Origin of the sequence: Pantoea eucrina, from assembly GCF_001691555.1 — a bacterium.
GTDB classification, from domain to species: domain Bacteria; phylum Pseudomonadota; class Gammaproteobacteria; order Enterobacterales; family Enterobacteriaceae; genus Pantoea; species Pantoea borealis.
In genome coordinates, this window is record NZ_MAYN01000006.1 from 115344 (window position 1) to 162152 (window position 46809).

The following is a 46809-nucleotide window of genomic DNA, read 5'->3' on the forward strand; positions in this document are numbered from 1 at the left end:
GAACAGCAGCTGAGCCAGCGTCTGCAGGGGCTGACGTTTGCCGTTAGAGCAGGCGATGAATATTTCATACGCTCGGTTGCGAAAATTGAGGCCGGGCGCGTGCATTTCTTCTGCGATCTGGAATTTGGCGACCGCCTCTGGCTGATGCAGGAGCGCGACTTCAAAGCGACGACGCTGCAGGACTGGGAAAAGTTTGTCTCACGCCACGGCAAGCCCGCCGCTGTGATGATGAATGACTGCATTCTGCGGCGTCAGGGAAATCTGAACGCCCTGCAGAGCGCACATTTCTTTAAAGGCATTCCGGCGGCCGGGTTTTCCAGCTTTGGTGAAATCCTCGGCGTGCCGATTAATCAGACGCTCTCGGCGCTGATATTTTTCAACCGCGACGTGAAGGCGATGGCGCAGTTTCCGGTAGAGTATGCCGGATATGCCGCGCACTACGCACAGCGCGCGCTGCGCCGTTGGGAGGCGCTGAACGGTATTCAGACCCGGGTGCTGGGGCGCGTGGTCAGCTATCAGCAGGAGCTGGCGCCCATTGTACAGGCGCTTCCGGCGCTGGAAGCGGCGACGCACAGCCAGAGTGAAACGCTGAGCATGGCAGAGAATAGCATCCGCGCAATCAGCGCCATTGCCAGCGAAAGTCAGCAGGCACAAAGTCAGCTGGGTGAAGGTCTGGACGATCTGGAGCGGATCTCTGATGGCATTAATGTTATCACGCACGGCATCAGCAACATCGCGTTTCAGACCAATATCCTGGCGCTGAACGCCGCCGTTGAGGCCGCACGCGCAGGCGAAGCAGGGCGCGGCTTTGCCGTGGTCGCCGGCGAGGTCCGGCGGCTGGCGCATTCGTCAAAAGAGCAGGCGGAAGCGACCGCCAGCAACATCAGCGACGCCGTCGGCACCATTTCCCGCATCCGCAGCGTGGCCAGCCATACGGTACAGACCGCCAGTGACATGGCCGATCGCAGCCTGCACGCGGCGGATGCTATCGCAGCCATGAGCCAGCAGACGCGCAGTGAACGGGCTGATATTTCACAACAGCTGCAGAGCCTGCGCGCGATGACGGCCGGTATGGATGCGATGCAGGCCGCCGTTGACGAACTGAAAGTGCTGCAAAAGCTTTCGGCCGAACGTTAATCTGTCTTCCCCGGGCGCACGACTGGCTGCGCCCGATTCTTCCGGTTTCAGCCTGACAGCAGATTGACTTTGAGCAGTTGCTCAAATAGACTCACCCTCAATTTGAGCAACCGCTCAAATATTTAATAACCTCAGATGAATCTATGAAAACCCTCAGTGCAAAACATCCTCAGCTGGCTCCGACAGGCGCGGCCGCCATGCTTAAAATGCTCGGAATGCGCCACATTAAAAAACTGATTATCACGCTCGGGCTGGTGATTGCCGAAAACGCACTCTATCTGCTTTATCCGTTACTGGCGGGTTTTGCCGTCAACGCCATTCTGGCGGGTAACGCGCTGCATGCGGTGCTCTATGCCGTGATGGTACTGGTTATGTGGCTGATTGGTGCCGCACGACGCAGCGTTGATACCCGCACCTTTGCCCGCATTTATGCAGAAATGGCCGTACCGGTGATCCTCGCTCAGCGGCGCGAAAACAATCGCGCCTCCATGGTGGCCGCCCGGGTGACGTTGTCACGTGAGTTTGTCGACTTTTTTGAAAAGCATCTGCCGGTGCTGATCACCTCAGTAGCCTCCATCGCTGGTGCTGCCGGTATGCTGCTGTTGATTGAGTTCTGGTCAGGCGTGGCATGCCTCGGCATTCTGCTGTTTTTTGCGCTGTTCCTGAAAGGATTCACACGTAAGAATGAGCAGCTGTTTCTGCGCCTTAATAACCGGCTGGAAAAAGAGGTCGATATGGTGAGTCACGCGCCCGCCTCACCGCTGGTACGGCACTATCGCGTCCTGGCCCGGCTGCGGATCTGCCTCTCCGATCGCGAAGCGTTCGGCTATCTGGCCATCGGCAGCGTAGCCGCACTGCTGTTTGGCAGCACCATCCTGGTGATGAGCCTGAGAGGCGGCGTGGAGGCGGGGCACGTCTACTCTGTCATGACCTATATGTGGATGTTTGCCATGAGCCTTGATGACGCTCCTCAGCTGCTGGAAAAGTATTCTCAGCTGAAGGATATCGGACGCCGGGTAAACAGCGGTCAGGTCTGATCCGTCACTCTTCGCTGACCAGGCTCAGCAGATGCAGCACGCTTCTGCTGGGGTGATTACGCCGCCAGGCAAACGCGATATCCGTAAACAGCGTATTGTTTTCGATCTCGCAAAACCGCAGCTGCGGATTACTGATGCAGCAGAGTGAGGCGGGCACCAGCGCAATGCCGCTGCCGGCCGCGACCATGCCCAGCGAAGAGGCGATCTGCGGGGCCTGCTGAAAGCGACTGGCGCAAAAGCCGGCGCGCAGGCAGGTACTGACAATCAGCTCATAGAGGCTGGGCGCCACCTCGCGCGGAAACATAATCAGCGTCTCTTCCGCCAGCTGCGTCAGCGCCAGGCTTGCCTGCTGGCTCAGCGCATGCCCGGCCGGCAGCGCAATCATCATACGTTCAGTCGCGATAACCCGCAGATTGAAGGCTTTGCTGCTTTCGCACGGCAGGCGGATAAACGCGGCATCCAGCAGGCCGTCACGCAGATCCTGCATCAGCAGCGCCATATTCTCTTCGCGGGTGATAAGCTCCATCGCCGGATAGCGCGCTCTGAAGCGCCCGATAAGTTCAAACACCGGCGAGCCAAACGCAACGGAGCTGGCAAAACCCAGCGACATCTGACCGCTCATTCCCCGCGCCACGCCGCGCGCTTTCTCCAGCGCGTGGTCTGCCAGCTGCACAATCTGCAGCGCATCGGGCAAAAATGCGCGCCCCGCTTCCGTCAGCTCAACACCGCGCGTCAGGCGCTTCAGCAGCGGCGTCCCTATCTCATGCTCCAGACGCTGGATCTGCTGACTTAACGGTGGCTGAGAAATACCGAGCATCTCAGCTGCACGGGTAAAGTGCAGCGTTTCGGCAACGGCAACAAAATAACGCAGATGGCGCAGTTCCATATTAAAAACGTCTCAAAGCTGACAGCTTTCGCTATTGGATTCTGTGAGCAGGCTGGCTCATTCTGATATTAACACGGCTTAACTATCAGTTTGCGAGGCAGTAAATGTATGATTTTGTATCTGGTTGTTCATGTGAAGAACAGCTCAGGAAAACCGCTGATCAGCTGGCCAGTCAATCAGCAGAAAAGGTTATCTATCAGACCTCGCTGATGAGCGCACTGCTGCACGGCGTCTACGACGGCACGACGACCGTTGCCCGACTACTGGAGAAGGGCGACTTTGGTCTCGGCACCTTTAATCAGCTTGATGGTGAACTGGTCGCCTTTGATCGCCAGGTCTGGCAGCTACGTGCTGACGGCAGCGCCCGCCCGGCCCATCCGGATCAGCAATCCCCGTTTGCGGTCATGACCTTTTTTACCCCGGAACATCAGCACCATTTCAGCGAAAAAAGCAGTCGTGAAGAGGTGCACCGCGTCATCGACAGCGTGATTACCTCGGATAATCATTTTTGCGCGCTGCGTATCAGCGGCGACTTTGTTTCGGTTCAGACGCGCACCGTGCCCTGCCAGTGCCGCCCCTATCGTTCAATGCCTGACGTACTGGGCAATCAGCCCACATTTGATTTTCGTCAGCGCACCGGCGAACTGATCGGTTTTCGCACGCCGCAGTATATGCAGGGCATCAATGTCGCGGGCTATCACGAGCATTTTATTACCGATGACCGACAGGGCGGTGGCCACATTCTCGACTATGTGCTGGCGCAGGGCACGCTGACCTTTGGCGCAATCAGCAAACTGGTGATCGACTTACCGCAGGATCGCGACTTTCTGCAGGCCAACCTGACCCCTGACAACCTGGATGAAGCTATCCGCTCCGTTGAAAGTTAATAACCGAGGTAATGATGAAAGAACTTAAAACCCAAACGAGCTGGCGCAGCGGGGCAGATCTGGTCGTTGCGCAGCTGGAAACCCAGGGCGTAAAGCATGTGTTTGGCATTCCCGGTGCGAAAATCGACAAAGTATTCGATTCGCTGGTGGATTCGCGTATTGAACTGATCCCGGTGCGTCACGAGGCAAATGCCGCTTTTATGGCTGCAGCGGTCGGGCGGCTCACCGGTAACGCAGGCGTCGCGCTGGTCACCTCCGGGCCTGGCTGTTCCAACCTGGTAACCGGTATGGCAACCGCCACCAGCGAGGGCGATCCGGTGGTGGCGATTGGCGGCGCGGTAAAACGGTCGGACAGCGCAAAACAGGTTCACCAGAGCATGGATACGGTATCGATATTTCGCCCGGTCACCCGATTTGCCGTCGAAGTCACCGACGCTTCCGCCCTGGCAGAATGCGTGTCAAACGCGTTTCGTCACGCGGAAAACGGGCGCGGCGGCGGGGCGTTCCTTAGCCTGCCGCAGGATATCGTCGATCAGCCGGTTACCGGCAGCCTGCTGCAGCATAAGGCACGCGTTACGCTGGGCGCCGCGCCAGATGCGCTGGTGGATGCGGTAAGCCGCGAAATTGCCCGCGCAAAAAATCCGGTGATCCTGCTGGGACTGATGGCGAGTCAACCGGAGAACAGCGCGGCCATCCATGAGCTGCTGAGCAGAAGCCATATTCCGGTGACCAGTACCTATCAGGCGGCGGGTGCGGTACGGCAGGAACATTTCTCGCGCTTTGCCGGGCGAATCGGCCTGTTTAATAACCAGGCGGGGGATCGTCTGCTGCAGCAGGCTGACCTGATCATCACCATCGGTTACAGCCCGGTAGAGTATGAGCCGGCGATGTGGAACCGCGGCAACGCGCTCCTGGTGCATATCGATGTGCTGCCCGCCGAGACCGATAACCGCTATCTGCCCGATGCAGAGCTGGTAGGAGACATTGCACAAACCGTACGCAACATCGCGGCACGTATCGACTCGCCGCTGCAGCTCAGCACCGCTGCAGCAGCCATTCTTGATGACCGGCAGCACCAGCGGCAGCTGCTGGCGCTGCAGGGCGCAAGCCTCGACCAGTTTGCGCTGCATCCGCTGCGTATCGTGCGTGCAATGCAGGACATCATTAACAGCGATGTCAGTCTGACGGTGGATATGGGCAGCTTTCATATCTGGATCGCCCGCTATCTCTACAGTTTCCGCGCGCGACAAATCATGATTTCTAACGGCCAGCAGACTATGGGCGTTGCGCTGCCGTGGGCGATTGGGGCCTGGCTGGTGGATCCTACCCGTAAAGTGGTGTCGGTCTCAGGCGATGGCGGCTTCCTGCAATCCAGCATGGAGCTTGAGACGGCGGTGCGGCTCAACGCCAATATCCTGCACATCATCTGGGTGGATAACGCTTACAACATGGTGGCCATTCAGGAGGAGAAAAAATATCAGCGCGTTTCCGGGGTGAACTTTGGCCCGGTAGATTTCAAAGCCTACGCTGAAGCGTTTGGCGCTGCCGGCTTCTCCGTTAACAGCGCAGCAGAGCTGGAGCCAGTGCTGCGCCGGGCAATGGACGTGAACGGTCCGGCCGTGGTCGCCATTCCGGTCGACTACAGCGATAACCCGCTGCTGATGGGTCAGCTGCACCTCAGCCAGCTGCTTTAATAACCTGAATAAGGAGAATACGATGAAAACCAGAGTGGCATTTGTGACCGGGGCCGGTCAGGGCATTGGCGCGGCGATTGCGCGGCGGCTGGCACAGGACGGGTTTGCCGTAGCGGTCAGCGATTACAATGCGCAAACCGCGCAGCAGGTGGCTGACCAGATCGTCAGCGCTGGCGGCAGGGCTATCGCGCTGCAGGCTGACGTGGCAAAGCGCGACCAGGTCTTTCGCGCAACAGAGGAGGCACGTCAGGCGCTTGGCGGATTTGATGTCATCGTGAATAACGCCGGGGTCGCGCCCTCCACGCCGATTGCGGAGATCACCGAAGATGTGGTGGATAAGGTTTATGACATCAATGTGAAAGGGGTGATCTGGGGCATTCAGGCGGCGGTCCAGGCCTTTGCGGCAGAGGGGCACGGCGGCAAAATTATCAACGCCTGCTCGCAGGCGGGACACACCGGTAATCCGGAGCTGGCGGTCTACAGCTCCAGCAAATTTGCCGTGCGCGGGCTGACCCAAACCGCCGCGCGCGACCTCGCACCGGCGGGCATTACGGTAAACGCATTCTGTCCGGGAATTGTGAAAACGCCGATGTGGGAAGCTATCGATCGGCAAATTTCCGCAGCGGCAGGCCAGCCGGAGGGGTATGGCACACAGGAATTTGCAAAACGCATCACGCTGGGGCGCCTGTCAGAACCGGAAGACGTTGCCGCCTGCGTAGTGTTTCTGGCTGGCCCCGACTCAGATTATATGACCGGACAGTCGCTGCTGATTGATGGCGGGATGGTGTTCAGTTAAGGCCAGGGAGGCGTCGCGCCGTGCGGCACTGACGGCGCGGCGCTCCCTTCTATGCGCGACTCACTCAGCGACACTGTTCACGCAGTTTCCACAGCAGCCACGCATCCAGTTCCCGATCGGCCATGGGCCTGGCGTAAAAGTATCCCTGCGCCTGATCGCAGCCATACTCCGTCAGGGTATCGACGGTTTCCGCATTCTCGACTCCTTCAGCCAGTACCACATAGTCCAGCTCTTTCAGCATGCTGATGATGCTGCGGGCGATGATACGCGATGCCATATCTGAAGAGAGATCGCTGATCAGAGAGCGATCGAGCTTGATGACATCCAGCGGCATACGTCGCAGATAGCTGATATTGCTGTAGCCGGTTCCAAAATCATCCAGCGAAATACCAAAGCCGCGCTGCTTCAGCCGCATCAGCCCGGCCATTGCCATCGGGCTTTCGATAATGCGTTCGGTTTCCAGACACTCAATACCCAGCAGAGAAGTCGGCAGGCGATGGCGCTGCATCTGCTCCTCCAGCACGGCGGCAAACTCCTCACGCGCAAAATCGTTGAGGCTGACATTGACCGTAACGGGCAGCTGCGTACAGTGATTGCGCAGTCGCGCCATTCGCGCAATTGTCTGGTCAATGACCCACGTGGTCATCGCCTGCAGCAGCTCGGTCTGCTCCGCCAGCGGGACAAATGCCACCGGAGAGAGCTCGCCATGAACCGGATGACGCCAGCGGATCAGCGCCTCCAGACCAATTGGCGCGCCGGTTTGCAGGCATATTTTTGGCTGATAAACCAGATAAAGCCCGCCTTCGCTGCGCAGCGCGGCGGCGAACTCATGCATCAGGGTATAATCACGGCTGTGCTGTACCTCTGCCGACGCGCTGTAGGCTACGGAAGGCAGATTACGCCCGATAGCTTCATGCAGCGCGCTGACCGCACGGCGCAGAATTTCACTGCCGCTAAAGCAGCCAGCGGTAAAATCTGCCTGACCGGTATGGGTGGTCAGCGCAACGGAAAGCCCTTCGCCTAAATCAGCACTTATTCCTTCCATCCGCCCGGCAATCCACTCCGCGCTCAGGCGGCTGCTGGTGCGGGTGAGCAGTGCGAAACGTCCGGTGGCGACCGTATAAAGCAGTTCGCCCAGCGACGGGCGCAGGCGCAGCGGCAGCAGTGTGGCAACATCTTTCAGCAGGCTTTCCACCGGGCCGACGCCCATTGAGCGCGCCAGCTCCCACGCGCGCGGCATATCGACACACTCAATCAGCACCAGACGCCGGGGCGTAATATCGCCAGACGTGGCAAGATGCTGCAGATCGCGGATCAGCCGCTGCCGGTTTGGCAGGCCGGTAACCGGGTCGGTAAAGCCCGCTGCGTGCCACGCCTCCAGGAAGGAGATCACCAGATTTGCCAGCAGCCGCAGCGTCTCCAGCTGCTCCGTGCCGAAGGGGTGCGGCTCAACATCGGTAACGCAGAGGGTACCAAAGATGATACCTTCGCGATTTTTCAGCGGCACCCCGGCGTAGAAGCGGATCCAGGGGGAGCCGGTGACAAAGCGATGCGTGACAAAGCGGGCGTCAAGCCAGGTGTCCGGGATGACCATCGGGCTGTCATCATCAACCACATAGCGGCAGAGCGACTCTTCGCGCGAGGTCTGCTTCAGCGTAAAATTGCGCGCCGCCCGGATATATTGATCGCGCTCATCCAGTACTGAAACAAAACATCCCGGGATCCCCAGCACCTGACTGGCCAGCCGGGCAAATTTACCCAGTACATCGTCACGACACTCATCCGGTTCGCGCAGCGCCTGCAGTGCACGACGGCGCAGGTTCTCATCATCAGCAGAATCGATTAGCACAGAGCCTCCGCGCTGCCGGGCAGCAGCTGCTGAAAGGCATCCGGACTCAGCGGTTCGCCCAGCGCATGCCCCTGAATCGTATCGCATTCTGCCTGGTTAACCAGCATACGCTGCGCGCTGTTTTCCACCCCTTCAGCCAGCACCCTGAGCTGCAGGCTTTTTCCCAGCGTCGCCAGCGCGCTGAACATCATGCGGATGCGGCCACTCTCTGTCAGCTGCGCCGTCAGTGACTTATCCAGCTTCAGGCCGGTGACAAATTCATGCTGCAGCAAACTGATGGCACCCAGCGCGCGGCCATAGTGATCGATAATAAAACTGGCGCCGGTTTGTCTGATAGCGTTCAGGCGCGCCGGCACTTCCTGTACCAGCGCTGTCAGCATCGACTCATCCACTTCCAGATCGACAAAACTGGCATCGCTGCCGGTGAGTTCCCGCAGTAATTTGTCCAGCCGGATATCATCCAGCTGGCGGGGAAACAGGTTAATGCTGACGCGCAGCGCCGGATGCCGCTTTTGCCACAGCATGACCTGCTGCAGCGCGCTGCGCAGCACCCATTCACCCAGCGTTATTGAGAGCGAGCTTTTCATCAGCATGCCGATAAATGCTTCAGGCAGAAGCAGGCCGCGCGTCGGATGCTGCCAGCGCAGCAGCGCTTCGCAGCCGGTAAGCGCATGGCTTGTAGCATCAAACTGTGGCTGATAATAGAGCACAAACTGGTGCTGCCGCACCGCGACTTCCAGCTCGCGCTCAAAGCGACGTCGCTGCTGCTCCGCCTCAAGAAACGCGGGGACGAACTCTACGCTGCAGCCTTTACCGGCTGCTTTCGCCTGGTAGAGTGCCAGATCGGCAGCTGACATCATCGCCGACGCATCGCGACCATGCTGCGGCCAGGAAGCGATGCCCAGGCTGGCACCTACCACCACCGGCGTTTCCTGGTAGCTAAAGGGACTCTGCACCGCCTCTATCAGCTGTAGTGCGGTCTGCTGCGCGGCCTGGCTATCTCCGGGCAGCAGAATCACGAACTCATCCCCGCCAAGCCGGGCAGCCATGATTGCCTGAGCGCAGACCGTGCGGATTTGTCCGGCGACGTGGCACAGCAGCGCATCGCCCGCCGCGTGCCCCAGCATATCGTTGACCTCTTTAAAGCCATCGAGATCGACCATCAGCAGCGTGAACGGAACGTCCGCCCGCGTCAGCTGCTCCAGCTGATCCATAAATGCACTGCGGCTGGCCAGCCGCGTGAGCATATCGAGTGACGCGAGTTCACACAGCCGCGCTTCACTTTCATGACGATCGGTAACATCGCGGATGATCATGCCGACCAGGCGCTCGCGATCTTCCTGCCAGCCGGAGAACGAGACCTCTGCCGGAAACGCCTGCCCGCTGCGCCGCATGGCCCATATTTGCACCCGGCGCGGCTGTGAGATAACTGACCGATCGGCCATCATGCGCGCCAGCTCCTGACGGTAGGCGGTCTGTGAGCGTTCTGAAACCAGATTCGCGACATATTCACCCAGCATCTCCTGCGCGGTGTAGCCAAACAGCCGGGTCGCGGCGGGGTTCCAGAATATGACCCCCTGCCGGATATCGGTGCAGATGATGGCATCGGAGGAGGTTGAAGAGATCGCCTCCAGCCGCTGCTGACTGCTGTGCCGCAGCAGCTCCAGACGATGCACCTCCAGCTGGTCCATAACCAGCGAGGCGATAGCGGCCAGATGCCGGCGATCGGTGGCGTTCAGCGCGGCGCGCGGCTGCGTATCGATCAGGCAGACGGTGCCAATACGGTGGCCACCCGGAGTAGTGAGCGGAATACCGGCATAGAAGCGAATATGGGGATACCCCAGCACCAGCGGATTATGGCTGAAACGGGCGTCCAGGCGGGTATCCGGCACGCAGAGAATATTAGCCTGCTCAAGAGTGAAACGGCAAAAAGCGACGCTGCGCGAGGTTTCGCAGATTGAGAGTCCGTGACGCGATTTAAAAAACTGCCGGTCACTGTCAATCAGCGAAATAAACGCGACGGGTACGCGAAAGAGCCGCGCTGCCAGCATGGTAAGGCGATCCAGCGCGTCAGATGGTGGCGTATTCATCAGCTGATACTGTGCCAGCGCCTCAAGGCGCGCCGCTTCGGCGTCAGGTGTGGGTTGCAATGTCGGTCCCCGGTTGTGAATGCTGTGGCCGGCTTGACACAGCAGAGTGGGGACACGTTCAGTCAGACAGATAGCCTGTCGCCGGAAGAAAGGTCCTGCATACCTGCCCAAGCGAATTAACTCAGACAGGCGTTTTTTTGTCAGAACGCTGCCGATAGCAGCAAACAGGAGATGTATAGCGTCATATGCCTGTTGCTACATTATCGGCATGACAGACCAAAACTTCAGGTGGGATCGGTTTTTAACCGTAAGTAACTATTTCTTAGCGGGGGCAGCTGAGATCGCCCTCTTCGCAGTTAAGCAGCGACTGCAACTCTTTGGTTCGCTGCTCCGTTTTGTTCTGCAGGCATTGCGATATCAGCATAGGATGAATCGAGCCGCCGCGCGTGGAGGAGGTCATAAAATCGCAGTCGGCATCGCGCCAGGCGATCCAGCGCCGCTGCGCAGTCTGAAGCAGCGTTTTCTGATCGCCGCTCATCCTCTTAAGCACCTGACGATAGCTGCTGTTCAGCGCTTTATCGGCGACATTGTACGCATCTGCCGCACACGTATTCATTTCCATCTGTGTTTCAGCCTTGTCGCAGTCTGCTGCCATTATGCCAGCGGCAGGCAGCATCAACAGCGCACCAAGTATGAACTTTTTCATCCCGTCTTCTCCATTTTATATTGTGCTGATAGTGGCTCTGACAGTGTAGCCAGCCATAGCGCTGAAAACCTTATCGTGAAAAGTGGTTATCCATAAAATTAACCATCGCGCCGTCATGTGCATCGATGTGACGAATATAGCGCATGACCGTTTCCGGCTTTCTCCACGTTCCTTCCTGCATGATCTGCGCCGTACTGTATTTTTTCGCCGCCATATCGATAGCGGCCCCGACGCGGGTACTGTGGCCACTCCAGCCGCGATAGCGATTTTTATTGGGGGCAGCGTCATTGCCCGGTCCCGCCTGCTGCCAGGCGCGAACAAATATATCCTCCAGCGCGCGCGTTGACAGCGGTTTCACGCTCGCTACTGCGGCGCGGTTAGTACGATGAACCGGGCCGAAGAGATAGGCATCAGGCTCATTAATCAGGCCGGAGAGCTGCAGCCACGTCGTAAGCCGCTCTGAAGAGAGATCCCCCAGCGCTTTAATCAGGCCGCCGGTCATCACAATAGTTTTAGTCCAGCCCACATCAAGGATAATGCGTCCGTCAGCCGCGCGCGTGATATCTCTGACGCGTAACCGGCCCACTTCACTGATACGCAGTAGCGTGGCGTAAGCAACGTGCAGAAAAGCGAGATCGCGCACCTGCTGAAGACGCTCTGACGCTGACCAGAGTCTGTCGAGCGTGAGCAAATCTGTTATGCGAAACGGTACCGCCTGACCCGCGCGTTCTCCCTGAATCACCGCTGTGCGGTTGATTTTTTTAATGGCGCGAAACACCTGCGGGGCGCTGTTAGGCGGCAGCAAACCGGCGTTACGGTGTAACATAGAGATCAGCGCGGCGTGCGTTGCAATAGTGGAAGAGGCTCTGCCGCTGCTCTGCAGCCAGAGCAGATAATCCCGCAGGCAGGCAGGAGACATGGGTAAAAATGAGCGCCCATGCTCAGTAGCCCAGCGGCTGCAGCTGCGCATCACGCTCAGCAGCTGGCGCCACGTGTTATCAGAAAAAGCATCTTTATCACTGACAAACTCTTTCAGCCGCTGCGTTATGTCTTCATCGGCGGCAGCGATAAGGCCTGCAACCGGAATTATTTCACTCATACACACTCTTTCTGCTCAGATTAACGGCAGTGCTACGCGATTTCTGCAGAGGATTACCCCGCAAGTATTTGCAGAATCGACGTAGCGACGCCTGAATTTTGAACGATTGGGCCTGGCTCGCTGAGCCCGATCGGCTGCATCTTCTGACACTTATCTTAACGCGAATAGCGCAAAGAGAATAACCTCATATAATGGGTATTATATGAATTTATAAAAACATCTGTTGCGCCGATATGCAGATTTAATTTGTCCGGGATCATGCATCAGGAAACCCAATCAAAAAGCGTGACGGTTATACGCTATATTTATCCTGTCGATGTTAACGCTAAGCTGTAATGTTCCCTGGCGATTTTCTGGGGAATTTCTCATGATCAAAGAGACAGTTACTGTTTTTACTAAGGTTATTTTAGATATTCGAAGAGCCCTCTCTTCGCACCAGTTGAACTGACAATGTCCGCTTCTGGCACAAAGCGGATTGTGATCAGCGTTCTTACAGCTATTTTTCTGACGTCCATCGTGACTTGCCCTAAGCATGTTGTAGTGCAATAATTGTAATGACATTTGTAATTACAAGAGGTGTAAGACATGGGTAGCATAAACCTGCGTATTGACGATGAACTTAAAGCGCGTTCTTACGCCGCGCTTGAAAAAATGGGTATTACTCCCTCTGAAGCGCTTCGCCTCATGCTTGAATATATCGCTGAAAATGAACGTTTGCCGTTCAAACAGACACTCCTTAGTGATGAAGACGCTGAACTCGTGGAGATAGTGAAAGAGCGTCTTCGCAATCCTAAGCCAGTACGCGTGACGCTGGATGAGCTCTGATGGCGTATTTACTGGATTTTGACGAGCGGGCACTAAAGGAATGGCGAAAGCTGGGCTCGACGGTACGTGAACAGTTGAAAAAGAAGTTGGCTGAAGTACTTGAGTCACCCCGGATTGAAGCGAACAAGCTCCGTGGTATGCCTGACTGTTACAAGATTAAGCTCCGGTCTTCAGGCTATCGCCTTGTATACCAGGTTATAGACGAGAAAGTTGTTGTCTTCGTGATTTCTGTTGGGAAAAGAGAACGCTCGGAAGTATATAGCGAGGCGGTCAAACGCATTCTCTGAATCAAAGCATGAAATCTCTGTTTCGCACCGAAGGTGACACTTCTGTTTTGCGTTGACAATTATCCTGTCGACGTGCTTCAGGGCGTAGTGAAAAAACAATCACCGATGCGATAAGAAGGAGTCTGTTATGGCTGAACCGGCATTTAATGGCGGTGAGTTACTTGAGTCTTTTGCCAATTCCCTGATGCATTCAGGCTATTTAACCCCTGAACTGAAGGCAAAGTTAATGCAGGAACGGGTGATCTATTTGCCTGTGCCCGACAACGATCGCATGCTGTTTGAAGTCAGGATAGATAGCCGCGACAGGCTTCACGTCTGTACTGTGCCTGTGAAAGTGAAACCGGAAGCGGCGGATAAATGCAGAATCAGGGCTTTTCTGAACCGCTCCAGAGCGGATACAACTCGTCCGGCAGGCTATAAATTTCCAAAATAATGCCATACGATATGAGCATATAAAATCTCTGATAAAGATTTTTATGCTCATGCTTTACATTATAATTAATTTATAAATAATATGTTTTCATCTGCAGGCATAGCTATCACCAGCCCTGATATTTAAAATAAATATATTTAACAAGTGAAACCGTGCATATATTATGTGATGTGTTATTAAAGAAAGCGTAAAGATATGAAATTGTTGTGAACTCATTACATGACAAATAATAACAAGTAACATTCAAATGAAGTTAAATTTATGTCATTGATTTTAGGTTTTTTATATAATCGAATTATTTAAACATCGACGATCTGTCTTTTTCCTTAGCCGCCACCAAATACTCCTGCAATCATTTAACGCCGCTAATTTAGAGCCTTTTCTTCGGAAATAGCACCTGTCATTGCGTGCCTGACGCTGCCCCATAAGCAACAGCATATGATATGCACGACAGCAATGCTGTTAGCCATTTAATAAAAAACAATGACTGCTATCATGCCATAATTTCAGGCCGGTTATCTTTATTTACTCCTGAATCAAATCAGGGCAATTAAGGGCGCGCAGCTTGTAAGAAAAAAATTAAAATATCCTGCATGGTGTATCTTGCATTAATTAAGCTAAGCCTCAGCGCTAATTTATCTCCTGTTTACCTGAGCACTTTATTTTCCTTCATCTATACTCACTGCGTTAGATAAACCAGCTGCTGGCTCCCGATCCGGCAGCGGCGCTATCTTTTTTTGCAGGCTATTGTGCTCAGCGTTGCGCACGGCCTGTGGGTTTACATGACGTCTTTCAACAGGGGGATCTCCTGCTATGTTGCATTCTCAATCTTCACGGCTGGGCAGCATATTGCTGCTCATCGCAGCCGTTATTGGCTTTGGCGTAGCGCTCTGGGCCTGGCTCACGCCGCTGACCGGCGTAACCGGCACCATCGGTGCACTCGGTGTGGCTATTGCCAGCGTGGTACTGGCGCTGCTGACTCTGCTGTTGCGCGGCAGCACCGGCGGCGCGCGCGTTTTCTGGATCGTTGTGACGCTGGCGGTGCTGTTTGGTATCGGCTTCTCCGCTGCGCTGCTGCACCAGTACATCATTACTGCAGCCATGGTGGTCGGCCTGATTGGGCTTATCGCGCTGAGTAAACAAACAGGGCGCCATGCCCAACGCGTCAGAGTCTGAGGAGTCACCTGTGCAAAACACTAACTATTCGCCGCTGATGAAAGTCAGTATGACGGCACTTGCGCTGCTGGTGAGTTCATTTTCACTGCACGCAGAAGATAAAGCCACCGAAGCGTCGATGGGCGCGCGTCAAAAACTGGATGTGGATGCTGCCGATCAGCAGGATGCGGGAACCACAAAAACCACCGATGATGCATCCACCGGCAAGCTTGATGGACAGAAAGTGGAATCCGCTGCTAACCCGGCTACACCACTGGTGCCGGCAGGCGCAACCTGGGACAGCTTTCACGGTCAGCTGAACGCACAGAAATATAGCCCGCTGAAGCAGATCACGACGGAAAACGTCAGCAAACTGAAGAAGATCTGGGAGTTTCATACCGGTGATGTCTCAGACGGAAAAGGGGATACGCCTGCCACGGTCTGGTCCGCTACGCCAATTTTTGCCAATGAGACTATTTACGTCGGCACGCCGTTCGATCGGTTAATTGCGCTCGATCCGGGTACCGGTAAAGAGAAGTGGCATTACGATACCAAATCACCGCGTAAAGCACTGACGCAACCGGTCCTGAAAAACCGCGGCGTGTCATACTGGCAGGCTAAAAATCCGGTAGCAGGCGAAGCATGTCAGAAGATTGTTTATATGGGCACCGTTGACGCTAAGCTCTGGGCGCTGGATGCCGACTCCGGCAAACCGTGCGAAAACTTTGCCAATAAAGGCGTGTTAGACATCGATCAGTGGAATACCGTTAACGCGAAGTATCCGCTCTCTATTCTGCAGCCGCCTACGGTTGTGGGCGATCATTTAATGATTGGCTGGGCAGGTAAAGACTGGGCATATGCAGAAGCCCCTCCAGGCACGGTCTTTACCGTAAACGCCCAGACCGGCAAGCTGGAATGGACCTTTGAAGCGATTCCGGAAAACGTTCGCGCCCGCACCGGTACCGCCAACGTCTGGACTCACATGTCAGCAGATGAGGCCAACGGTCTGGTCTATCTGCCTGTTTCATCCCCATCGCCTAACTACTGGGGCGGCAACCGCACGGAGTCTATTCCGCTGGGTACCTCAACGACCGCGCTGGATATCAAAACCGGTAAAGTTGTCTGGTCGCGCCAGTGGGTGCATCACGATGTGTGGGATTACGATATCAACTCTGCGCCGACGCTGATGGACATTACCGTAAATGGTAAGCAGATCCCGGCGCTGGTTCAGGCCACCAAGCAGGGCTTCCTGTTTGTGGTAAATCGCCTGACCGGTGAAGATGTCTGGCCAATTGAAGAGCGCCCGGTGCCGCAGGGCGATGGTTCAGTACAGGGTGAAAAACTGGCCCCTACGCAGCCTTTCCCGACCAAACCCGCTCCGCTGCTGGATCAGTCGAAAAAGCCGGCTATCTGGAAGCTGGCTGACATCGTAGGAGCAGGTCAGTGTTCCCGCCTGTGGGACAAGCTGAGCTACGATGGCATGTATTCGCCGCCTACAACCAAAGGCGAAGGTGTGCTGACCTATCCTGACAGCGCTGGCGGCGTACAGTGGGGTGGCGTGGCGTTCGATCCGCAGAAGCAGATCGCTATCGTCAACACCTCGCACATTGTGCAGTATATCAAGCTCTACAGCCGTGAAGATTATGAGAAAGCGGATAACGGCTCGGGCAATGAAAGCGGTTTTGCACCTCAGGAAGGTGCCCCGTATGGTCTGCGTCTGATGGTCGCAAACAACTGGCTGGGCATGCCGTGCTGGCAGCCGCCGTTTGGCGAAATCGTGGCGATCGATATGCATACCGGTGACGTGAAGTGGCGTCGTCCGGTCGGTGCTTCGCAGCAGTACGGCTTCTTTATGCCAGAAAGCTGGGGCTCACCGACGATTGGTGGTCCGGCAGTCACCGCAGGCGGCGTGATCTTTATCGGTGCCTCAATGGATGCCAAAGTCCGCGCCTACTCCGTGGACACAGGTGAAGAGCTGTGGGCCGATCAGGTAGAAGCACCTGCCGTTGCTAACCCGTCTGTCTATGAGTATAAAGGGCGTCAGTATGTCGCCTTTGTGGCGGGTGGTAATACGATTCTGAAAGATCAGGTCGGCGATCAGGTTGTGGTTTACGCCCTTCCGGAAGAGTGATCCTGCATATGCAGCGGTAAACAGAGCGGGGCCTGAGTGCCCCGCTTTTTTATTACGCTAATTCTGGCCTGCCTGACGCATCGGCATACGGTCAATCAGTAAGAGCAGGGCCTCCGCGCTTACCGGCCGGGTCTCGCGCAGTTTCATGCCACCATCTTTACCCACCAGCACAATTTCAAATCCGGCAGGATTAAGCTGCGCACGCAGCGCGCCGCCGTCCGCCGGGCGGACATCGCTCAGCACCACGATATCACGCTCCCTGAGCGCATCCTGCTGCTGTTGCAACAGCGCCATTTGCCGTATGAAATCCGTATCGCGGTCAGAAGGGGCGAAGATCACAAGCAGCCGCTTATGCCAGCGATAATTCTCCAGCGAATTCTGCGCTGGCTGCAGCGTCTGAAACAGCGGTTCTGGCTGGCGGGCAGCCTGCGCCGCACCGTTCAGCGCCAGGGTAAACAGCACAACGTTGAGGGTGAAGCGTAATCGCGATGCAGAAGGCATAAGCCGGCCCCTTTTTGGCAATAACAGGCTAAGTCTGGACAGAGCATTAACCACTTGCCAGAATCTGACGGTTCTTTACCTGGCTCAGCGCTGTCAGACCAGCCCGCACGCCCGATCGCGGCCGCTGCGTTTCGCCTGGTAAAGCGCCTGGTCCGCTTCGCGTCTGAGCTGTTCCGCTTCTGACGCTTCCCCGGCAGAGACCAGTGAATAGTAGCCTGCGCTCACGGTTACCACGCCTGCGGCGACCAGGCTGCTCTCATGGGCAATCCCCAGCTCTCTTACGGCCTTAACCGCCTGTCCGGCGACAATTTGCGCTTCTGAAAAGTCGGTGTTCGGCAGAATGATGGCGAACTCTTCGCCACCGTAGCGCGCCACAACGTCGCCATGATAATGCACGCAGCTCTTCAGGGCCTGCGCCACATCCTGCAGGCATTCATCGCCGGCAACGTGACCGTAAGTATCGTTATAATGCTTGAAACAGTCGACATCGATCATGATCAGCGCCACCGGATCGCCGCTTTTATATGACTTCAGCAGCACCTGGTCGAGCAGGGCGTCAAACTGTCGCCGGTTGGCCAGCCCGGTCAGACCATCCACCAGTGCCAGCGACTGCAGCGTATGGTTAATGCTGGTAAGTTCATCCCGCACAAAGGTCAGCTCAATCTGATTTCTGACGTTAGTTCCTACCTGGCGAAGCACCAGAAGCCCCATGCCGGCAATGGCAAACAGAAGCGTCAGGTTGAGCAGCAGATTAATCAGATTACCGATAAGCCACGCTTTGCGTATTGCGGCAAGGTCATACCCGGCGGTAACAATCAGCGGATAGCGCTCCAGACGCGCATAGCCGTAAACGCGCACGATGCCATCAAGAGAGGAGCGCCAGGTCGCGTTGCCGCTGGACGCAGATTTGAGTTCAGTTTTAAACAGCGGGCTGGCGGAGAGCATTCTGCCAATATAGGCGTCCGGGAAAGGGCGAATATAGAGGGCCGATGCGTCAGCAAGAATGAGGCCCAGCGTATCTTTATTGCCCAGCGCATAGTAGCTGTAATACTGGCGGAAATAGTCCACGCGCACCGTGGCGAGCGCCACACCGGCAAAGTTCCCCTGACTGTCGTTCAGGCGTACTGAAACCGGGATAACCAGATCGCCGGTAGAGCGGCTGCGGATAACGCGGCTGATAAGCAGATTGGTGTCATTGTGATTGCGGTGCCATAAAAAGTAGGCGCGATCAGCATTGCTGGCATTGGTCGGCACAAAGTTACCGGATGAGGCGATCCAGTGTCCGTCAGTATCATAGACAAACAGGCCATGTAGCTGCGGCAGTTTACTCTGCTGCTCTTTGAGCTGGTGCAAAAACGCCGGCGTCGCCGCGTACTCATTGCCGCGCTGACGCAACTGCCTGACCGCATCGGCTAAGGTGATCTCAACCTGCAGAAACGAATCTTCAGCATGTTTGGCCAGCGATACAGAGAGATTGCGCGCATCATCTTTCTTCTCACTTATGATCTGCTGCCAGGAGTTCCACAGCGACCAGGCGTTGATTGCCACCACAAACAGGCTAATCAATACCAGAAACAGCATCATGCTTTTTCCCAGCGAAGTTTTTAGCAGTGAAGAGCCTGAAGCGTTAAGTGAGTTTTTTCGCATAGAGTCGGGTTCTGAGCAGGCGGCAGAAATCAGGCAGGCATCATACATCAGCCACAATCTGTTCAGAAGTGGTTATCAATCTGGCGGGTAACTTGCTGTTCGCTTTTTCCTGTTTTCAGGCTGATTCAGGCCGGCTGATAAACGCCGGACTGTTCAGCAAATGGCCTGATTCCCGTGCGTTAAGACTTCTTGCCTCCCTTACCCAGATTCTGTTCAACCAGCCACTCAATCACCTGACTGCGATTAAGATTATGGCGGTTAGCGTAAAGCTGAATTTTACGTAATACCGACAGGCGCAGGGAGAGAGAAACCGACTTTTTGGCCTCTTTGTCGAGTATCACTGACGCAGAGAGATTCTGTCCTGCACCCGCGCTGTCATGTAACGCGAGACTTTCACGCATCATTTTAACGATTTTAGGCGTCAGCGATCCGGCGCCGGTCATCTGATAGTTACCGGCGGATTTATTAAACCTGATCTCTGCCTGATAGCTGGTGCGGATTTCACGTAAATCGCGCACAAACGTCGGTTCAGAGCACGCCATTTGCTGCAGTAAAAGCGCCTTTTCTACGGGTTTACCCGTGCTCAGCAAGGCGACCAGCTGATACTGTCTGTACTGTTTTGCGCTCAGAGGCATAGCACACCGTTAAAAGAGTAAAGATAGCGATCACTGACGCTGGGCGTAAACCGCGCCGGTATACGCGCTGACAATACCGCAGTGTGCAGACCGCTCCAGCATAGCAGCAGCCCAGTTGCGATGCGTGGCAGGTTCGCACATTGCGCCCTGCGATTTAAATACTGCCTGTTCTGAATTCATGATGCGCAGCGCATCTTCGTAGTCGCTCTGCTCCGCCATCAGACCGCGCTGAATGATCTCCAGCTGCGCCGGATGGATAGCCGTTTTCCCGACCAGCCCGTGCGCCACATCCAGCGCCAGCTCACGCTCCAGCAGCGCCACATCTTCGATGCGTTCACACACCGGGGCCGTTAGCGCAAACCCGCGCGACGCAAAGGTCGCCACCAGCATTTTCACCACGTAACCCAGCGGCCCCTCATAGAGCGTAAGGTGGCGCGAGCGCCGCAGTCCCAGAACCGACATCAGGTCGTTGCCGCCAATGCGCAGAGCCAGGATACGCTCGCGGCACGGGTGCTGTTCCAGCAGGCTTGCCAGCTGTTGCATCGCGGTACTGTCAAAAACATCGCGCGTTTCCAGCGTCGGCATCAGCAGCAGCGACGTTGGCGCCAGCAGACGCCACCAGGAGAGTACGTTAGCCTGATTAAACTTCGGTAAAACAAACCCGTCGATACCAGACAATTCGCTATCGTGCAGCAATGCGGCAGCCATGGCTTCATCGCGCGGCCGGATAAACACCAGCGGCGGGGTATGCGTGGGGGTTTGCTGCTGAAGCTGGCGCAGTAAAGTCTGCAGGTTATCCCGCGCCAGAGTCACATCCCGCTCGCTGACGGCGTCCTCCAGGCAGATCACCAGCGAACGCAGCTGGGGGATCTTTCCATGCAGGATCACGTCAGCCAGATCGCCGCGGGTGGCAGGCATATAGAGCGTGGCACCCAGCATCCAGGGGGAGAGTGGCAGGCTCATATCACGACACCTTCCTGATAATGGTTACGGCACGATACTGCCCCAACGTATCGCCCATCTCTTTTACCTGAATATCTTTTTGCGCGGCCAGATGCATCAGCAGGGCGACATCCGGATCGGTTTTACTGCGGACCAGGACGTGATCGGGCACGCGGCGCAGCACCGCGCGCGTGGCTTCGGCAATGCCGGGTTTGATACGGTTGCGGTTAAGAATATGATACTGCGCCGCCAGCTGGTTAATCACTGCCTGAGCAATCGCCTGCTGGTTGCGAAGGTGGGTGGCGTAAGGCACCGCTGCAGCAATCTGTGCCGTATCCAGCTGCTGCCGGAACCGGTCTACAGTGTCCACCATGCGCAAACTGCAGTCATACGCCAGCAGATGATCGCACAGCACGCAGCCGTGCAGGCCAGAGGCGCTCCACAGGGAACGTGACACCATGCCGGAAACCGGCGCGCCCATAATGCCAAACGGGATCAGCCAGTCGTCATCGGAGGCGGCAAGCCAGGCGCAGCCCGCCGGATCGGCCAGCACCGCCAGTCGCGGCAACGGCGGGTAGCCGGGCCGGTCGCGCAGGCTCTCAATCAGCTGGCCGGTGATGGCACCCTTACCGGTCCAGCCATCCACAAATACGATGCCCTCTGTGCCGTGCTTCGCCTCAATCAGGCTCAGCGCAGTTTCATCAATGCCGCGATCGCGGATAATGCTGATACCGTAGTGATACGATACCACGCCCATATCGCGCAGCGCGCGCTGCAGCATCACGCCAGGTGGCACGCCGGCCCGTACCAGGCTAACCAGAATCACAGGTTGCCCAGCGGCCTGAGCTATCAGCCCTTTAGCCAGCGTCACAACGTCACGTGCAAGCCGGGCGCTGCCCATCTCCAGCGCGCAGTTAAATATCTCCAGATGCGCCGCAGACGGCGCCGGCTCCTGGCTCAGCATCTCGGAATAGTGCTTCTGGCCGGACTGGATCAGGCGCTCTTTCTCATCGACCGGCGTCATCTCAAGCTGAACCGGATTCAGCAAAAACTGCACGTCCGAGGGCAGATAGGTGCCATGCAGCTGCTGTAATTCAGGGTTTTTCATGGGCGTCGGCCTTGTCAAAAATATGGCGGCGGATGGCGTCAGTAAACTGGCTGCGGGCGGGCATGCCAAACCAGTCACAGTGCTGCATAAAGCTGAAATCGCTGAGGCTATCGCCCAGCCCCATTACCGGGAATGGGCCACGCGTGTCGCGCAGCTGCTGCAACAGCCACGCCACCGCATGCCCCTTCTGAATGCAGTCAGGGATCCAGGCGATATTGTTGCCATTGGCATGGATATAAAAGCCCCGCGTATCGAGCTGCTGCTGCATCTGCGCATTGAACGCATAGAGTTCGGCAATCTGCGTGCTGTCGCGATGTTTCATCACAAAATAGATCGGGACACCATTATACTCGTAGTTCATGCGGCACCAGGCATTAAGGCCAGCGCGATCCAGCGCATCGCTCAGCTGCTGGCGATAGCTAACCAGCTGTGCCCGCATGGCTGACAGCTCGCTGGTAATACGATCCTGCCAGGCGCGGTTAAGGCTGCCGTCAGGTGACGCAATAACCGCGCCGTGCGTCATGACTTTCCAGGATGTAAAAGGCAGCGCCACGCGCGCCGTCTCTTCCGTACCGCGCGCGGTCACCGGGATCAGCTCTGCGCTCTGCAGCAGCCAGGAGACCAGCATCGACTGCTCCTGTGACATAAAGCTGCGCGGCTGCAGCTCGCGATCGTAGGCGCCCACTTCAACCGGGGTCTGCAGGGTTTCGGTCAGCATTTTTCTTTTCGTCTGGAACAGCGTGTCATCCAGATCGCACAGCACAACCGGCTTATTCATAAGCGATCACCTCAATGCGGGGGGCCGTCTGCTGTAATCCTGCCAGCAGGGTGGGACAGACAGCCTCCGCGGGCGTTTCAACACAGATAATCACCCGATCAAACTGCTGATGCGCCACGTTATAGACAAAATTTGGCATGCCAAGACCGTAGTTATCGCTGAAAGCGAGTATGGAGCTAATCGCCAGACCTTCTGAGATCGGCGAGCGCGTCAGTGAACCAAAGCGCACGCAGGCACCCTGCTGCTCCAGACGCTCTGCCAGCAGAAAAGGTGGCCAGATAAATTCTCCCGATCCCAGTACCAGAATACGTTCGCCCGGCTCAGAGTGCATATCGTCTGCAAAGCGGCAGTGAGCGTCCGCCATCCCCAGCCGTCCCCAGTCCTGACGGGCGGAGAGGGCCACTGCGCCCTGCGCCGTCACGTTTACCGCAGGCATTACCGGTACCGGTGCCCCTGCGCGTGGGGTCCAGTGCCACCGGCCCGCAACCAGTGAAACCGGCTCCACCGGCAGCGGACAGTGATGACGCACGGCATCACCGCTCCAGTCGGTGAGCGTGACGGTGACCACACGCGTCACCGCCTGCAGACCCGCTTCGCGCAGCGCCTGCAGCAGATTCAGAAACGTATTGCCCGTGGTCGCTTCATCATCAATCAGTACCAGCGTACGCGCCTGCAGCGCACGGCGGCGCAGCGTAGCGTCAGCCGGAAGATAGATAAGGTGATCGGTGGCGTGACTGTGATCCTCTTTAAATTCACACAGCAAATCACCTTCTACCGGATGACGGGTGCTGGTGAGGAACACCGGCTCAGCGATCTGCTCTCTGGCCGCGCGGAATACGCCAGCGGCGAGACCCACGGCGGTTTCGGCCATACCGATAAACAGCACCGGCCCCGGAAGGTCATGCGGCAGTTTTGCTGCCAGCGTCTCATAACTGGCGCGCATGATGGCCGGACTGACCGGGATATGACGTCCCAGTATTTTGCTGACAAAAAGGAATGCCCGTTTGGGATTGCGGCGTGCGGCAATATCAAACAGCGTCTCCAGTGGCGTCTCGCTCGTCGTTTCTACACGCAGCGTGCCGCCAGGCAGCTCGCGCTGATAGATCTGTAAGGCAGCGGTCATCAGCGGCACTCCTCATCCGGGCTGGCAGACCATGTGACAGGGTCACACTGTGGCAGAGGCTGAACGGCATTGGTCGGGATGACCTGCACCGGATTAAACGCGGCACGCTGCGCAATGGCGTCCGCTGCGGAAATCAGTTCCAGCTGACGCAGTGCAAACAGGCCGGGCAGGTTAATCCCGCTGAACGCGGTATAACCGATACCGCCAGAAGGACGCAGGTTAGCCTCCAGCAGCACCGGATGCCCTTCAGCATCGTTGCGGGTCTGGACATTAATCAGGCCATCCACATGCAGCGTCTCTGCACAGGCAACTGCCAGGCGCCAGGCGGGCGTCTCCTGTTCAAAAACCTGTACTGAGCCCTCTTTGCGCCGGGCGACGGCTGCAATGACCCGGCCATTCTCCACCAGCATATCTACCGAGCGTTCCGGACCTGCAAGCCAGGGCATGACAATCTGCAGCGGCAGCGACTCACCGGCCTGCTGTGCACGACGCAGGCTCTCAATAAGCACGTCAGGATGGATCTGGCGGCTGTCCGGGTTGTTAAAAAAGCTCAGGGTATGCGCATCGCGTCGCAGCACCCAGAACCCCATGCCATAGATGCCGTGCACCGGTTTGATACAGGGTCGATGGCCCTGCGCCTCAACCTGCGCTATCGCAGCCGCTACCTCATCCGGCGTGCGCACTTCAATTGAAGGTACGGCAGGCAGACCGTGCGCGCTCATCTCCGCGCTAAAACGGGTTTTGTTATCAGCGAGCGTAAAGGTGGCGCGCTCGCGAGCGCCTGTTACCAGCCTGACACCCAGCGCTTCAATAGCCGTTCGCTGCTGCTCCAGCAACGCTCCGCGTTTGCCGGCGTGGATGGCACGTACCCGGTGCTGCTGACAGACATGCCGGATAAAAGCGAATAGGGCACCGTCATCCTCAGGTTCCAGATAAGCAACATCTGCTTCCGCCAGAATTTCCGGGCGGGAGGAGCGGTGAGAGGCAATCAGCACGAAATCATGCCGGCCCGCACGTCGCGCCTGCGCCACCAGCGCAAGAATATCTTTTTGGGAAGAAACCCCTTCCATAAACCAGATAGCATCCGGCTGACTCATCGTGTTGTATTCCTTATTTTTGCAGCGCAGGGCCTGCTGGCGCCGTCAGGTGAACGCCAGAACATTCAGGCAATCATATTATGATTGAATAAACTAATAAAGCACCTCGCTTCATTTACAGATTAATGACAGTTACCGCCTTACCAATAAAAATAGATAATTCTTTATAAAACATTACATTCACAACTGAAAGTAATCATATGATGATTGTTTTCTTGCGCAGGATAAAACTCATGTTATGATTGCTGAGCTGTTAAATTGATCGGCGTTTTTACTGCAGCAGCTAACCACTCATTAAGGAGAAGTGATGGTATCTTTAAGTAAGAATCAGACAATTTCGCTGGCGAAATCCAGCAGTGCGATTTCTCAAATTCAGTTCGGACTCGGCTGGGATCCTGCCAAAAAGAAAGGACTCTTTGGCAAACTTTTCGGCGGGGGCGATAGCATTGATCTTGATGCCAGCTGCGTGCTGCTTGACGCGCACGGTGGCGTGGTGGACACCGTCTGGTTCCGCCAGCTTCGTTCAAATGATGGTTCAATAGTCCACAGCGGCGATAACCGTACTGGCGAAGGCGACGGCGATGATGAGGTGATCAAAGCCGATCTGTCGCGTCTGCCAGCCAGCATTGAAAGCCTGGTGCTGACGGTAAACAGCTTTACCGGGCAAACCTTCAACGATGTAGCGAATGCCTTCTGTCGCGTTGTTGATCAGCAGGGCAAAGAGCTGGCGAAATTTACCCTGACCGAGCAGGGCTCGCATACGGCGGTCGTAATAGCTTCACTGCGCCGCAGCGGCGGCGAGTGGAACTTTACTGCGCACGGCAACGCTTCGCGTGCCCGCACCATTCAGGACATGATCCCCGATATTCAGGCGGTACTCTACTGATGAACCTGACGCCAGGGGGCAATGCCCCCGTACCTAATCAATCGCTGGTGGTGCGTGTCTCCTCTGGCGTACCGGTCGATATCTCAGCGTTTCGTCTCTATGACAACGGCAAAGTGCGCGGCGATTCGGACATGGTGTTTTATGGCCAGCGCGAAAATGATGACAGTACAGTGCGTCTTTCCGCGTCCGGCAACGAAACCATGTTTACCGTTAATCTGGCAACGCTGAAAAGCGATGTGCAGAAAATAGCCTTTACCGCCACCTGTGATGCCGGCAAAACCGTTGCGTCACTGGCGCGTCTCGCCATTCAGGTCGAAGCCGGCGGAAGCGTGCTGGTGCAGTGTGATGTTGATACCACCGGACGCAGTGAGGCTGCGCTGATCCTGGGCGAGCTTTATCGTCGTAACGGCGAATGGAAGTTCCGCTTTGTCTCTCAGGGCTTTAACGGCGGCCTGCAGCCGCTGGCTGAACACTTTGGTATAGAAGTGGATGAGAGCAGCGCTGCGCCCGCACCGGCTCCGGCACCAGCACCACAGCCCGTCGTAAATCTGAGCAAAGTCAGTCTGACAAAAGAGAAGCCCTCCATCAGCCTGACGAAAAAGGATGACTATGGTCAGATCCGCGTCAACCTGAACTGGAACCAGCGCGCTGCCGGCAACAGCGGCGGCGGTTTCCTGAAGGGCATCTTTAACAATAACAAAGGTGTTGACCTTGATCTGGCTGCGTTTGTGGAGCTGAAAGATGGCTATCGCACTATCGTACAGGCGCTGGGCAACAAATTTGGCAGCTTCCGCAGCGAACCCTTCGTTGAGCTGAAGGGCGATGACCGTACCGGCGCCGTCAGCGACGGTGAGTGGATCCATATCAACGGCAGCGAATGGAAGCAGATCAAAGAAGTCCTGATCTTTACCTTTATCTATGAAGGTGTGCCGAGCTGGGAAAACACTGACGGCATGGTGACCATTCAGGTTCCGGGACAGCCGCCGGTGGAAACCGCGCTTACTGAAGGCAACAACCGGCAAAACATGTGTGCGATTGCCCGTCTGATTAACGACAACGGCGCAATCCGCGTAGAGCGTATCAACCGCTATTTCAGCGGCCATCAGGAACTCGATCAGGCGTTTGGCTGGGGCTTTAACTGGCGCGCCGGTTCCAAGTAATCAGGAGTAATTATGAGCTTTTTTAACTCTCTTAAAGACAAATTTAACGCCGGCCGCGACGAGCTGACAAAACAGGTAAGCCGCTACAAAAACCGCGCCTTTCTCGAAGGCACCGTGGCCGTCTGTGCCCGTATTGCTGTTGCCAGCGACGGCGTCAGCAGCGAAGAGAAGCAGAAAATGATGGGGTTCCTGCGGGCGTCGCCGGAGCTGAGTATTTTCGACACCAATGAGGTGATCCAGTTTTTTGAAAAGCTGGTGACCTCATTCTCTTTCGATATGGAAGTGGGCAAGGGTGAAACAATGAAATATATCCTCGCCTTAAAAAATAAACCGGAACAGGCGCAGCTTGCGGTCCGGGTGGGTATTGCCGTGGCCAAAAGCGACGGTGACTTTGACGCCACTGAGCAGGCTAACGCCCGCGAAATTATTCAGGCGCTGGGCTTTCAGCCCGCTGAATTTGGCCTGTAACCGTTACTGACTTTTCTGGAGCTAATAGATGGAATCGACCCATATCGGGTTTCCGATTGAAACGGTAGCGGTGTTTTTACTGCTCTCTGTCGGAGCTATTTTTATCGACCTGTTCATGCACCGGCATGACAAACCTATTTCGCTGAAAAGCGCGGCGGGCTGGTCAGTATTCTGGATCCTGATGGCGCTGGCCTTTGCAGGCTTCCTGTATGTCCATCACGGCGCGGAAGTGGCCAGCCTGTTTGTGACCGGCTATGCGCTGGAAAAAGTCCTGTCGGTAGACAACCTGTTTGTCATGATGGCGATCTTCTCCTGGTTTGCCATTCCTAATAACTACCGTCACCGCGTGCTCTACTGGGGCATTATCGGTGCCATCGTGTTCCGCGGCGTTTTTGTTGCCATCGGTACAGGCCTGCTGGCGCTCGGTCCGTGGGTGGAAGTGGTATTTGCCGTTATCGTAGGCTGGACGGCTGTGATGATGCTGAAAAGCGGCGATGACGATGATGAGATCGAAGATTACTCACAGCACTTTGCTTACCGCATGGTCAAACGTTTCTATCCAATCTGGCCAAAACTCAAAGGCAGCGCCTTTGTGCTGAGCCAGAAAGAGGTCGATGCTGAACTCGCTAAGCCGGAGAACGCGGATGTGCAGGTAGGTCGCGTGAGCAAAGCGGCCCGCTACGCTACGCCGATGCTGCTCTGTTTAGCTGTGGTTGAACTTTCAGATGTGATGTTTGCGTTCGACTCGGTGCCGGCCGTGATCGCGGTCAGCCGCGAGCCGCTGATTGTGTACAGCGCCATGATGTTCGCTATCCTTGGTCTGCGTACACTCTATTTCGTGCTGGAAGGACTGAAGCAGTATCTGGTGCATCTGGAAAAAGCGGTGATCGTGCTGCTGTTCTTTATCGCCTTCAAGCTGGGCCTGAACGCGACCGAGCACTTCTTCCATCACGGTTACGCTATCGGCGCAACCACCAGCCTCTATGTCGTACTGGGCGTGCTGGCACTGGGGATTATCGCGAGCCTGCTGTTCCCGGGTAAAAAAGAAGAGCAGGCAGAGTAAGTCAGGGCGCGGCCCGGCCGCGCTATTGAATACCGCATACAGCGTATGCACGACGTGAGGAAAATAACATGGCAGTGACTCTCTCTAAAGGCGGCAACGTCTCCCTGGCAAAAGTCGACCCTTCACTGAAAAATGTGAAAATTGGTCTGGGCTGGGATACCCGCTCCACTGACGGTCAGGATTTTGACCTTGACGCCTCCGCTTTTCTGCTCACCGATGCAGGCAAGGTGCGTGGCGATCACGACTTCATTTTTTACAACAATCTGAAATCGGCTGATGGTTCCGTGACCCATACCGGTGACAACCGTACCGGTGAAGGTGACGGGGATGACGAATCGCTGATCGTTGAACTGGACCGCGTACCGCAGGACGTGACCAAAATTGTTTTTGTGGTCACCATTCATGATGCCGCAACCCGCCGCCAGTCATTCGGGCAGGTGGCAAACGCCTTTATCCGTCTGGTCAACAACGACAGCAACGTGGAAGCCGCGCGTTACGATCTGTCTGAAGATGCCAGCACGGAAACCGCAATGCTGTTTGGCGAGCTCTATCGCCACGCGGGCGAGTGGAAATTCCGCGCCGTTGGTCAGGGCTATGCAGGCGGCCTGGCCTCAGTCTGCGCGCAGTATGGTATCAACGCGTCCTGATCCGCAGTCACATACCCATTATCTGCCCGGTCTGGCCGGGCATCAGCCACAAGCAAAGAGGATTTCACCATGGCAGTTAATCTGACAAAAGGCGGTAACGTAAACCTGTCCAAAGAAGCCCCAACCATGACCAAAGCGATTGCTGGTCTGGGCTGGGACTCACGCGTCACCGATGGTCAGGCGTTTGACCTGGATGCATCGGTCTTTCTGGTCGGCGCAGATGGCAAAGTGTTATCCGATCAGCACTTCGTGTTCTTCAACAACGCCACCAGCCCGGACGGCTCTGTCGCGCATCAGGGCGACAACCGCACCGGTGAAGGCGAGGGTGACGATGAGCAGGTAAAAATTTCGCTGGCTACCGTGCCCGCCGACGTGCAGAAAGCCGTTTTTGCGGTAACCATCTACGATGCGGAAGCGCGTAAGCAGAACTTCGGTATGGTCTCTAATGCCTACATCCGTATTGTTAACGAAGACAACAACAGCGAAATCGCCCGTTACGATCTGTCAGAAGATGCCAGCACCGAAACGGCCATGGTCTTCGGCGAGCTCTATCGTCACAACGGTGAGTGGAAATTTAAAGCGGTGGGCCAGGGCTTTGCCGGCGGCCTGAAAGCGCTGGCAGCTCAGCACGGCGTATCCGTGTAACGGACTGCTGCAAAAGAGCCTCTTCCCCGTGAAGGGGCTTTTTTTTGTCTGTTAACCACCCACAGGGAGTGAAATATGGAACTGACCACCGGACAGAATATTGCTCTTAATAGCACGTGTCCTGAACTCTGCCTGACCTGGAAAACCAGGCCTGGATTCAGCAGCGACATTGATGCTTCAGCGTTTTTGCTCGGCGCAAATGAAAAAGTCCTCGGTGATTCGTCGATGATTTTTTTCAACCAGCCGCATAACGAAAACCGCAGTATTGTCATGCACAGCCATGCCGGAGAGGCGCGTTTTCAGATTCAGCTTCACGCGCTACCCGCTGCCGTCATGCGTATTGCTGTTACGCTGGTTATCGATGGCAGCGATACAGTAGGGGGTTTACAGCAGCTTACTCTGCAGTGTGGTGAACATCGCTACGATATCGCACCCGGCGATCGACGCGAGAAAGCCCTGATTGTCTGCCATCTCTATCGTCATAACGAACAGTGGAAACTGCGAGCGGTCGGGCAGGGATTTGATGGAGGCCTTCATCCGCTGGCGCTGCATTTTGGCGTGGATGTAGCAGAACCTGTGATCGCATCAGTACCCGCGGTTAGCCTGGAGAAGAAGCTTGAAAAACTGCCGCAACTGGTCAGCCTGGCAAAACCAATCCGCGTCAGTCTGGAGAAACACCGGCTCTCAGAAGTTAAAGCGCAGGTCGCCTTTGTGCTGGATGCGTCAGGCTCCATGACGGCACAGTTTAAGCGCGGTAATGTGCAGAAGGTGCTGGAGCGGGTAGCGGCGCTGGCCGTGCAGTTTGATGATGACGGCAGCATGCCGGTCTGGGCGTTTGGCGAAAAATTTCGTCAGTACGAGGATGTGTCACTGGATAACCTTGAGGGTTACATCGATCGTATTCGCAACGACGGCAGGCGGACGATGTGGGAAATCCTGCCGGGTCTGGGCGGCACGAACAATGAGCCACCGGTACTGGAAGCGATTAACAATACCTATCGCGACGCCACACTACCGGTGTATGTGGTCTTTATTACCGATGGCGGCATCAATAAAACACGCCTTATCAAAGAGAAACTCAGAGAGTCCGCCACACTGCCAGTTTTTTATAAATTCTTAGGCCTGGGCGGCAATAATTATGGCGTGCTGGAGCGTCTGGATACCTTTACCGATCGCCTGATCGACAATACACATTTTTTTCCGGTTGATGATGTCGGAAATATCAGCGATGAGCAGCTTTACGACTGGCTGCTGGTGGAGTTTCGTGACTGGCTGGATGCAGCAAAGCAAAAACGTATTCTGCGATAAGGTACGGCAGAGCGTTTTTCCTGCCGCTGCGGTTTACAGTCAGAACGCTGCAAGTTTTATGCAAATCAATGTCAATACGGTATCAATTGCGGATAACTAAGCGCACAATAGGGGTTCGTCGGCAGCGTTCTGAGCTGCTGACCCACACCCGATATCGGGGGACCTGTAATGAGTTTATATTCTGTCGAGGCCATCTGCGACCTCACCGGCCTTTTACCCGCCACCTTACGCAACTGGAAGCGCGCAGGCCTGATTACCCAGCCACAGCATAATGGTGAATACACCAGCGGACAGCTAACGCGTATCTATAGCGTGCTGGACCTGACGGCTACCGGCAGCACGCTGCCTGAAATTTACGCCTTTCTGCAGGGCAGGTCACCGCTGCCGCAAAATCGCTGGCAATGCCGGCAGGAAGAGATGACGGACCAGCTGCGCGACAGCTCGGATTTAGCGCTGCAGGCGCGCATGCGACAGATGGGCAGCGACTACAGCGGTGATGATTTTGTTAACGCTTATCTGAAGCCGCTGAACCTGCTGCTGCGCAGTGATAACAGCGCAGATTCGGTTATAAAGCAATCACGCTTTCATGATGCCGTGGTTTTTCACGCACGCTGTATCATGCGTGCATCGGAGCGTCGTAAAACTGTCCCTGTTTTTCTGGAAGCTATCAGCGTGACAGACGCAACCGAAATCTGGCTGGAAGCTATTCGCCTGACCGGGCAGGGCTGCCGGGTCGAGATTTCCGAGAATGTGACCGGGTTGCCGGCCACCTCAATTTATCGGCACGATCACCATATGATGTGGTGTGGAGCAGGGATCTCGCAGCTGATGCAGTGGAACTATCGTGAAAAACTGCGCAACGATAAACCGGTGATGCTAAGCGGCCCCGATCGCACATTGCTGACTGCAGCCTGATAAAGTTTTACAGCCCGGCTGGCTGCCGGATTGTACCTGTCGGCTAGCCTTCAGCCACCCTCTGAACACTCTGCCCATCAACTTCTGCACCCATAAAATCTGGTATCACCCGCACACTTTCGCAAAAAAGTGGCCTGAACCTTTCTAACCCCCTCCGTTTGTGCATAATAATATGTTATTGCTAAACCGATTTAGCTTGCGATCAGGAGAAGTGAAATGGTCAAACGGGTATGGTGTCTGGGCGATGCAGTTGTGGATCTGCTGCCGGAGTGTGATAACAGATTGATTCAGTGTCCCGGCGGTGCGCCCGCCAATGTGGCGGTGGGTATCGCCAGGCTTCAGGGCAACAGCGGCTTTATTGGTAAAGTAGGCGGCGATCCCTTTGGCACGTTCCTGATTGATACGCTTAATGCCGAGCAGGTAAACACCGAGTTTATGCAGCCAGATAACACGCAGCGCACCTCGGTTGTCGTGGTGGCGCTGGACGCAGACGGTGAGCGCAACTTTACTTTTATGGTGCGTCCTTCAGCAGATCTGTTTATCGAAACGCACGAGCTGCCAGCTTTCCGGGCGGGCGAATGGCTGCACTGCTGTTCGATTGCACTGCTCAGAGATCCCTCACGAAACACCACGCTGACGGCGATGCAGCAACTGCATGAATCGGGCGGCTTTGTGAGTTTTGACCCCAACATCCGGCACGATTTATGGGCAGATGAAGCGGAGCTGCGCGACGCGCTTGCCCGTGCGCTGGCTCTTGCTGACGTAGTAAAGCTTTCAGAAGAAGAGCTGACCTTTATCTGTAACACCAGCGATATCGCGGCAGGTATGCAGCAGCTGGCTGAGCAATATGCTATCAGGCTTATTCTGGTTACCCAGGGCCGCCAGGGCGTGCAGGCATGGTCCCGTGGCACGCTGCAGCACTATCCGACGCGCCCGGTTGTCAGTGTGGATACGACCGGCGCCGGAGACGCTTTTGTTGCCGGGCTGCTGTGGCATTTAGCCGGACAGGGTTTGCCGCAGGATGACGTGCAGCTCAGAGAGTGTCTGGAGCGCGCGCAGATCTGCGGCGGGCTGGCAACCACGGCGAAAGGCGCAATGACCGCGCTGCCTTATCTTGATCAGCTGCAGCAGCAGCTTGCCTGATTAAAGGGGGCTTGAAGGCCATTAGCACCGTGCCGGGAGCAGCAGGCCGGCCGGTAAGCAGGATGTAAGATTACAGCGAGGAAAAGCATAGCAGGGACATGTCATGTTTAATGCTGTTGTTTCAACCAGTGATTGGTTTTTTTTCATCCTGACAGGGTTATGATTTTTGCTATCCATGTACAGCACTTAAATTCAGGGGCCGTTATGCTTGCTATCCGTTTATCTGATGATATTGAGTCCCGTCTGGACTCGCTGGCGAAAAAAACCGGTAGAACAAAGACGTTCTATGCACGCGAAGCTATCCTTACGCATCTTGAAGATCTTGAGGATTATTACTTAGCAGCGGAAACAGTTGAGCGCATCAGGCGTGGAGAGGAATCCATGCATTCGTCCGAAGACGTGAGGAAGTCACTTGGTCTGGACGATTAATTACTCTGACCGTGCACTGAAAGTGTTGCGTAAAATGGATAAGCAAAATGCGCGACGGATAGTGGATTTTATGAACATACGCATTGCTGCTTCGGTAGATCCGCGCCAGTCAGTGAAGCCGCTAAAAGGTGATTTAGGTGAGTTTACACCCGTCGCATTAGCTCCATAAATACCCGCCTTCATATTTTCATAGCTAACAGTTCATGGGTAAGCATACCCGCCCTGAATCCGCGATTTTCAGGTCCGTTTTTCAGCTTAATAATTTAGCAGGGAAACTATCCAGGGTATGATGCGCGCTGGTTAACCTTACTGCTCAAAAGGAATTGGCGTGGAAATCATCGGTGACAATACTCTGGTCACAAGTCTCAGAGGCACATACAAAACCGTTCAGTGTCGCGGCGAACAGCGGAAGCACTGGCTTGAGCTTCAGTTCGTGGATGAGAACAACAGCCCGGTTACCGGGCTGAACGTTAGGCTGGAGTACCATCCGCTTGCCTCTTCGGTGTTCCTCGCTCTGCAGGATATGCTGGGCATTTCGCTGATGGAAACCCGGAAACTGCCGGGCGGGGAGCATGCCCTGGCCCGCTTTAATTTCGTTGCTGAGAAAGAAGTTAAAATTCCTCAGTAAAGACGTGGTTGTCGTGGTGGTTGCAACGCTGCTTACCGGATGTGATAACCGGCCTGACAGGATGCTGACGGAGTTGTTGCTAAAACTATTTCGTTCCATCAGACTTCAAACCCTCTTAAACGACACCATTCCGCAACCCGGCTGTTTTCGCAACTGAGCATCAGGCAGCACGCGTTTATTTATCCTACCCCTTTAAAGCTGAAACGATTAAACCAAACACCACCATTTCAGCTTGATTTCTCTCTCTGTGCGTCTAAAAACGCCGTCTTAACCTCTCAAAATGTGATCTAACCCAAATTTACAGAGATTACTGACGGTATAACCGACCGAAGTGAAGCACCTCACGGTTTCATTTTCCTCATGTTTGTACGCTTAGCTGACATTAGCTAAATCAATTCAGCAAAGGATGCATCATTATGAAATTAGCATTATTGGCCGGTGTGGTCATGGCGGGGATCAGCGTTCAGGCAGCAGCACAGACATGGGTGCTGACGGATGCTGAAGCAAGTACAGAGAAGGGAAACTGGCACATCGACAGCAAAACGCTGAAGCTGGGCGGCCAGCCGTTCAGCATCGAACAAAAAGTGCTGCATGGCGGCAAACAGGAAGGTTCGAAAGTCATTACGATTACCAGTCCGGAGGGCCTGACCATCGCGCTCAGCCCGACGCGCGGGATGGATTTACTGTACGTCAGGGGACACGGCGTGCGTCTGGGCTGGGATTCGCCGGTAGATGAAGTGGTCAACCCGGCCTATATCAATCTGGAGAGCCGCAACGGTCTCGGCTGGCTTGATGGCTTTAATGAAATGATGGTGCGCTGCGGCTATGAGTGGACCGGGCATCCGGTCACTAAAGATGGCCGCATCTATACGCTGCACGGTAAAGCGGGCAACACACCCGCTTCGCAGGTTGAAGTCACCGTGGATGATAAAGCCCCGCATGAAATCCGCATTCGCGGCCTGCTGAAAGAGCATACGTTCAAAAAATCGAACCTCGCCACCTGGACAGAGCTCCGTTACGTGCCGGGTACAGATGCCTTCACACTGCATGATGTGTTAACCAACCACGGCGATTATCCGCAGGATTATCAGATCATCTATCACAGCAATTTCGGCACGCCGATTCTGGAGAAAGATGCCCGCTTTATCGCACCGCTGAAATCTGTCTCGCCTTTTAACGATTACGCGCAGAAAGGGCTGAATAGCTGGAACGTCTATGATGCGCCTGCCAGAGATTTTGATGAGATGGTATTTAACCTGGTGCCGAAAGCGGACAGCAACGGAAAAACGCTGGCGGCGGTGGTTAACAGCAAAGGCGATAAAGGGGCATCAATCGAGTTTGATACCCGCCAGCTGCCGGTGCTGACCATGTGGAAAAACACCGACACGCTTAAACAGGGCTACGTTACCGGTATTGAACCCGGTACCAGCTATGCCTATCCGGTCACCATTGAAAAAGAGCAGGGCAGGGTTAAGCAGCTACAGCCGGGCCAGAGCACCACGTTTGAGCTGACTTACACGCTGCTGAAAGATGCTGACGCCGTCAGCAAAACGGAACAGCGTATCGGGCAGATTCAGGGCGATGAAAAAGTCACCGTAGATCAGGCGCCGATTGCTAAAGAGTAACCGCATGGAGCAGAGCCTGGCTCTGCTCTTTTTTCCCTCTTTCTCCTGCTTCTCTCTCCCCCATGTATTACCCACCTGAGACGTCCCTTTGCGTTTTCCTGCACTATTTTGCGATGTACTTCACATCACTTAAAACGGTTTAGCAAAATCAGTTGCGCACAGTAACAAAGTTCATCAGGATTCAGCTACTAAATCGGTTTAGCAAAAAACAATATCTGATAATAGCTACCTCTCAGGGACGCCATACCATGAAAAAAAGCATCCTCGCCCTTACCCTCAGCGCCTTATTAAGTTCAGGAACAGCGTGGTCCGCCACCGATATGAGCAGTATTGAAGCGCGTCTTGCAGCAATGGAAAAACGTCTCGCGGCGGCAGAACAGCGTGCTGACCTTGCAGAAACCCGCGCAAAAGCAGCAGAAAAACAGGCACAAATGCTGGCCACCGCCCAGCAGAAAAATCAGACGGCGATTGCCCGGGTTGAACAGCGTACGGCAAAAGCCGCACCCGCGACGACAGGCAGCGAGGATAGCGGATTTGAGTTTCATGGTTATGCCCGCTCCGGCCTGCTGATGAACAGTTCAGCGGCCAAAACGCAGGGTGGTCCGACCGTTACGCCGGCTGGCGAGACCGGAGGACATGTGGGCCGGCTGGGCAACGAGCCTGACACCTATGTTGAACTGAATCTGGAGCACAAAGAGACGCTGGCAAACGGGGCCACCACCCGCTTTAAAGCGATGCTGGCGGACGGGCAGCGTACTTACAATGACTGGACAGCGGCCAGCAGCGATCTCAACCTGCGTCAGGCATTTGTTGAGCTGGGGCAGCTGCCCACTTTCTCCGGCGCTTTCAAAGACTCTACCGTCTGGGCGGGTAAACGCTTCGATCGCGACAACTTTGATATTCACTGGATCGACTCCGACGTCGTGTTTCTTGCGGGTACCGGTGCCGGGATCTACGACATGAAGTGGGGCGAAACCACACGCAGTAACCTGTCACTTTACGGACGTACCTTTGGTGATATCGAAAATAATGAAAACACCGCGCAGAACTACATTCTTTCACTGAATAACTTCACCGGACCGCTGCAGCTGATGCTCAGCGGCATGCGCGCTAAAGATAATGACCAGCGCACCGATATCGAAGGAAATCGCGTGAAAAGCGACGCGGCTAACACCGGCGTGCACGTATTAGCGGGCATCCATAACGATACTTTCTACGGCCTGCGCGAAGGCTCGGCTAAAACGGCCCTGCTCTACGGCCACGGTCTGGGCGCGGAAGTGAAAACGCTGGGATCTGACGGTGCGCTGCTGCCGGAAGCCGATACCTGGCGCCTCGCAAGCTACGGCATTACGCCGCTGGGCGGCGGCTGGCATATTGCGCCAGCACTGCTGGCACAGAGCAGCAAAGATCGCTACGTCAAAGGCGACAGCTATGAATGGGCGACCGCGAACCTGCGCCTGATTCAGGAATTCACGCAGAACTTTGAGATGCAGTATGAAGGCTCATATCAGTACATGGATCTGCGGCCTGAAGGCTACAACAGCCGCAATGCCGTGAGTGGCAATTTTTACAAGCTCACCGTAGCGCCGACGCTGAAAGCCAGCGACGTCGGCGACTTCCTCAAGCGCCCTGAAATCCGTCTGTTTGCCAGCTGGATGGACTGGGATCACCGTCTGGATAACTATGCGGGCGATGACGCCTTTGGCAGCAGCGGCTTTAAATCTGGCGGCGAGTGGAACTTTGGCGTGCAGATGGAAACCTGGTTCTGATTCTCCGGCCCCTGCGGGGGCCACATTCTGGCAGGCATAACAACGAAAAACAGAGGTTACTATGGATGTTGTACAGATCTCCCGCGCGCTGCTGCCGCTGCTGGGAGGCCGGGAAAATATTGCCAGCGCGGCGCACTGCGCTACCCGTCTGCGTCTGGTACTGGTGGATGATGCCAAAGCAGATACCGCCGCGATCGGTAAACTCGATGGCGTAAAAGGGTGCTTCCGCAATGCCGGACAGCTGCAGGTCATTTTTGGCACCGGCGTGGTGAATAAGGTGTATGCTGCCTTTATCCGCGAAGCCGGCATCAGCGAAACCAGTAAGTCAGAAGCAGCAGATATCGCTGCACGTAAACTCAATCCTTTTCAGCGTATTGCGCGTCTGCTGTCGAATATTTTTGTTCCGATTATTCCGGCCATTGTCGCCTCAGGTCTGCTGATGGGGCTGCTCGGCATGGTGAAAACCTACGGCTGGGTTAATCCGGAAAATGCACTCTATATCATGCTGGATATGTGCAGCTCAGCGGCATTCATCATTCTGCCAATCCTGATCGGATTCACTGCCGCACGTGAGTTTGGCGGCAATCCGTTTCTCGGGGCGACGCTGGGCGGGATCCTAACGCATCCGGCGCTGACCAACGCCTGGGGCGTGGCGGCTGGTTTCCATACCATGAACTTCTTTGGTATCGAAGTCGCGATGATTGGCTATCAGGGCACGGTGTTCCCGGTACTGCTGGCGGTATGGTTCATGAGCGTACTGGAGAAACAGCTACGCCGGGTGATCCCCGACGCGCTGGATCTGATCCTGACGCCATTCCTGACGGTGATTATCTCCGGTTTTGTAGCGCTGCTGATTATCGGTCCGGCCGGGCGCGCGCTGGGTGACGGGATCTCCTTTGTCCTGAGCACGCTGATCGCCCACGCCGGCTGGCTGGCGGGATTACTGTTTGGTGGTCTCTACTCTGTCATTGTGATCACCGGCGTACACCACAGCTTTCACGCTATTGAAGCGGGGCTGCTGGGCAACCCGTCTATCGGCGTGAATTTCCTGCTGCCGATCTGGGCGATGGCTAACGTCGCACAGGGCGGGGCGTGCCTGGCGGTATGGTTAAAATCAAAAGATATTAAGATTAAAGCTATCGCGCTTCCCTCCGGCTTCTCGGCGCTGCTGGGGATTACCGAAGCAGCCATTTTTGGTATCAACCTGCGCTTTATGAAACCTTTCGTAGCGGGGCTGATTGGCGGTGCGCTGGGAGGTGCATGGGTTGTCTCGGTGCATGTTTATATGACGGCTGTAGGCCTGACCGGTATTCCGGGCATGGCGATTGTGCAGGCCAGCTCGCTGCTCAATTACGCCATTGGTATGGTGATCGCTTTCAGCGCAGCCTTTGTTATCTCTTACCTGCTTAAATACAAAACGGACGCAGAATAATGGCCTCATTAAACCTGTTCCCCGCTATCCTGCAGGCGGTCATGCGCGGTCAGCCGCGCGCGCTAAACGATGCGCACTATCCCGGCTGGCATCTTGCGCCTGTAACGGGTTTGCTGAACGACCCTAACGGCTTTATCCACATTAACGGACGCTATCACCTCTTCTACCAATGGAACCCGCTGAGCTGCCAGCATCAGCATAAATGCTGGGGGCACTGGAGTTCAGCGGACCTGCTGCAGTGGCAGCATGAGCCGATCGCGCTGATGCCGGATGAAGAGTATGACCGCAGCGGCTGCTACTCCGGCAGCGCCGTGGACAATCACGGTGCGCTCACGCTGGTTTACACCGGTAATGTGAAGTTTGACGATGGCAGCCGTACCGCGTGGCAGTGCCTGGCGGTACAGAATGAAGCAGGAGGTTTCGATAAGCTGGGACCCGTTATTGCGCTGCCTGAAGGGTATACCGGACACGTCCGCGATCCAAAAGTGTGGCGGCATGGTGAGAGCTGGTACATGGTGCTGGGGGCACAGGACAATGCGCTGCAGGGCAAAGTTCTGCTGCTGCGCTCTGACGATATGCACACGTGGCACAGGCTCGGGGAGATTGCCGGCAGCGGCCTTAACGGGCTGGGTGCGGCAGGATATATGTGGGAGTGCCCCGATCTCTTCACGCTGGGCGACAGTACGTTTCTTATCTGCTGTCCGCAGGGGATCACGCCTGAAGAACAGCGTTTTCTCAATGCGCATCCCAGTGCATGGCTGGCAGGCGATCTGGACTATGACACCGCCCGCTTTACGCACGGCGACTTTCATGAGCTGGATGCCGGCTTTGAGTTCTACGCACCGCAGACCACACTGACCGCCGATGGCCGTCGCCTGCTGGTAGCATGGATGGGGGTGCCGGACGGTGAAGAGAGATATCAGCCTACTATCGCCCGCGGCTGGATCCACCAGATGACCTGTATCCGCGAGCTGGGAACGCGTGACGGCAAACTCTACCAGCGGCCGGTAGCTGAGCTGCAGGCGCTGCGCGGTGAGGAGCACGCTTTTCAGGGTCTGGCTGCAGATGCCCCCTTTATTGCCGCGCGACGGCTTGAGCTGGAGCTGACCGGTACGGGCGGTATCACGCTTGATTTTGCCAACACGCTGCTGCTGGAGTGGCATAGCAGCGGACTGCGTCTTGCGCGTCGCAGCCTGTCGAACGGGGAGTGGCACTATCGCTACTGGCAGGGAGCAGTGACGCAGCTGCAGATTTTATGCGACCACTCCAGCGTAGAGATTTTTATCAACGAAGGCGAGGGCGTGATGAGCAGCCGCTATTTTCCGGCAGCGGAGGCGCAACTCAGGCTGATCGGGGACACAGAAGTTACCGCGCGCTACTGGCCGCTGCGACGCTGCGTGGTACAATAAGTTATTGTTTCCCTGACTGATGCCATGACGTGAGAAAAACCAAACGCGTAACCATTACCGATATCGCCGCGCTGGCTGGCGTCTCGAAAGCGACCGCCAGCCTGGTGCTGAACGGCCGGGGTAAAGAGCTGCGCGTCGCCAAAGAGACGCGCGAGCGCGTGCTCTCCCTGGCCCGTGAGCATCATTATCAAGCCAGTATTCATGCGCGTCTGTTGCGCGATAATCGCAGCCATACGCTGGGTCTGGTGGTGCCGGAGATCACCAATCACGGTTTTGCCGTATTCTCAGACGCACTGGAAAACCTTTGCCGCGAAGCGGGACTACAGCTGCTGATCTCCTGTACGGATGAAAATGCCGGCCAGGAGCGGGTTGTCGTGGATAACCTGGTCGCCCGCCAGGTGGACGGGCTGATTGTCGCCTCCAGCATGTCCGGCGACAGCGACTATGTAAAACTCAGCGAACAGCTGCCGGTCGTACTGTTTGACCGCTATATGAATGATACGCAGCTGCCGCTGGTGATCACGGATGCGGTTACGCCTACTGCCGAATTAGTGGCGCAACTGGCGCGCGCTAATCCGGAAGAGATCTATTTCCTTGGCGGTCAGGCACGCCTCTCTCCGACGCGCGATCGCCTTGCCGGCTTTCTGCAGGGGCTGGAGCTGGCGGGCGTCACGCCCCGACCGGAGTGGATTATTCATGGTAACTATCACCCCAGCAGCGGTTATGAGATGTTTGCCGCGCTCTGCGCCCGACTCGGTCGTCCGCCACAGGCGATCTTCACCGCCGCCTGCGGCTTGATGGAAGGGGTGCTGCGTTACATGAGCCAGCATCATCTGCTCAACAGCAACATCCGCATCGCCAGTTTTGATGACCACTATCTCTATGATTCACTGTCGGTAGCGATTGATACCGTCGAACAGGATGTACCGCGACTGGCGCAGGAGTGCTTTGCGTTGCTGAGCGCGCTGATTGCTGGCGATGAGCCTGCCAGTAACCGCAGAGTGCTGCCGGCCACACTCCGGCTGCGTCACGCATAGCGGCGCTTGTGATCGGAGCAGAGGCAACAGTTTGCGAAAAAGCTGAAGAAGTGTTGCGATAACCCCCATATCGCATCTGCCAGACTGCGCGGGATAAAATCAAACTGCAAACGTCGGGGTTCCGGCTGGTTTATCAGGTGATCGACGATCAGCTGATCATCGCAGTCGGAAAGCGCGAACGCAGCGATGTGTATCATCCTGCCAGTGAGAGAATGCGATAGCATTAGATTTGCAATGGTAATTACGCATTCCACCTTGCACCGGGAAAAATAAGCTATATCTGCTCTCTTTAAGCGGGCTCCTGATACGGTTTTATTAACCAATCAGAGCGGGTTTACGTTTAATCACAGTGCAAACGCTAATGAGAAAAAGACGATATATCTGGAAAATACTCCCGATTGCATCAGCACTCGCAAATATCTCTCTTTATATTTGAGTTAGGCCAGCCCGGAACGATGCTTTAAGTAATATTACGATTGCATTCTCGTTTTATAGCGCCATCAGGAACTTTCTGATTGTTAAGGTGATATTCTGTGCAGGCAAACTGACAGGAAACAGACAATCACTTTAACTTAAGTCTTTATAATGGCACATACAGGGATGGTACTGGCGCTGAGCGTCAGCTTATTAACTGCTTCAGCAGCAGCGGCACCGTTGAATCCGGGCGACCGTGATTATATCCAGAATCAGCAGCAGCAACGTTTACAGCAGGATCAGCATCAGCGCGATGCGCTGTGGAACGCGGTGTCGCCTCTGGCCGCCCCAGCCGGGGAGTCAGGCACATCCGGTCCGTGCTTCCCTGTTCATCATATCGTTATCCGTAACGCGTCTTTATTATCGCAGAGCCAGCAGCAGAATATCACCGCCCCCTATATCCATCGCTGCCTGAACTTAACCAATATTAATTCTTGTAGTGGTTTACTGAATTTGGCCACCTGAACAGAGGTGATATGCTCACCTCAGAACATTACAGGTGCCTCAATGAAAAAAAGAAATTTCAGCGCAGAGTTTAAACGCGAATCCGCTCAACTGGTCCTTGATCAGAACTACACCGTTGCAGCTGCGGCCAGTGCTATGGATGTGGGTCTTTCTACCATGACGCGATGGGTAAAGCAGTTGCGGGATGAACGACAGGGCAAAATACCTAAAGTTTCCCCTGTAACCCCGGAACAGATTGAAATACGTGAGCTGAAGAAAAAGCTACAACGCATTGAAATGGAAAACGACATATTAAAAAAGGCTACCGCGCTCTTGATGTCAGACTCCCTGAACAGTTCTCGTTAATCGGGAAACTCAGAGCGCAGTATCCTGTGGTCACACTTTGCCACGTGTTCGGGGTTCATCGCAGCAGCTACAAATACTGGGAAAAAAGCCCCGAAAAGCCAGACGGCAGGCGAGCTGTGTTACGCAGTCAGGTTCTGGAGCTGCATAACATCAGCCATGGTTCTGCTGGCGCAAGAAGTATCGCGATTATGGCAACCCTGAGAGGCTTCAAAATGGGACGCTGGCTTGCCGGAAGGCTCATGAAAGAACTGGGTCTGGTGAGTTGTCAGCAGCCTACCCACCGATATAAACGTGGTGGTCCTGAACACATCGTTATCCCGAATCGCCTTGAGCGACAGTTCGCAGTGACAGAACCGAATCAGGTGTGGTGCGGCGATGTGACGTATATCTGGACAGGCAAGCGTTGGGCTTACCTTGCTGTTGTTCTCGATCTGTTCGCAAGGAAACCGGTAGGTTGGGCAATGTCATTCTCACCGGACAGCAAACTGACCATCAAAGCGCTGGAAATGGCGTGGGAAGCTCGCGGTAAACCAGCCGGAGTGATGTTCCACAGTGACCAGGGTAGCTACTATACAAGCAGGCAGTTCCGGCAACTACTGTGGCGTTGCCGGATCAGGCAAAGTATGAGCCGACGTGGAAACTGTTGGGACAACAGCCCGATGGAACGCTTCTTCCGGAGTCTGAAAAACGAGTGGGTGCCAGTGACAGGTTATATAAACTTTAGCGAAGCTGCTCATGCGATCACAGACTATATCGTCGGGTATTACAGCTCGCTAAGGCCGCATGATTAAAACGGTGGGTTGCCCTCAAACGAATCGGAAAAGCGATACTGGAAAAACTCTAAATCGGTGGCCAGTTTTAGTTGACCACTACATTTCATGGTGGAGGAAGGCGCAGCCACCAAATGTGTTCGCAATATGTACAGATTGAGCCTGTTTACCATGAATAGACGAACATTTGCCTGCTAACTTAGTGGGCTACCATGAATAGACTAACGTTACCATGAAACCAGCAATATTTTGCTGATAACATTTGCGAGTGCGTACGCAAATGCGTACCATAATTTGCGTACACAAATGAGTACCATATTTAAGAGGTCATCATGAATACAGTTAACAGCAGGGCAGCACGCGATACTTGGGCTGCTACGCTCGATGCGGCACTGGTTGAGCCAATCGAAGTTACCCGCAATGGTGGCAAAGAAAGCGTTGTAATGCTATCTAAGAGCGAGTTTGAGTCGTTAAAGCGCATCCAGCTTGAAAAGGATATGGACTACATTCTGGATCGCCATGCCAATACGTTTAAGGCTTTAGCCGACCGATGAAGCTGGAATTAGAATACCGTTCTGTCACAGCAGACGAACTGATCATGCTTCATGCCAGGCTGGAAAGCACTGCGCCGGGATTACCTGGTATAGCAGACCGCAGTAAAGCTAAAGCAGTGATAGACCGTGTTACCACACTCTACCTATATGGCGAACTGCCTGACGTATGGCACATTGCAGCAGCGCATCTTGAAGCCGTAGCGCGTGGCCATGTGTTCGCTGACTATAATAAGCGAACCGCATTTTTCGCAATGATGCTTTTCCTGCGCCGTAACGGTATAGATTTGAACCCGGAAGGTAATGCTCTGGAAGAGTTGACCGTCAGCGCAGCTACGGGAGAAGCTGATAGGGCGATGATTGCAGCAGAATTACAAAGACTAGCTATGTGATGAGACCCCAAATCTAAAAATATTGTGAATGTGCTTAAACAGCAATTTATTTACTTTTAGAATGAATTGGCGTTCAAAACATACCTGTACGATGCCTTATCGAAGCCACGAAAACGAAGTAGACCTAGCTTAATTGTATGGCTGAAGTGCAGTCAGTAAGGGCAAACCGATTTCTGCGTTTATTTCTGAAGAAGATCGGGAGTTCCCACGTGAAGCTGGCAAAGGCAAATGCAGTCTCAAGATACGCAAACTGCGTCAGCGAATCAAAGGTGCAATAAAAGCAGGCGACTACCGATTATGTTGGCCATATGCCTGCCAGCGCCCATAAGGACAATCTTACGTGTGATCAGAGCGCCGTCCTGTACTTTATCAAAACCCGTGTTGAAGCAACCGGCCAGACAGTTCATCTTAATCTGCAGGATTAAACGTTTGCCACCGTTCTCTGGATTGGAAAGTCTGGCGCGATACGCTGCTGCAGGAAATGATTGAGAAGGGCACGCTCATAGTGAAAATACCTGTCCTTATCGCTTAATCATACAAGTCTGCTTTACGCCCGCCACGTGAGGGCAATTTGTACATCTTTATGCCGTGCAGGTGCATTACCGGCAGCACGCGCCGCGCTGAGGCAAGTATGCGCTTGTCAGTTGTTCAGAAACAGACTTTGCTCATTCTGTATCAGTTTTCCCTTAATCGGCGCCAGAAGGTGCCGCAGCGAACGATCCTGCACATAATTTATGAGCGATCAGACGATATCTATCCCAATAGCTTCCGTGCGTCCTGTATTCGCCTAAACGGTCTCAGGCTGATGGTGCAGGAAAGTGGTGATTCCAACCGGAAGTGGCTCAACCTGACTGGGGGCAGCATAAAAGCCCGGGCTCTGTCTGACACGCTGATAGCAGATGTATCGAAAAAGCTGCCCAATAGTCCGGACTGAGTTTCTGTTCCTACCGTGTGCGGTATGCGGCCTAAAACATCTGTTAATTTTTTTCCAAAAAACTGAAGTACCAGATAACTTTAATTCATTTTATTTGAACACGTTAATTTCTTACTGTGATTTATCAAAATTTTTAAATGAGTGCCATGGTACTGAAATACTTTTTTGATCATATGGTCTGAACTACCCATAAAATTATTAAAAGCGAAGAGTCCATATAAATCATATGCTTGAAGTTTTTTTAATCTAGAAAATTAACTTCAATAAGTTAATTGCAGGCCAAAAATTAAATTTGTCCTAAAAAAAGTAGTTGATAAGGATCGCGTTATTTGTGTTAATCCGCTTATAAGAATATTCCATAACTGTTTTTGTCACCGGCACTTTTGTGACACATGAAATCCCATCAGGTGAAATTAATAATAATCAATATCATTTAACATCAGATGATAAACAGCAAAGGATTTACCATGTATACGGCTTTAAAATATTACGTAAGCGATAACAATCCTGAAGGCCTACTGCTTCACCGTGCTGACTGCGCACACCTGCCCGATCAGGCGGCCCGTGTCTTTATCGGAAGCTGCTACTCGCTGAATCAGGCCAGAACAGTGGCAGCAGCCAATTTTAAAGGGGTAAAGCCCTGCCCGCACTGCGTGGCAAAGCCCGAAGTTAAAGCAAAGCCTGCTACAAAGGTAAGGCGTGCAGTCAATATCGCAGCTAAAATTTCAAAAGAAAATAAGCCGGTCGTGGAATTCAAAAGCTGCGTTCGCCCGGTCAGGCATATGGCTGTTTGATACAACATAAGCTATACCTGAATGATGCAGGAGTATTTGTGCTGACCCAGGTATGTGAGTGTATGTCCGATAATAAAAAATAAAATGAAAATACCGATTGGCCGCGTAAAGGATCACGCGGCTTTTTTGTTAGCTCACTGCAACACGCCATGAAACCAGCAACCTGCTGAATCATAAAACTGGTGTCCGCCCTTACGCGGCATATTCTGCGAACCTAACAGGCTTCACTGCTCAATGTGAAAGTGCTGGTTTCATAGCGACAGATGCAGGTTGCTGCTTTCATAATATTTTTTTAAAGTCGTCAGCTTAAATGCTGATGTATTCCGGCTAAAAGTGTAGTCTTTGCCCTCACTGCAATATTTAGAAGCGTAGCCTGGTAATGCTCCCAACTTACTGATAGTGTTTTATGTTCAGATAATGCCCGATGACCTTGTCATGCAGCTCCACCGATTTTGAGAACGACAGTGACTTCCGTCCCAGCCTTGCCAGATGTTGCCTCAGATTCAGGTTATGTTGCTCAATGCGCTGAGTGTAACGCCTGCTGATAACGTGCAGCTTTCCCTTCAGGCGTGATTCGTACAGCGGCCAGCCATCCGTCATCCATACCACGACCTCAAAGGCCGACAGCAGGCTCAGAAGACGCTCCAGTGTGGCCAGAGTGCGTTCACCGAAGACGT

At 54.8% G+C, this 46809-nt stretch carries 44 protein-coding genes and 2 pseudogenes (1 of these 46 cut by a window edge); 32 read left to right on the forward strand and 14 right to left on the reverse strand.

Features of this window, described 5'->3' with window-relative positions; translation table 11 throughout:
* On the forward strand, positions 1–1137 hold the 3' portion of the coding sequence (locus BBA90_RS03870) for a methyl-accepting chemotaxis protein (RefSeq protein WP_065648001.1). 819 nt of this gene lie to the left of the window's left edge; only the last 1137 of its 1956 coding nucleotides appear in the window; its start codon lies beyond the left edge, outside the window; it ends in the stop codon at positions 1135–1137.
* 143 nt (positions 1138–1280) lie between these two features.
* A complete protein-coding gene (locus BBA90_RS03875) occupies positions 1281–2174 on the forward strand; it encodes an ABC transporter six-transmembrane domain-containing protein (protein ID WP_065648002.1) in 894 nt (297 codons plus the stop codon).
* Positions 2175–2178: 4 nt separating this feature from the next.
* On the opposite strand, the gene BBA90_RS03880 is transcribed toward BBA90_RS03875, so the two are convergent.
* Entirely contained in the window at positions 2179–3060 is an 882-nt protein-coding gene (locus BBA90_RS03880; RefSeq protein ID WP_065648003.1) for a LysR family transcriptional regulator, read from the reverse strand.
* A gap of 104 nt (positions 3061–3164) precedes the next feature.
* Here BBA90_RS03880 and budA point away from each other — a divergent pair, with 104 nt between their 5' ends.
* From budA to BBA90_RS03895, 3 genes are read left to right on the forward strand one after another with little or no spacing between them, the layout of a single operon-like run.
* Entirely contained in the window at positions 3165–3947 is a 783-nt protein-coding gene (gene budA, locus BBA90_RS03885) for an acetolactate decarboxylase (RefSeq protein WP_065648004.1), read from the forward strand.
* Between the two features lie 14 nt (positions 3948–3961).
* Complete coding sequence (gene alsS / locus BBA90_RS03890) at positions 3962–5641, forward strand: acetolactate synthase AlsS (RefSeq protein WP_065648050.1); 1680 nt, start codon at positions 3962–3964, stop codon at positions 5639–5641.
* Positions 5642–5663: 22 nt separating this feature from the next.
* Positions 5664–6437: a (S)-acetoin forming diacetyl reductase gene (locus tag BBA90_RS03895; protein WP_065648005.1), complete on the forward strand. Its 774-nt coding sequence runs from the start codon at positions 5664–5666 to the stop codon at positions 6435–6437.
* 64 nt (positions 6438–6501) lie between these two features.
* Here BBA90_RS03895 and BBA90_RS03900 read toward each other — a convergent pair whose 3' ends face one another.
* From BBA90_RS03900 to BBA90_RS03915, 4 genes are all read right to left on the reverse strand, one after another.
* Positions 6502–8286, reverse strand: a complete 1785-nt coding sequence (locus BBA90_RS03900; RefSeq protein WP_065648006.1) for an EAL domain-containing protein — start codon at positions 8284–8286, stop codon at positions 6502–6504.
* Positions 8280–10376: a putative bifunctional diguanylate cyclase/phosphodiesterase gene (locus tag BBA90_RS03905; RefSeq protein ID WP_065648051.1), complete on the reverse strand. Its 2097-nt coding sequence runs from the start codon at positions 10374–10376 to the stop codon at positions 8280–8282. Before BBA90_RS03905 ends, BBA90_RS03900 begins: the two co-directional genes overlap by 7 nt.
* Before the next feature lie 322 nt (positions 10377–10698).
* The gene (locus BBA90_RS03910; protein WP_065648007.1) at positions 10699–11082 is read right to left on the reverse strand and encodes a lysozyme inhibitor LprI family protein; all 384 of its coding nucleotides are present in this window, start codon (positions 11080–11082) and stop codon (positions 10699–10701) included.
* Between the two features lie 70 nt (positions 11083–11152).
* Entirely contained in the window at positions 11153–12181 is a 1029-nt protein-coding gene (locus tag BBA90_RS03915; protein WP_065648008.1) for a tyrosine-type recombinase/integrase, read from the reverse strand.
* Positions 12182–12766: 585 nt separating this feature from the next.
* Between BBA90_RS03915 and relB (BBA90_RS03920) the strand changes: the two genes are divergently transcribed.
* The 5 genes from relB (BBA90_RS03920) to BBA90_RS03940 all read left to right on the forward strand — a co-directional run bounded on the left by relB (BBA90_RS03920) (position 12767) and on the right by BBA90_RS03940 (position 17012).
* Entirely contained in the window at positions 12767–13006 is a 240-nt protein-coding gene (gene relB, locus BBA90_RS03920) for a type II toxin-antitoxin system antitoxin RelB (RefSeq protein ID WP_065648009.1), read from the forward strand.
* On the forward strand, positions 13006–13293 hold the full coding sequence (gene relE / locus BBA90_RS03925; protein WP_040113359.1) for a type II toxin-antitoxin system mRNA interferase RelE: 288 nt from the start codon (positions 13006–13008) through the stop codon (positions 13291–13293). Before relB (BBA90_RS03920) ends, relE begins: the two co-directional genes overlap by 1 nt.
* A gap of 127 nt (positions 13294–13420) precedes the next feature.
* Positions 13421–13726 (forward strand): hypothetical protein, encoded by a 306-nt coding sequence (locus BBA90_RS03930; RefSeq protein WP_065648010.1) that lies wholly within the window; start codon positions 13421–13423, stop codon positions 13724–13726.
* A gap of 813 nt (positions 13727–14539) precedes the next feature.
* Positions 14540–14902 carry a hypothetical protein gene (locus BBA90_RS03935; protein WP_065648011.1) on the forward strand — a complete coding sequence of 121 codons (363 nt, stop codon included), beginning with the start codon at positions 14540–14542 and terminating at the stop codon, positions 14900–14902.
* A gap of 49 nt (positions 14903–14951) precedes the next feature.
* Complete coding sequence (locus BBA90_RS03940; RefSeq protein WP_211049734.1) at positions 14952–17012, forward strand: pyrroloquinoline quinone-dependent dehydrogenase; 2061 nt, start codon at positions 14952–14954, stop codon at positions 17010–17012.
* A gap of 57 nt (positions 17013–17069) precedes the next feature.
* On the opposite strand, the gene BBA90_RS03945 is transcribed toward BBA90_RS03940, so the two are convergent.
* The 8 genes from BBA90_RS03945 to BBA90_RS03980 form a co-directional block, all read right to left on the reverse strand.
* On the reverse strand, positions 17070–17513 hold the full coding sequence (locus tag BBA90_RS03945; protein ID WP_065648013.1) for a DUF4174 domain-containing protein: 444 nt from the start codon (positions 17511–17513) through the stop codon (positions 17070–17072).
* Positions 17514–17606: 93 nt separating this feature from the next.
* Positions 17607–19160 (reverse strand): GGDEF domain-containing protein, encoded by a 1554-nt coding sequence (locus BBA90_RS03950; RefSeq protein WP_065648052.1) that lies wholly within the window; start codon positions 19158–19160, stop codon positions 17607–17609.
* Positions 19161–19339: 179 nt separating this feature from the next.
* The gene (locus BBA90_RS03955; RefSeq protein ID WP_065648014.1) at positions 19340–19795 is read right to left on the reverse strand and encodes a hypothetical protein; all 456 of its coding nucleotides are present in this window, start codon (positions 19793–19795) and stop codon (positions 19340–19342) included.
* Positions 19796–19825: 30 nt separating this feature from the next.
* A complete protein-coding gene (locus BBA90_RS03960; protein ID WP_065648015.1) occupies positions 19826–20758 on the reverse strand; it encodes an HpcH/HpaI aldolase/citrate lyase family protein in 933 nt (310 codons plus the stop codon).
* A gap of 1 nt (position 20759) precedes the next feature.
* Positions 20760–21845: a cysteine protease StiP family protein gene (locus BBA90_RS03965; protein ID WP_065648016.1), complete on the reverse strand. Its 1086-nt coding sequence runs from the start codon at positions 21843–21845 to the stop codon at positions 20760–20762.
* The gene (locus tag BBA90_RS03970; RefSeq protein WP_065648017.1) at positions 21832–22623 is read right to left on the reverse strand and encodes a hypothetical protein; all 792 of its coding nucleotides are present in this window, start codon (positions 22621–22623) and stop codon (positions 21832–21834) included. The genes BBA90_RS03965 and BBA90_RS03970 overlap by 14 nt, the downstream gene beginning before the upstream one ends.
* Positions 22616–23749, reverse strand: coding sequence for a phosphoribosyltransferase domain-containing protein (locus BBA90_RS03975; protein WP_369826835.1), 1134 nt, complete (start codon positions 23747–23749; stop codon positions 22616–22618). The genes BBA90_RS03970 and BBA90_RS03975 overlap by 8 nt, the downstream gene beginning before the upstream one ends.
* Positions 23746–24843: an ATP-grasp domain-containing protein gene (locus BBA90_RS03980; RefSeq protein ID WP_065648018.1), complete on the reverse strand. Its 1098-nt coding sequence runs from the start codon at positions 24841–24843 to the stop codon at positions 23746–23748. Before BBA90_RS03980 ends, BBA90_RS03975 begins: the two co-directional genes overlap by 4 nt.
* Before the next feature lie 307 nt (positions 24844–25150).
* Here BBA90_RS03980 and BBA90_RS03985 point away from each other — a divergent pair, with 307 nt between their 5' ends.
* The 22 genes and pseudogenes from BBA90_RS03985 to BBA90_RS19405 all read left to right on the forward strand — a co-directional run bounded on the left by BBA90_RS03985 (position 25151) and on the right by BBA90_RS19405 (position 46132).
* Positions 25151–25729 (forward strand): TerD family protein, encoded by a 579-nt coding sequence (locus tag BBA90_RS03985; RefSeq protein ID WP_065648019.1) that lies wholly within the window; start codon positions 25151–25153, stop codon positions 25727–25729.
* A complete protein-coding gene (locus BBA90_RS03990) occupies positions 25729–26889 on the forward strand; it encodes a TerD family protein (RefSeq protein WP_065648020.1) in 1161 nt (386 codons plus the stop codon). The genes BBA90_RS03985 and BBA90_RS03990 overlap by 1 nt, the downstream gene beginning before the upstream one ends.
* 12 nt (positions 26890–26901) lie before the next feature.
* Positions 26902–27357 carry a tellurite resistance TerB family protein gene (locus tag BBA90_RS03995; protein WP_065648021.1) on the forward strand — a complete coding sequence of 152 codons (456 nt, stop codon included), beginning with the start codon at positions 26902–26904 and terminating at the stop codon, positions 27355–27357.
* Positions 27358–27385: 28 nt separating this feature from the next.
* A complete protein-coding gene (locus BBA90_RS04000; RefSeq protein ID WP_065648022.1) occupies positions 27386–28420 on the forward strand; it encodes a TerC/Alx family metal homeostasis membrane protein in 1035 nt (344 codons plus the stop codon).
* A gap of 68 nt (positions 28421–28488) precedes the next feature.
* Positions 28489–29067, forward strand: a complete 579-nt coding sequence (locus BBA90_RS04005; protein WP_040113371.1) for a TerD family protein — start codon at positions 28489–28491, stop codon at positions 29065–29067.
* A gap of 69 nt (positions 29068–29136) precedes the next feature.
* Entirely contained in the window at positions 29137–29712 is a 576-nt protein-coding gene (locus tag BBA90_RS04010; protein ID WP_040113372.1) for a TerD family protein, read from the forward strand.
* A 75-nt stretch (positions 29713–29787) separates the two neighbouring features.
* Entirely contained in the window at positions 29788–31020 is a 1233-nt protein-coding gene (locus BBA90_RS04015; RefSeq protein WP_065648023.1) for a vWA domain-containing protein, read from the forward strand.
* 168 nt (positions 31021–31188) lie between these two features.
* Complete coding sequence (locus BBA90_RS04020) at positions 31189–31935, forward strand: MerR family transcriptional regulator (RefSeq protein WP_065648024.1); 747 nt, start codon at positions 31189–31191, stop codon at positions 31933–31935.
* Between the two features lie 216 nt (positions 31936–32151).
* Positions 32152–33078, forward strand: a complete 927-nt coding sequence (locus BBA90_RS04025; protein WP_065648025.1) for an aminoimidazole riboside kinase — start codon at positions 32152–32154, stop codon at positions 33076–33078.
* Positions 33079–33282: 204 nt separating this feature from the next.
* Complete coding sequence (gene relB, locus BBA90_RS04030; protein ID WP_065648026.1) at positions 33283–33507, forward strand: type II toxin-antitoxin system RelB family antitoxin; 225 nt, start codon at positions 33283–33285, stop codon at positions 33505–33507.
* 328 nt (positions 33508–33835) lie between these two features.
* Positions 33836–34135, forward strand: a complete 300-nt coding sequence (locus BBA90_RS19515) for a hypothetical protein (protein WP_065648027.1) — start codon at positions 33836–33838, stop codon at positions 34133–34135.
* A gap of 416 nt (positions 34136–34551) precedes the next feature.
* Entirely contained in the window at positions 34552–35760 is a 1209-nt protein-coding gene (locus tag BBA90_RS04040) for an aldose 1-epimerase family protein (RefSeq protein WP_065648028.1), read from the forward strand.
* Positions 35761–36008: 248 nt separating this feature from the next.
* Positions 36009–37529, forward strand: a complete 1521-nt coding sequence (locus tag BBA90_RS04045; protein WP_065648029.1) for a carbohydrate porin — start codon at positions 36009–36011, stop codon at positions 37527–37529.
* A 61-nt stretch (positions 37530–37590) separates the two neighbouring features.
* A complete protein-coding gene (locus tag BBA90_RS04050) occupies positions 37591–38961 on the forward strand; it encodes a sucrose-specific PTS transporter subunit IIBC (RefSeq protein WP_065648030.1) in 1371 nt (456 codons plus the stop codon).
* Complete coding sequence (locus BBA90_RS04055; RefSeq protein ID WP_065648031.1) at positions 38961–40370, forward strand: sucrose-6-phosphate hydrolase; 1410 nt, start codon at positions 38961–38963, stop codon at positions 40368–40370. Before BBA90_RS04050 ends, BBA90_RS04055 begins: the two co-directional genes overlap by 1 nt.
* Positions 40371–40399: 29 nt before the next feature.
* A complete protein-coding gene (locus BBA90_RS04060) occupies positions 40400–41407 on the forward strand; it encodes a substrate-binding domain-containing protein (RefSeq protein WP_065648032.1) in 1008 nt (335 codons plus the stop codon).
* Between the two features lie 21 nt (positions 41408–41428).
* Positions 41429–41628: pseudogene (locus BBA90_RS18680) on the forward strand (type II toxin-antitoxin system RelE family toxin); the annotation flags it as partial.
* Positions 41629–41992: 364 nt separating this feature from the next.
* Entirely contained in the window at positions 41993–42346 is a 354-nt protein-coding gene (locus BBA90_RS04070; RefSeq protein WP_065648034.1) for a POTRA domain-containing protein, read from the forward strand.
* A gap of 42 nt (positions 42347–42388) precedes the next feature.
* Positions 42389–43557: pseudogene (locus tag BBA90_RS04080) on the forward strand (IS3 family transposase).
* A 236-nt stretch (positions 43558–43793) separates the two neighbouring features.
* The gene (locus BBA90_RS04085; RefSeq protein ID WP_065648037.1) at positions 43794–44015 is read left to right on the forward strand and encodes a type II toxin-antitoxin system Phd/YefM family antitoxin; all 222 of its coding nucleotides are present in this window, start codon (positions 43794–43796) and stop codon (positions 44013–44015) included.
* Positions 44012–44404 (forward strand): type II toxin-antitoxin system death-on-curing family toxin, encoded by a 393-nt coding sequence (locus BBA90_RS04090; RefSeq protein WP_065648038.1) that lies wholly within the window; start codon positions 44012–44014, stop codon positions 44402–44404. The genes BBA90_RS04085 and BBA90_RS04090 overlap by 4 nt, the downstream gene beginning before the upstream one ends.
* 1401 nt (positions 44405–45805) lie before the next feature.
* A complete protein-coding gene (locus BBA90_RS19405) occupies positions 45806–46132 on the forward strand; it encodes a hypothetical protein (protein ID WP_065648040.1) in 327 nt (108 codons plus the stop codon).
* Between the two features lie 390 nt (positions 46133–46522).
* Here the strand turns inward: BBA90_RS19405 and BBA90_RS19520 are convergent.
* Positions 46523–46809 (reverse strand): IS1 family transposase (locus BBA90_RS19520; RefSeq protein ID WP_240484882.1); only part of this gene is annotated, 287 nt, incomplete at its 5' end.

Excerpts from the sequence above, each read along its gene's own strand:
- BBA90_RS03875 (WP_065648002.1), top strand. The coding sequence starts at position 1,281 with ATGAAAACCCTCAGTGCAAAACATCCTCAGCTGGCTCCGACAGGCGCG.
- BBA90_RS03880 (WP_065648003.1), bottom strand. The coding sequence starts at position 3,060 with ATGGAACTGCGCCATCTGCGTTATTTTGTTGCCGTTGCCGAAACGCTG.
- budA (WP_065648004.1), top strand. The coding sequence starts at position 3,165 with ATGTATGATTTTGTATCTGGTTGTTCATGTGAAGAACAGCTCAGGAAA.
- alsS (WP_065648050.1), top strand. The coding sequence starts at position 3,962 with ATGAAAGAACTTAAAACCCAAACGAGCTGGCGCAGCGGGGCAGATCTG.
- BBA90_RS03895 (WP_065648005.1), top strand. The coding sequence starts at position 5,664 with ATGAAAACCAGAGTGGCATTTGTGACCGGGGCCGGTCAGGGCATTGGC.
- BBA90_RS03905 (WP_065648051.1), bottom strand. The coding sequence starts at position 10,376 with ATGAATACGCCACCATCTGACGCGCTGGATCGCCTTACCATGCTGGCA.
- BBA90_RS03910 (WP_065648007.1), bottom strand. The coding sequence starts at position 11,082 with ATGAAAAAGTTCATACTTGGTGCGCTGTTGATGCTGCCTGCCGCTGGC.
- BBA90_RS03915 (WP_065648008.1), bottom strand. The coding sequence starts at position 12,181 with ATGAGTGAAATAATTCCGGTTGCAGGCCTTATCGCTGCCGCCGATGAA.
- relB (WP_065648009.1), top strand. The coding sequence starts at position 12,767 with ATGGGTAGCATAAACCTGCGTATTGACGATGAACTTAAAGCGCGTTCT.
- relE (WP_040113359.1), top strand. The coding sequence starts at position 13,006 with ATGGCGTATTTACTGGATTTTGACGAGCGGGCACTAAAGGAATGGCGA.
- BBA90_RS03930 (WP_065648010.1), top strand. The coding sequence starts at position 13,421 with ATGGCTGAACCGGCATTTAATGGCGGTGAGTTACTTGAGTCTTTTGCC.
- BBA90_RS03935 (WP_065648011.1), top strand. The coding sequence starts at position 14,540 with ATGTTGCATTCTCAATCTTCACGGCTGGGCAGCATATTGCTGCTCATC.
- BBA90_RS03940 (WP_211049734.1), top strand. The coding sequence starts at position 14,952 with ATGACGGCACTTGCGCTGCTGGTGAGTTCATTTTCACTGCACGCAGAA.
- BBA90_RS03945 (WP_065648013.1), bottom strand. The coding sequence starts at position 17,513 with ATGCCTTCTGCATCGCGATTACGCTTCACCCTCAACGTTGTGCTGTTT.
- BBA90_RS03950 (WP_065648052.1), bottom strand. The coding sequence starts at position 19,160 with ATGCGAAAAAACTCACTTAACGCTTCAGGCTCTTCACTGCTAAAAACT.
- BBA90_RS03955 (WP_065648014.1), bottom strand. The coding sequence starts at position 19,795 with ATGCCTCTGAGCGCAAAACAGTACAGACAGTATCAGCTGGTCGCCTTG.
- BBA90_RS03960 (WP_065648015.1), bottom strand. The coding sequence starts at position 20,758 with ATGAGCCTGCCACTCTCCCCCTGGATGCTGGGTGCCACGCTCTATATG.
- BBA90_RS03965 (WP_065648016.1), bottom strand. The coding sequence starts at position 21,845 with ATGAAAAACCCTGAATTACAGCAGCTGCATGGCACCTATCTGCCCTCG.
- BBA90_RS03970 (WP_065648017.1), bottom strand. The coding sequence starts at position 22,623 with ATGAATAAGCCGGTTGTGCTGTGCGATCTGGATGACACGCTGTTCCAG.
- BBA90_RS03980 (WP_065648018.1), bottom strand. The coding sequence starts at position 24,843 with ATGAGTCAGCCGGATGCTATCTGGTTTATGGAAGGGGTTTCTTCCCAA.
- BBA90_RS03985 (WP_065648019.1), top strand. The coding sequence starts at position 25,151 with ATGGTATCTTTAAGTAAGAATCAGACAATTTCGCTGGCGAAATCCAGC.
- BBA90_RS03990 (WP_065648020.1), top strand. The coding sequence starts at position 25,729 with ATGAACCTGACGCCAGGGGGCAATGCCCCCGTACCTAATCAATCGCTG.
- BBA90_RS03995 (WP_065648021.1), top strand. The coding sequence starts at position 26,902 with ATGAGCTTTTTTAACTCTCTTAAAGACAAATTTAACGCCGGCCGCGAC.
- BBA90_RS04000 (WP_065648022.1), top strand. The coding sequence starts at position 27,386 with ATGGAATCGACCCATATCGGGTTTCCGATTGAAACGGTAGCGGTGTTT.
- BBA90_RS04005 (WP_040113371.1), top strand. The coding sequence starts at position 28,489 with ATGGCAGTGACTCTCTCTAAAGGCGGCAACGTCTCCCTGGCAAAAGTC.
- BBA90_RS04010 (WP_040113372.1), top strand. The coding sequence starts at position 29,137 with ATGGCAGTTAATCTGACAAAAGGCGGTAACGTAAACCTGTCCAAAGAA.
- BBA90_RS04015 (WP_065648023.1), top strand. The coding sequence starts at position 29,788 with ATGGAACTGACCACCGGACAGAATATTGCTCTTAATAGCACGTGTCCT.
- BBA90_RS04020 (WP_065648024.1), top strand. The coding sequence starts at position 31,189 with ATGAGTTTATATTCTGTCGAGGCCATCTGCGACCTCACCGGCCTTTTA.
- BBA90_RS04025 (WP_065648025.1), top strand. The coding sequence starts at position 32,152 with ATGGTCAAACGGGTATGGTGTCTGGGCGATGCAGTTGTGGATCTGCTG.
- relB (WP_065648026.1), top strand. The coding sequence starts at position 33,283 with ATGCTTGCTATCCGTTTATCTGATGATATTGAGTCCCGTCTGGACTCG.
- BBA90_RS04040 (WP_065648028.1), top strand. The coding sequence starts at position 34,552 with ATGAAATTAGCATTATTGGCCGGTGTGGTCATGGCGGGGATCAGCGTT.
- BBA90_RS04045 (WP_065648029.1), top strand. The coding sequence starts at position 36,009 with ATGAAAAAAAGCATCCTCGCCCTTACCCTCAGCGCCTTATTAAGTTCA.
- BBA90_RS04050 (WP_065648030.1), top strand. The coding sequence starts at position 37,591 with ATGGATGTTGTACAGATCTCCCGCGCGCTGCTGCCGCTGCTGGGAGGC.
- BBA90_RS04055 (WP_065648031.1), top strand. The coding sequence starts at position 38,961 with ATGGCCTCATTAAACCTGTTCCCCGCTATCCTGCAGGCGGTCATGCGC.
- BBA90_RS04070 (WP_065648034.1), top strand. The coding sequence starts at position 41,993 with ATGGCACATACAGGGATGGTACTGGCGCTGAGCGTCAGCTTATTAACT.
- BBA90_RS04085 (WP_065648037.1), top strand. The coding sequence starts at position 43,794 with ATGAATACAGTTAACAGCAGGGCAGCACGCGATACTTGGGCTGCTACG.
- BBA90_RS04090 (WP_065648038.1), top strand. The coding sequence starts at position 44,012 with ATGAAGCTGGAATTAGAATACCGTTCTGTCACAGCAGACGAACTGATC.
- BBA90_RS19405 (WP_065648040.1), top strand. The coding sequence starts at position 45,806 with ATGTATACGGCTTTAAAATATTACGTAAGCGATAACAATCCTGAAGGC.